The sequence below is a fragment of the Lentzea pudingi genome (assembly GCF_014646255.1).
GTDB lineage: Bacteria > Actinomycetota > Actinomycetes > Mycobacteriales > Pseudonocardiaceae > Lentzea > Lentzea pudingi.
The window spans coordinates 452,168-509,838 of sequence record NZ_BMNC01000006.1; the positions used below are offsets into that span (position 1 = coordinate 452,168).

Genomic DNA, 57,671 nt, shown 5'->3' on the forward strand with positions numbered 1-57,671 from the left:
GCGGCGTCCGCGGTCCCCGCGAGCACGCCGGACGAGTAGTACTTGAGCGAGCTGAAGTCGTTGTCCGCCAGCACGCCGTCCCAGCCCTCGCGCAGCACCTCGCCGACGACCGCGTCCGCCCACGCCTTCTGGTAGGCCGGGTCCCACACCGTCATCTGCCAGTGCTTCGGGTAGCCGTCCCACTCGATGCGCTTGCCGAGCGTGTTGGTCGCGAACCACGCCGGCTGCTTCTTCTCCGCCGCGACGTACCCGACCCCTGTGGGCAGGTACCGGGCGTCCCGATCACCCTCGACCGCGCCGTAGTAGCTGCGGGTGCTGGAGAAGTCCTTGTACACCAGCACTTTGACCTTGGGGTTCAGCTCGTGGAGCTTGCGCATGGCCGCCGTCTCCCACGCGTTGAGCACGACGACGTCGTAGTGCTTGGCGGCGGCCCTGATCTCCCACGACGAGGGCGAGTCGCCGATGCCGTACCACCACGCGCAGGGCGCGAGGGCCTTCGGCATCGGCCCCGTGATGATCGGGTCCGACTCGGCGGCGCTGACCGCACACGCACTCGAAAGAAGTACGCAGGCGACAGCGATGAATCGACTTATCAGCGATTTCTCCGACAACACAACTCACCCGCTGTCATCAGTAGAATCCTCAGGTCGAGCCACAACGACCAATTCGCGATGTAGTAGTTGTCGTATCGAGACCTGTCGGCGATGGAGGTGTCACCTCGCAGACCGTGCACCTGGGCAAGTCCAGTGAGTCCGGTCGGCACGCGATGGCGAGCCCAATATAGCTCGTGAATAGCGGAAAACTCGCGAACGAAACCGGGACGCTCCGGTCGTGGCCCGACGACGCACATGTCGCCGCGCAGCACGTTCCACAGCTGGGGCAGTTCGTCGAGCGAGGTGCGGCGCAGGAACCGGCCGACCGGGCCGACCCGGGAGTCGCCCACCACCGACCACTTGACCTGCGAGTCGTCCTCGCCGGACTGCCGCACGCTGCGGATCTTGTAGAGCGTGAACGTGCGGTCGTCCATGCCGACGCGGACCTGCCGGAAGAACAGCGGCCGGCCGCTCTCGACCAGCACGGCGAGGGCGCACAGCCCGATCACCGGCGAGAGCACGACCAGGGCGGACGCCGCCAGCAGCAGGTCGGCCGCGCGCTTGATCCACCAGGTCGGCCTGCTGGTCGGGGCGGTGCCGAGGCGCATCAGGGGGTAGCTGCGCAGCCGTTCGATGCCGGGGCCGTCGGGGTGCAGCTCGTACATGCGGGGCACGACGAGCGTGGAGCAGCCGAGCCGGTGCGCGGTGATCGCCGCGTCGACCAGCGGTGAGTCGCGGGTGTGCGAGAACGCGAGCACGACGGTGCCCGCCTTGAGCCGCACGATCGCGTCGGCCAGGTCGCCGTCGACGACGTCGAGCATCGGGGGCTCGCGGTCCGGGTCGGGGCCGGAGTCGGCGAACGCGACGGGCCGCAGGCCGAACTGGGGGTGCTCCAGCATGGTCCGCGCGAGGTTCACGCCGACCTCGCCCGCGCCGACGACGATCGTGCGGTCGCAGCGGTCGAACCTGCGGCGGCACCAGCGGCCGAACGCGAACACGCACCACCGCACCGGCTCGATGGCCAGCGCGAACTCGATCATCGCCCACTGCACGGCGGTGAGACCGGCCGCGTCGGACCCGCTGACCAGGCCGATGCCGGACAGCAGGGCGAAGGCCAGGGCCGTGCTCGCCGCGGACCGGGGCAGGTCCTGCAGCCACGACAGCCAGAGCCGCCGCCGGTAGAGCCGCCAGGCTCCCCTGATCGTGAGCACCGCGCCCAGGACCGCGCTGCCCCAGCCCCAGCCGAGACCGTGCCGCACGCACACCACGACGAGCGCCACGGCGTCGGCGAAGGCGAGCAGGACCGCGACCGCGTTCACCCGGCTGAGCAGGTCCCTGCCCACCGAGGACGGCTTGAGCGGGCGCTGCGACGGGCGTCTGTGATCAGCCTCGCGCGCGTGCGCAGGGGCAGCGGGAACGGCAACCGCCGAGAATGGCCTCATTGGAAGATCATCCGATCGAAGGAGTTGTGGTCGAAGAAGCGCACGAAAGAGTGAATGAACTCTGAGAAATCATCTCTTCGGGTATCAATATTCCCTCTTCAGTGTCCCGCGTGACCGCAGTTGGTGAGGATTCGACGTTGTTCCTGCCCTGAACTCACCCAGGGCCGCACTCCAAGCTTTAGCACGCCGTGTCAATAATTCACGCCATCAACCACGAGCCACCGAAGAGGGGGCGTCAGAGTGAGAGTCGACGAACACGGCATCCGGCATTCAGCCGGTGAGCCGGTCGCGATCGTGCAGAAGCCGATCCGCACGTGCGGCGATGTCCACGTCGTCCTGCCCGCCTACAACGAGGCCGTGGCGCTGCCGTCCCTGCTGGCGCGCATCGCCGGCACCGACCTCGCCGACCGGATCACGGTGTGGGTGGTCGACGACGGCTCGTCCGACGGCACCGGTGCCAGCGCGACGGGCGTGCGCGGTCTCGACGTCCGCCTGGTGACCCACCCGGTCAACCTCGGGCTCGGCCAGGCCGTCCAATCAGGACTGACGGCCGTGCTCGACGAGGCGGAGCCCGACGACGTGCTGATCGTCATGGACGCCGACGACACGCACGACCCCGGCGTCTTCCCCGCGATGCTGGCCGAGGTCAAGGCCGGCGCGGACGTCGTGATCTGCTCCCGTTTCGTCGCGGGCGGCGACGACTCGACCGCGCCGCAGTGGCGCCGGTTGCTGTCGCGCGGCGCCCGCGTCGTGTTCGGCAAGGTGCTGCACTTCGACGGGGTGCGCGACTTCACCAGCGGCTTCCGGGCCTACCGGGTGAGCCTGCTGCGCCGGGCCGCCGCGCACTGGGGCGAGCGCCTGGTCGAGGAACGCGGGTTCGCCTGCATGGTCGAGCTCCTGCTCAAGCTGCGGCACTGCGGGCCGATCGTCAGCGAGATCCCGCTGCACCTGCGCTACGACCGCAAGCCCGGCGCCAGCAAGCTCCGGCTCGGCCGCACGCTCAAGCAGTACCTGCTCCTGCTCACGCGTGACCGCCTCGCGCCCGTGCCGTTCCGGAAGCTCTGATGCCCCAGCGCGTCGTCGTCATCGGCGGGGGCATCTGCGGCCTCGCCACCGCGCACCGCCTCGCCCGTGAGGGCATGGCCGTGACGCTCATCGAGGCCAGCGACCAGCTCGGTGGCCTCGGCACGTTCTTCACCTCGCGGGGCCGCACGGTGGAACGCTTCTACCACTGCGTGATGCCGACCGACGACGCGCTGCTGGCGTTGCTCGACGAGGTGGGCCTGCGCGAGAGCGTCGGCTGGAGCCCCACCTCGATGGGCATGGTCGTCGAGCGCGAGCACCGCTCGTTCAACTCGGCGCTCGACCTGCTGCGGTTCCGGCCGCTGAGCTTCGCGAACCGGATCCGCTTCGGCGTGGTCTCGTTGCTGCTGCGCCGGTTGGGCAAGGGCAAGGACCTCGACGGCATGCGCACCGAGGACTGGCTGCGCGGCCTGTACGGCGACAGGATCTGGGAGATGCTGCTCGCCCCGATGTTCGGTGCGAAGTTCGGCGCCGCGTTCGGCGACGTGCCCGCGCTGTACGTGTGGCAGCGCCTGGGCCGCGAGAGCAACGAGGCCGTGCGCGGCTACCCCGCCGGTGGCTACAAGAGCGTGATCGACGCGCTGAGGGCGTCCACCGAGGCGCACGGCGGCGAGGTCCGCGTCTCGGCTCCGGCCGAGCGGCTGCAGGCCGACGAGGACCGGGTGGTCGTCACGCTGGCCGGCGGCGAGACGATCGAGGCGGACCACGCGGTCTCCACGCTCCCGCTGCCCGCGTTGCGGGCCATCGCGGACCCCGGGCTCGCCCCGTTGCTGCCCGACGTCCAGCTGCCGTACCAGGGTGTCGTCAACACGTTGTTCTTCCTGCGCAAGCCGTTGTCCGGGCACTACTGGGCACCGGTGCTGCGTTCGGGCACGGACTTCGACGGCGTGATCGAGATGACTCCGCTGACCGGCTCGGAGCGCTACGGCGACCGGCACCTGGTGTACGTCATGCACTACACCGACCGCGAGTCCGCGCTGTACCGCGAGGACTCCGACAGCATCGCCCGCCGCTGGACCGAACAGCTGCTGAGCATCCACAAGGGACTCACGCCGGACGACGTCGACGAGGTGCACGTGTTCAAGGCGCCGTTCGTCGAACCGGTGTACCCGCTGGGATACCTCACGAAGCGGCCCGCCGTCGAGGTCGCCGGCACGCGGCTGCTGCTCGCCACCACGGCCCACGTCTACCCGAACGTCACCAGCTGGAACTCGAGCGTCGAGCTCTCCGGCTCGGTGACGGCCTCCCTCCTGCGCGACGCCAGGAGGTCCACGACCCAGGAGAACACCGCATGCTCAGCAGAATCGGCGCGGTGATCGCTGCACTCACGATCACCGCTGTCAACCTCGTCTCCTCGCAGCACGTCCAGGCCGACCCCGCACCGCTGCTGCCGGACCTCCGCCAGGCACCGATCGGCTGCCCCGGCGGGTACGACGGCTCCCCGCTGCGGTGCCGCGCCTGGGACGTGTGCCTCGTCGAGGACGCCTCGGCCCCGCGCGGCAAGTGCATGAACCGCGGTGGTTCCGCCCAGGCCGTGCGCCTGCGGTTCACCACCTCGATCGACAACGTGGGCGACGGCCCGTTGCTGCTGCACGCGCACCGCGACAGCACCGCCACGCCGACGATGAACGTCCGTCAGGCCATTCAGTCCGGTGTGGACGGTTCGATCGCCGGGTCGTACAACGAGGCCCGTCGCGAGACCACGGCGAGCGCGTACTACGAGCCCGCGCCCACGCACACGCACTGGCACCTTCTCAACTTCGAGTACTTCCAGCTGCGCAAACCCGACGGCAGCGTGGTCGTGACGGACCGCAAGAACGGTTTCTGCATCGGCGACCGCTACGAGGTCTCCGACGACCTCCCGAACCGGCCGACGGATCCCGCGACCCCGGCGGGTCAGCTCGCGAAGCGCCTGGACGGCCACATGTGCGAGCACCACAACCCGTCCGCTCTGGACGTCCTGTTCGGCATCTCGGTCGGCTCCGGCGACGACTACAAGCACGAGGTCGACTTCCAGTGGCTCGACCTCACCCACGTGAAGTCCGGTGTGTACGACGTCGTGAACGTCGTGAACTCCGACCGGGCGTTGCTGGAGAAGAACTACGACAACAACGCGGCGTCGATCGCGATCTCCGTGCAGTGGCCCGACGACGCGGTGAACCCGCCGAGCACGATCGACGAGGCCCCGTCGGTGCGCATGATCCGCAGTTGTCCCGGCAAAGAGCGCTGCGCGAAGTCGGGCGGCTGAGCAGATTTCCGCAAGCCCCGAACGGGGGTGTTCGCCACGGCGAACACCCCCGTTTTCTTTTTGTACCGGGACAAACGGTCACGATTCGGGCGCATTACCACGACGGCCACTAATCACACAAACCTTACTCTGCGACACCAATAGTCGGCACGCATAGCACACCCGTCCACGCAAACGCAATTGCACGAGACGCCAGGTGCAAACAGTCAAGTCAATAGCCTGAGTGGTGCAATCTTCATCACAGCGCAGAGTGTTGCACGCAACCCCCTTGGCCCTTGACCTGGACATGTGGCTTATTGAGAGAATTCACGTTGCGATTCCACCCCGTCAGGATTGCAACCCGAACTGATTCCCCGTCCGATCAGGAGTGGCCCCGTCTTGAGCGCGTCCGCCCTCTCCATGCACGATTTCGCCATTGGACAACTACACAACCTCCTGCGCGCGGTCGGTTTAGCGGACGCCGCCAATACCGCGACAAAACTGCTGGGTGAGGCATTGGGGCCGGGTTCCCGGTTACCTCTCTCCGCCACTCCCCATTGGCCCTCTTTCGTCGCCGACGACCACACCCCGGTCGAATTCTCGGTGGCTTTGGCCCAAAACGAACGACCCGCGGTGCGGATGATCGTCGAGTCGCTCGCCGAGCAGCCCGGCAGCAGGGCGAACCTCGCCACCTCGCTCGCGGTGCTCGAACGGCTGGCGGGGCAGTACCGGCTGCGGCGGGACAAGTTCGACCTGGTGCGCGACCTGTTCCTGCCGGACGACCCGCAGGGCGCGTTCGCGTTCTGGTACGCGTTGATCGTCCAGCCCTCGGGGACGCCCGCGATCAAGGTCTACCTCAACCCCGAGGTGCGCGGTCCCGAGCACGGCACGGGCCTCGTCACCGAGGCGTTGTCCCGGCTCGGCCTGAGCAGCGCGCTCCCCGCCATCACCGAGCACGGCCTGCGGCGCGAGGGGCTGGACAAGTTCTCCTTCTTCGCCCTCGACCTCATGGACGAGAACCGTGCGCGCGTGAAGACGTACGTGTCGCACGACGACGCGATGGTCGCGGACGTGGTGCACGCCGCGGCGGCGGCGCCCGACGTCGACCCGGATCTCCTGGCGGACGTCTGCGCACTCGCCTGCGGCGGCACCGGCCCGTTCACCCGCCGCCCGATGATGTCGAGCTACACGTTCATGGCGGGCGACACGGACCGGCCGAGCGGCTACTCCCTCTACATGCCGCTGCGCGACTACGTCGAGGACGACCTGGAGGCCTGCGAGCGCGTGCTGGCGATCATGGCCAGGTGCGGGCTCGACACGTCACCGTTCGTGATGGCGCTCGCCAGCCTCGTGCGACGGCCCCTGAGCGACGGGGTGGGACTGATCGCCCACGTGTCGCTCCGGCTCGGCAACCCGAAGCCCGGGGTGTCGGTCTACCTGTCCTCGGAGGCGTACGACGTCACGCCGCCGCGCAGCAAGGCACTGCTCGTCTAGGCGCTGTCCTGCAAGTTCGTCAGGTGACAGACGAGGGCGAGAGTCCCGGAGACGGCGCCGCCGCAATGACCTCATACCGGGCGGCGGCGCCGTCTCCGGGCCCTGGGCCGCCGCTGTCGCCCGACGAGACTTGCAGGACAGGGCCTAGCCACATCGCGTTCAACCGCAGCACCAGGAAGGCCACCGCCGTGGAGCCCTACCGCATCAAGGTCGTCGAACCCATCCCCATCACCACCCGCGACTACCGGGAACGCCGCTACGCCGAGGCTGGCTACAACCAGTTCAACCTCACGGCGGAAGACGTCACGATCGACCTGCTGAGCGACTCCGGCACCGGCGCGCTGTCCGCGGAGCAGCAGGCCGCGGGCATGCGCGGCGACGAGACCTACGCCGGGGCCCGGTCCTGGTTCCGGTTCCGCGAGGTGGCCGAGGAGCTCACCGGGTACGAGCACATCTTCCCCGTGCACCAGGGCCGCGCGGCCGAACGCATCCTGTTCGGCGCGCTGCTGAAGCCGGGGCAGCTCTCGGTCGGCAACACCCACTTCGACACCACGCGCGCGAACGTCGAACTGGCGGGCGGCGTGGTGCGGGACCTGCCGTGCGCGGCCGCCGCCGACCTCGACAGCGACGCGGACTTCAAGGGCGACATCGACCTCGTCGCGCTCGAGGCCGTGCTGGACGGGCCGGAGGACGTCGGCCTGGTGCTCATGACGATCACCAACAACGGCGGCGGCGGGCAGCCGGTCTCGATGGCGAACCTCGAGGCCGTGAAGAAGTTGTGCCGCAAGCGCGGGGTGCCGTTCTTCCTCGACGCGGCGCGGTTCGCCGAGAACGCGTGGCTCGTGACGCAGCGGGAGGAGAAGTACCGCGGGCACAGTCCGCGCGAGGTCGCGAAGCTCGCGTTCGGCATGGCCGACGGGTGCGTGGTGAGCCTGAAGAAGGACGGCATCGTCCACATCGGAGGGATGCTCGCGCTGCGGGACACCGAGCTGGCCAAGCGGTGCGAGCTCCTGCTGATCGCCACCGAGGGCTTCCGCACCTACGGCGGACTTTCCGGGCGAGACCTCGACATGTGCGCGCAGGGCCTGATCGAGGTCACCGACCCGCTGTACCTGCGCGAGCGCGCCGAGTCGACCGCGTACCTGGCCGAGTGCGCGCGGCAGGCCGGTGTCGACAGCGTCCGCCCGGCCGGTGTGCACGCGGTGTACCTCAACGCGGGCAGGCTGCTGCCGCACATCCCGTCGAGCCGGTTCACCGGTCACGCCCTCGCGTCGGAGCTGTACCTCGCGGGCGGGATCCGTTGTGCCGAACTGGGTTCGCTCTACCTCGGCGAGATCGACGAGTCCGGTGAGCTGCTCACGCCGGCGCCGTTCGAGCTGGTGCGGCTCGCGATCCCGCGGCGCGTCTACACGCGCAGCCACCTGGAGTACGTGGCCGAGACGCTCGCGGGGATCGCCAAGAACCCCGAGCGGGTGCCCGGCTACCGGCTCACGGAGGCGCCGGCGATGCTGCGGCCGTTCCGCTGCCGCCTGGAGCAGGTCCAGCCCTGAGAACGCGGGAAGCCCTTGGCGGACAACGCCAAGGGCTTCCTTAGCCAGAGGGTCTCAGGCCATCACGTCGAGCCGGTTCATTGCGTGCTCGATGACGCTGACGAGCACCTTCTTGCACGACTCGCGGTCGCGCGCGTCGCACAGCAGCAGCGGCACGGACTCGGAGACGTCGAGTGCCACGCGCATCTCCTCCGCCGTGTAGGAGTGGCTGCCCTGGAAGCAGTTCACGGCCACGACGAACGGGATGCCCCGGCGCTCGAAGAAGTCGATCGCGCCGAAACCCGCGTCGAGCCTGCGGGTGTCGACCAGGACGACGGCGCCGATCGAGCCGATCGCCAGCTCGTCCCACAGGAACCAGAAGCGGTCCTGGCCCGGTGTGCCGAACAGGTAGAGGACCAGCTCGGGGTTGATCGTGATGCGGCCGAAGTCCAGGGCGACCGTGGTGGTGGTCTTGCCCTCGACGCCGTAGAGGTCGTCGATCTCCTCACCGGCCTCGGTGAGCAGTTCCTCGGTCCGCAACGGGGTGATCTCGCTGACCGCGCCGACCATCGTCGTCTTGCCGACGCCGAACCCACCGGCGACGACGATCTTGACGGACGAGGGGACGAGGAGCTCTTCCTTGCCCTGCCCGGAACCCGGGCGGTCAGATTGCACGGACACCATCGAGCACCTTCTGGAGTAGGTTCATGTCGACCGGGGCCACCGTGGTGGCCGGGCCGCTGGTGATGACGTCACCGCGCTGGATGAGGTCGCTCAGGAGCACCTTCACCACGACGAGCGGCGCGTGCAGGTAGGCGGCGACCTCCGCGACGGAAAGCGGTTTCCGGCAGAGCTTGATGATCTCCAGGTGCTCGACCGACAGCGCGGCCTGGTCCGTCGTCGTGCGCAGCGCACGGACCTGGGTCGTCAGCGTCAGGTCCTCACCGGCGGGCTTGGGCCTGGTGCGGCCGCTCACCATCGCGTAGGGGCGGACCATGGGGCCCGCCGCCTCGTCGTACCACCAGTCCGAGGAGTTGCTCATGACAGTCCGAGGGGGTTGGGCATCCTCGGTGACGCCAGTGTTCGCGGCGCGGACGACAGGTACGCGCCGACGCGCTTCACGAGCATGTTCATCTCGTACGCGATCATGCCCATGTCGGCGTCCTCGTCGCCCACCACCGCGAGACAGGCGCCCTGCCCCGCCGCGGTGACGAACAGGTGCGCGCGCTCCATCTCGACGATGGTCTGGCGGACCTGTCCACCGCCGAAGTGCCGTCCGGTGCCGCGAGCGAGGCTCTGGAACGCGGACGCCATCGCCGACAGGTGGTCGGAGTCGTCCTTGGACAGCTCGGGAGAGTGGGCGAGCAGCAGGCCGTCCGCGGAGAGCACCACCGCGTGCCGGGCACCGACCACTCTCGCGACGAGGTCCTCCAGCAGCCAGTTGAGCTCGGGGTGCCCGCCGGTCAGGTCGTCCACGGAAATAGCCCTTTCAGTATTCGTGATCACGGTTCCACGACGTCGTCGGCCTGGCGGGCGTCACGCGTGCCCCGCTGGAAGGCGGACATGCCGTCGCGGGTGCGTTCCGCCCGTTCCTCGGGGTTGAACTCCCCGAGTTCGGGCATCGGCCGGAGTTCGTCGTTGGCCAGCTGGGGTACGAGGTGCTGCTGCCGCCTCCGGCGCGGCAGCTCCGGCCGTCCGTTCTGACGCGTCGTCGCCTCACCTTCCGCCGGGTCGTCGGTCGGCCACGCGCCGCCCTGGCGGTCGTCCCGGGGCAGCTCGAGCTGCCCGCTGTTGCTGTCCAGATCCCTTTCCGGGTCCGGGCTCCGGCCGTTTCCCACTGCCCTCCCGGCCCAGAACTCGTCCAGCTGGAAGGTCTCGGTGGGCCTCTCGGGCGGCAGGGAGTCGTGCGTCAGCTCGCCCTGCATCGGGACGGCGGCCCCCAGGGCCTCCGGGGAGCGCGAGGCCTGCTGCAGCGTCTGCTGGCGGAACGTCGGCTTCGGCATCTGCACGGAGTCCGCGGGGTCGGCCGCGCCCGCCTCGCCGACGATCAGCTCGGACGGGACCAGGACCAGCGCGATGGTGCCGCCGGACGGGCAGTCGCGCAGCTCGACGTGGATGTGGCGGCGCGCGGCCAGCCGGGCGACGACGAACAGGCCCAGGCGGGACTCGCCGCGCAGCCGCATCGCCTCGAAGTCGGGCGGCGCCTCGAGCATCTTGTTGTGCTGCTCGCGGTCCTCCGGCTTGATGCCGAGGCCGTGGTCCTCGATCTCGATCACGAGACCCTGCGGCACCTCGCTGCTGTGGATCTCGACCTGCGAGCGCGGCGACGAGAACGACGTCGCGTTGTCGACGAGCTCGGCGATCAGGTGGATGGTGTCGGCGACGGCGGCGCCGACCAGCGCGACCTCGGGCACCGGGTGCACCTTCACGCGGGCGTACTGCTCGGTCTCCGCGACGGCGGCGCGCACGACGTCGAGCATGCGCACGGGCTTGCGCCACTGCCTGCCCGGCTGCTCACCGGTGAGGATGATCAGGTTCTCGGCGTTGCGGCGCGCGCGGGTGGCGAGGTGGTCGAGCTGGAAGAACGCGTCGAGGTGGTCGGGGTTCTCCTCCTCGCGCTCCAGCTTGTCGAGGATCTTGAGCTGGCGGTGCACCAGGCCCTGGTTGCGGCGCGCGATGTCGAGGAAGACCCGGTTCACGCCCTCACGGGTCTGCGACTCCTTCACGGCCGCGGCGACGGCGGTGTACTGCGCGGCGTTGAACGCGTCGGCCACCTGGCCGATCTCGTCGTTGCCGTAGTCGAGCGCGGGGACCTCGGCGGCGACGTCGACGTGCTTGCCGTCGCGCAGCCGCTCCACGATGCTCGGCAGCCGCTCGTGCGCGAGCTTGAGCGAGTCGCTCTTCAGGCTGATCAGGCGGACGATCAACGCCTTGTTGACGAGGCGGTTCGACACGCGCACCGCGACGAAGATGCCGGCGATGACCGCGATCAGGGCGATCAGGCTGCCGATGAGGACGGTGGTGAACTTCTCCTTGCCGTTCGCCATGGCGGTGTTCACGGCGCCGGTGGACTGCTCCTGCACCAGCGTGGTGAGCTCGGCCGACACGGCGCGGCTGGTGTTCTCCCAGTCGGTCAGCGAGACCTGCTGCCCGATGGGCCGTTCCGCGTTCTGCAGCAGGCGGTTCTCGAGGCCGACCAGCTGCTGGTACGGCGCGCTGCCGGTGAGCTGCTTGTAGTGGTCGCGCACGTTCTGCAGGGCGGTGGGCTCGATGACGTTCAGCGTGAAGTGGTACGCGCCGACGAGTTGCACGAACTCGCGGTGCTCCTCGGGCGTGAACCGGCCGGCCGCGATGGCGCCGGCGGCGATCGAGCTGGACCGCGAGGCCGCGTCGGAGGCCTGGAAGTACTGCACCGCGCCGATCGCGCCCTGGACGGTCTCGGCGTCGGGCACGACGCGGGCCTGCGTGCCGAAGAGCGATCCACCGGCGTCGAGCACGCTGTTGTAGTAGCGGTAGACCTCGTCCTTGGACGAGTTGCCCGCCTCCAGGCGCTCGCGCTGGTCGGGCAGCTGCTCCAGCAGCCCGTTGAGCTTGTTGATGCCGTCGACGATCTCCTGCGGCGCCTGGGAGGCGAGCTCCGCGAACGCCGCCTTCATCTTCTCGACGTCCTTGTCGGTGTCCTGCTGCTGCTTGACCAACGCCGACGCGTTGACGCCGGGGCGGCTCAGGCTCGTCATGCTGAGCTCGCGTTCCTTCTGCAGCGACGCGAAGGACTGGACGGCGGGGATCGACGCGTCCCGCACGCCGGAGGCGACCAGCTGGAGGTAGAGCCCTTCGAACACCGTGTAGGACGAGAACAGCGCCCACATGGCCAGAAGGACGACGCTGGGAACCACCACGACACCAGTGAGCCGAGAACGAATTGTCTTGTAATTCGTCTCAGGCACGTTCTTCAGCTTCACAACGCTCCACGACCACCCGAATTGGCGACGGAAAGATAACACCACATGATCAACATGACCAACAGCGATGATCTTGAGGGGGTGAGAGCAGAGTACTCAGTCGGATGCGCAACGCAACACCCCCGAACCTCGGTCCGGTGTCTCTCGTTGTCATGGATGAACATGCTCTCGCAGGCCAGGGCGGGTCAGGCTGACCGAGCGGGCGAAAGGATGCCTAGCTGGGCTTTTGGCAACGGAACTGTGGAAACGCAGTGGCTATTCAGCATGAACTCGGCACGGGCGCACGGCGTCTGCTAACCGGGCGCGGAGCGCGACCAATCGTCGCTATCCGTCACCGGCACTTATTCCGCTATTCGCATGACGATCAAGGCGGCCTGCCCTCGTCGTCAAGAACGCGTTAATTCCGCTGGTCATCGCCGCGACGAGCTCAGGCCCGGCCCATGAACACCGCGCGACGAACCCAAGACACGCGCACCGGCCTCCACACCGGCACCCGCTAACGCCGCGGCAGTGGCCTCCGCCACAGTCACGCGGACGATCTGAGGCCGCTCGGCCCGGACAACCAGGCCGAATCCATCAGCGCGCAAAGCATCTGCACGTTTTTTGTCTGTTTTCTGTCCGCACGGCTCCCGTTCCGTCGGAATTGCGCGTTCCTTCTGCCCGCGGTGAACGAGCACGTCAGTGATAGGACCGCTCGCCGCGTTCCGCCCGCGCCTGTTCGACGCGTGCTTCCAGATCCGCGAACCACTGCCGGCCTTCCGTGCCGCAGCTGTCCCGGATCTCGTGCTTGAGCTCGTAGGTGTTGGCGTTGAGCGTGCGGACCTGCTCCAGACCGTGGTCGACCTGGGCCCGCAACTCGCCCCGCGACCTCTCCAGGTGCGCCGCGGCGGCCCGCATCCCGGCCCGGGCCTGACCGCTCACCATCAGCCGGCTCGGTGCGGCCCGTGCCCGGCGGGCCAGGAACGACATGGTGTGCAGCGAGGCCTGTGTGGACTCGTAGTTGAGGTGTGCGGTGTCGGCGCACTGGTAGGACTCGCGGTGGAACAGGCGCAGGGCGTGGAACTTCACCTCGCCGTCTGCCGTGTTCCTCGCCCGCAGCTTCACGAGCCGTGCCCGCACCCGCTCGGCCTGGCGGCGCACCCTGGCGTTCTCGGCACGGACGCGCTCGAGCGCGCGGTCCGCCTCCGCCGCGGCGGTGCGGACCTCCTCGACCGTGACCCGGCGGGCGCGGCGGTCCCAGAGCCTCATCACGACCAGGACGAGCACCGCGGCGGTCGCCGCGCTGCCGAAGAGCGAGGTGCTGTCGTCGACGACGGGCTCGCCGGGCAGTGACGGCCTCTTCCCCAGGAACACGTAGGTGTTCACGGCGGTCAGCAGCACCAGGCCGTGCACCAACAGGCCGGACCAGCGTCTCAACGGCGGTGAGCGGCGCAGGCGGCCGTTGCGGTGCAACGCGAACCTGGTCAGCGACATCGCCAGCGGCACGGCCGCGAGCGAGCCCCAGAGCCACTCGTGTAGGTGGACCGCGTGTTCGGGCACGCCGTCGAGGACGATGCGCGCCGCGACCGCCGGTGCCGCCAGGACGATCGCCGCCGGCATGGCGAGGAACAGGGCGAAGAACGCGATCGCGCAGCCGCCACCACCACCGCGCCGGCTCACCGGCGCCATCCGTCCGACGACGTCACAGCACTCTCCTAGGTGTGGGGGGTTTCAGTGCAGCGGGCTCTCGCCGCGTGCCGCCCGTGCCTTGTCGATGCGCGCTTCCAGTTCGGCATACCACTGCTGCCCCTGCGGGCCGCAGGTGTCCCGGATCTCGTACTTGAGGTCGGCGGTGCCGATGTTCAGACCGCGGACCGCGTTCAACCCCTGGTCGACGTCCACCTTCAGCACGTCCCGCTGCCCTTCCAGGTGCGCGGCCAGTGCCCGCATCTCGGCCTGGACGCCTTCGCGCCTCAGCCACGACGAGGCCTTCCGCGTTCGGCGGGCCAGGTGCTCCACCCTGTGCAGGGACGTCTGCGCGGACTCGTACCTGCCGTACTCGAGGTCGGCGCACTGGTAGGACTCGCGGTGGTCTCCGCACAGGGCCGGGAACTCGAGCCCCGAGCCCCTGGGCGCGTGCGCGAGACCGCGCGGCCCGGCCTCCCGCATCATCCGCAGGCGCGTGCGCACGTGTTCCGTCTGCTGCGCCACCCGCTGGTTCGCGGCCCTGACCTCGGCTATGACGGTGTCGGCCTCCCGGACCGCCCGGCGCAGGTTGCCCCGCGTCGGCAGTCGCCAGGAATGCCTGTCCCACAACCTCATCACGACCAGCACGACGACCGCGGTCAGCGCCGACTTCCAGATCGCCGGCCAGACGTAGCCGGTGATGACCTCGGACGGGCGGCCGAGCGGCCCGTCGAGCGTGAGCGCCTGGTAGGCGACGAGGTTCACGGCGCAGAGCAGCACCACGGCCCGCAGCAGGATCCCGAGCCAGCGCCGCGGCCAGGTCGTGTGGCGGCGCAACCGTCCGTCGCGGTGCAGCACGCACCGGACCAGCAGCATGGCCAGCGGCACGGAAACGGCCGTGCCCCAGAGGTTGTCGGTCAGCCGGTGCGCCTGGTCCGGCCGGTCGCCGACCACGATGTGCGCCACGGCGGCGGCCGACAGCAGGTACCGGACCAGCAGCCACAGGACGACCGGGGTGATCAGCAGGACGCCGCACCCGAGTGCGCTCCTGTCGTTCTTCGCCACGATGCGGTACCCCTACCTCCGCCGGCCCTGGCCGCGCCGCCGCTCGACTCCCGCCGCGGACGCGACGTCCCTCGCACCCCCGCCGTTGAGGACCTTGTCGACGACCGCCGTGACGTCGTCGCCGAGTTCCTTGTGCTGCTGGACGAGCAGGGTGGTGAGACGCTCGGTGAGGTCGATGTACATCTGGCGTTCTTCCAGTGCCAGTCCCGGTTTCACCGCTTTGCGCTGCATTTCGAGCAGGCACTCGCGCATCGCCACGGCGTTCTTCTCCACGCCGCCGAGGTGCTTGCGCGCGTGGCGCAACGTGGCGGAGGACTCCTGGCGGCGCCGGTCGAGCAGCGCCAGGACGATCTCCTTGCGCTCCGAGGACTCCGACTCGACCCGCCGCATCTCGGTGGTGAGCGCGTACGACTCGGCGATGTACTGCCCGAGGGGCCCGAGCGGGCGCAACGTCTGGGCGACACGGGACACCGTCTCGCTGAACCGGACGCTGTCGCCCTGGACCGTCACCAAACCCATGGCCCGTTCATCCGCGAGGCGCGGCAGGACGTTACAGCCCGAACGACCCGTCCTCAGGCGGGGCCACACCACCCCCAGTGGCGTGGCCCCGCCTCGCTCTTGACTGATGTGGAGGGCGTGCCGCACCGGTTCACCACAGTTGAAGCGAGGTAAGTTAAACCCGGTCCACCCCGGACCGTCAACCGGTGTGAATGTCACACTTTTCGGATTCACGCCAGTCAAAACGCGAGGTGGGTGGGATGACCGAACGCGAAAGACCCGAGAGCCACACCCTGGCCGCGCGGCTCGACCACCTGTTCCGCTTCATCAGGGCGTCCGAGCAGCGCGAGTACAGCAACGAGGACGTCGCCGAGGCGATCACCCGCGACCAGGGCGTGACGATCTCCGCGTCCTACCTCTGGTACCTGCGCACCGGGCAGCGGGACAACCCGACCCTCAAGCACCTCACCGCGCTCGCCACGTTCTTCGGGGTGCCGGCCGCCTACTTCTTCGACGACACCGTGCGCGAGCAGGTCGAGAGCGAGATCGCGCTGGTCACCGCACTGAAGGACACCGGCGTCCGCGAGGTGGCGATGCGGGCGTCCGGGCTCTCGGACAAGAGCCTCGACACGATCACCGAGATCATCAACCGCGTGCGCGAGCTGGAGGGCCTGCCGCCGAAAGAGTCCTGAACTCGCGCGCGAGGGCGGTCAGCCCGGCGACGTCGAGCGCGGGCAGGCTCACCGGACCGGCCTCGACGGGTTCGTCCCTGGCCTTCGCCTCCAGTGCCGCCGCCAGCGCGGCCGCCTCGCCCCGCTGGTCCGCGATCCGGGTGTCCCAGTAGGCGCGCAGCGCGAGCCGTCCGTCCAGGATCTCGATGACGCACCGGTACAGGCGCAGGTCGATCGGCACCCGGACGTCCGGCGGCATGAGCGCGACGCCGGGCATGACGTCGTAGCACGCCCGCCACAGCGGCCGCAGCACGCGGTACGTGCGGTACTGCTCGATCTGCGGACCCCACCGGTACGCGGTCAGGCCCACGAGGAACAGCACCAGGACGATGCCGCCCGTCGACGTGGACACCGGCCCCTCCTGCCACGGCGGCGGCAGGTCCAGGCGCGCGGCCAGGGCGTAGGCGGCCTTGTGCGCCGCGTACACGAACCCGACGAGGCTGGCGATCGACCACAGGCGCAGGGCGAGCCTCATCGGGCCCTCCGCCGCACTGCCCGCGAACTGCCGGGTCAGCCGGAAGACGTCCACCAGCACGTACGCCATGTAGCCGAGGTACACGAGCAGGTACTCGGTGACGAACGGCGCGTTGGCGTACGCACCGACGAAGTCCTCCGCGTTGTCACCAGGGTCCGCCAGCAGGAACAGCACGATCATCGAGACGAGGGCGGCACACGCCGTCAGGGCCCGCACCACGGTCCCGCGCACCGACCTGCCCCCGGAGTGCGCCACGAACACGTGCAGCCAGAACAGGCTGACCACGATGACCCCGTGCTGGACCAGCCGGACCAGACTCGCGCCCTCCGCCAGCCACGGAATCCGCTGGTAGAGCGGCGGCAGCCCGACCGTGAACCCCAGCGCGAGGAAGAACAGCGCGAGGCAGAGGGCCGCGTTGCCGAAGGTCCTCGACGGCCGCCGCACCAGCACCACGACCCGGTAGGCGGTGCTGGCCCACAGCAACAGCACGACGAGGATGTGGAACGCCCTAAGCACTGAGCACCTCGCGCAGCCTGGCCAGCGCGGGGTCTTCCTCGACGTCCGGCGTGACGGTGCCCACGACCTCGAAGCCCGCCCGCATCAGCACGAGCGTGGCGAACAGCTCCGCCTCCTGCTCGTGCTCGTTGCCGTAGCTGTCGCGGCACAGCAGCTGCCGGACGACCTTCGGGTCGAGGTTCGGCGCGAGCAGGCGCGCGGTGAGGTCGTCGAGCTCGGCGACCCCCGCGTGCTCGAACACCATGTGCCCGATCTCGTGCAGGACGATGTGCGCGCGGTGCGCCTCGCCCACGGACTCGTCGTAGAAGATGTAGTCCGCCTTCTTCGCGGCCACCCACAGCCCGGACGGGTTGGAGGTGCGCGAGGTCAGCGCGAGCAGGTGGAGGGGCCTGCCGCGCTGCTCCGCCAGCCGTTCGCACAGCGCCGCGACGTCGAGCGGGGTGCCGATGCGCAGTCGCTGGATCTCTTCCTCGCAGCGCTTCCGCACTCGCGCCAGGTCCACGGTGCGATCCTAGTGCGTCGCTCCGAAGTGGAGTCAGGGCGTGAGGACCGCCCTGCCCCGCGCCCGTCCGCCGTCGAGGACGTCGAGGGGGGTGACGAGCTCGGCGTCGAGCTGGCGACGAGCTCGGCATCGAGCGGCCGACGAGCCCGGCATCGAGCCGGCGACGAGCTACCGCGAGACGGCGCGGCACGGCGCCAAGGCAGGCCGGCTCAGGGGGCGGTGACGGCGTTCGCGATGCGCAGCGTCATCAGCTGCTGTGCGGAGTCGCGCGCCGTCGGCGTGAACGAGTACGCGATCCGGCGCTGCTGGTCCCGCGTCGAGAACAGGCCCGCGTTGTACCCGTACTGCTCCCCCGTCTTGCCCCAGACCGTGATCCCGTTGACGGTGAAGGTCTGCAACCCGGTGCTGTACGCGGCGTCCCGGCCGTCCACCATGGACACGTCCGGCACCGTGAACATCTTCTCCAGCAGGTGCGGCGGCAGCAGCTCACCACCGAAGAGCCCCTCGGCGAACCGGGTGAGGTCACCGGTCGTGGAGATCATGTCGCCCTCGCCGTACGACTTCGAGGTGTTGAAGTCGCTGACGTCGACCAGTCCCCTGCCCGGCACGTCCAGGTACCCGTGCACGTGCGCCCCGCGGATCGCGGTCTCGTCGCGCCCCGGCACGTACGTCCTGGTGAGGTGGAGCGGCCGCGTGATCCGCTGCTCGACCTCCCTGCCGTAACCGCGACCGGTGACCTTCTCGACGACCATCGCGGCGAGCACGTAGTTGATGCCGCGGTACTCCTGGCGCGTGCCGGGGGTGAACTTCGGTTCCTCGTCGGGGATCATCCTCAGCCGCTCGTCCGGGGCGTACCGGTCGTAGCGGTGCTCGAGGACCTTCTCCGGCGTGCTCAGGTCCGGGAAGCCGACCTCGAACGGGATCCCGCTGGTGTGGTCGAGCAACTGGCCGACCTTGACGTCCTTGAGCTTCCCGGGAAGCGCCGGAAGGTGGTGGCGCACCGGCGTTTCGAGGTCCAGCCTCCCCTCGGCCACCAGTTGCAGGGCCACCGTGGCCACGAAGACCTTGGTGACGCTGCCGATCCGGAACCGGTCGTCCGGCGCGATCGCGCATCCGGTCCTCCGATTCGCTACACCGGCCGTGCCGTACCACTCGCCGGCCTCGCCCGACACGCGCAGCTGTGCCGACGTGGCGGCCGGGTTCCGCAGGTCGGAGATGGCCGCCTGCAACAGTTCCGGCTGCAACGGGGGCATGGGGGCCAGGGCGACGGCCGCCGCGATCAGGAGTGATTTCATGATCACCAACCTGCCGTGGTGATCATGCGGAGACCATGGCGCCGGCCCCCGCACTCGCGGTGGGGCCAGCACCAGCAGGACTCACGACCTGCCGGCCTTCAGAGCGTACGAGAGCCCTGCCACGTCGCGTGTCAGGGTCGACCGGAGCGGAGCGCCCGCCGTGCGCGCTCCACCTCACGCCGGTACTCGATCCCCGCCGCCAGTTCCAGCGCCACCTCGTGGTGCCGCCTCCCGGCCGCTCCCAGCACTCTCTTCGGTGGACGGGAGAACTGTGGAACTCGGTTCTGGACGTGGGCAGGACGTTTTCTGGACGCCTGCCCACGCCGTCGTGCCTCTAGCGAACCGCGCGCACGCCGTTCTCGAAGAACGCCAGCCGGACCTCGCGGTCCATCGCGCGCTCCGGGTGGTCCATCAGGCCGAACGCCAGTCCGTCTGCGCTCGTGATGCCCGCGACGTCCTCGAACGACCCGTCCGGGTTCGAGTCCTTCTCGTACCGCAGCGCGACGCGGTAGCCCTCGGTCTCGGTGCCGGGGTCGAACCGGCCTTCCCCGTGCGCGCACGGGAAAGCGAGGGTCTGACCGCCCAGGCCGGTGAGCCACGGGCTGTCGTTCTCGCTGTCGACGACGTGCCGCTGGTTCTCCTCGTTGTGGAACGTCCCGGCGCTGTTGACCTTCAGGCCCACCTTGCCGAAGCAGCCTCCGCGCACGGCGATCTGGAAGCCGTTGCAGATGCCGATCAGCGGACGCGTGCGCGCCGCCTCGAACTGGTCCGCCAGGTGGCTGCGCAGCAACGCCGCCGCCACCGCGCCACCGCCGAGGTGGTCGCCGAACGAGAACCCTCCGGGGATGCAGAGGATGTCGGCGTCGTCGAGCCGTTCGGCGCCCGAGAGCAGGTCGGCCGCGAACCTCATCCGCGGCTGCGCACCCACCTCGGCGAACGCTCGGACGGTCTCCTCCTGGCAGTTGGTGCCGGGCAGGTACAGGACGTTGACGGTCGGCTTCATGCGATCCTCGCCGTGAACGAGTTGAGCCAGCCGTCGCGCGCGGCCGGGGCGAACAGGTCGACGCCTTCGAGCACGATGCCGGTGCCCTCCAGCGTTCCTTCGAGCGTGCCGAGGACCACCGGGTCGAGCTCGGCGGGCAGGGCGGCCACGTCCTCGGGGGCGACCTCGACGACGGCGCCGACGCGGTGCTCGGCGAAGAGCGACTCGGTGGTCCCGGACTCGAGCTTCACGCCGATGCCGCTCGCGAGCACGCCCTGGGCGAGCGTGGCCGCGACACCACCGGCGCCGATGCGGGCACCGCTGCGCAGCAGGTGCCTGCTCGCGGCGAGCGCGGTCAGGTAGCTGTCCACATCGGACAGTTCGAGGTCGTCGAGCGCGCCGACCGGCAGGCCGAGCTTGCGCGCGGCGACCGTGCCGACCGGGGAGCTCGTGGCCAGGCCGACGCGCACGAGCACGTTGCCCGCCGTGGTCCACTGCTCGCGCAGCAGGCCGTCGGTGTGCGGCACCTTGCCCAGCGCGCTCAGGAACACCGCGGGCGGCACGCTGACGAGGCCCTCGTCGGTCTGCACGGAACCGGCCGACGAGTCCTTGCCCGAGATCAGCGGCACGCCGAAGTGGCGCACCAGCACCGCGAGCTCGTCGACCATGCCGACCAGCCACTCGCGCCAGTGCGGCGAGAGGTGCGGGGTGTAGAAGTTGTCGCACATGCAGATGTCCTTGACCGCGACACCCGCGAGCACCTGGCCCGCGATCGCCGAGACGAACATCTGACGGGTCGCGGCTACCGGGTCGGCGTCGAACATCCACGGGTTGAACGCGGTGTTGAGCACCGCCGCGGCGGGAGAGCCGGCGACCGGGGTGCCGGCCCAGTAGGCCGTGCGGACCGAGTGCTCGGTGCCGTAGTGCGGGCCGTACCAGGTGTTGCCCTGGACCGTGGAGTCGTACTGCGAGTCGGCGAAGTGCTGCGAGGCCACCTCCGCGTCGGCGACGACCTCCTCCAGCAGCCCGGCGAGCTGCGTGGGCGCGAGCTCCGGCCACTCGACCACGTCGGACGGACGCGGCGGCGGGCCGACCTCCTGGCGTTCGACCTCGATGTCGAGCAGGTCGTACGCCACGTCGAAGCCCGTCTCGCCCTGGTGCACCGGAGCGGCGTCCGGCGCGGCGGCGATGAGCGCCTCCTCGGTCAGGTCCGGCGCGTGGAACACGTGGTAACGACCCGTGTCCGCGAACCGGCCGATGACCGTCGAACGCACCATGTGGCGGTCGAGGATCTTCTTCGCCCGCACCTGGTGCTCCGGCGGCACGGCGAGCAGCATGCGTTCCTGCGACTCGGACAGCAGGATCCGCCACATCGGCAGCGCCGCGGTCTTCAACGGCACCAGCGCGGTGTTGATCCAGACACCGCACGCCTCGCCGATCTCGCCGACAGCGCTGTTCAGACCCGCGCCGCCGACGTCGGTGAGGGCGCTCATGCAGCCCTCTTCGCGCAGTTCGATCAGCGCCTTGCGGAACTTGACCTGCTCCAGCGGCGCGCCGATCTGCACCGCGGTCGTGTCCATCGTGGCGCCCGCGGAACTGGCGGACGCGCCGTGGATGCCCTCGTTGCCCGTCAGGCCACCGATCAGCACCACGAAGTCACCGGGTCGCGGCGTACCCCGCTGCGCCGCCTCCACCGGCAGCAGCCCGATGCTGCCACCGAGCGCGAACGGCTTGGCGCGGTAGCCGGGGTGGAACGTCATCCGCGACGACATCATCGGCACGCCGAAGGTGTTGCCGTACTCCTTGATCGCCCGGATCGTCTCGCCGGCGAGCCTGCGCGCGTCCGGCCGGCCCTTGATGGGCGCAGGCGCCTCGGGCTCGCCGATCGCGGTGTACTCGAAGCTGCCGATCGGGTCGGCACTCAGCCCGGTCCCGAGGATGTCCCGCAGCACACCGCCGAGCTTCGTCAGCTGTCCGAAGTAGCCGGAGATCGCCGACGGCCCGTTGTGCGTCTCGGCCTTGATGGCGATCGCGTGGCCGTCGTAGAAGTCCCAGACACCGGCGTTGTCGTGGAACATGCTCAGCACGTTGGGGTTGCCGACGTCCTTGGCCGCCTGGACCAGCCGGCCGAGCAGGCCGCCCAGCGACTTCCACGTGGTGTGCGCGCAGTGGTCGCTCCACCGGGCGTCCAGCGCCTCCAGCAGCACGTCGGTGACGAACTCGTCCCCCAACGTGATCTGCACGTGCTGCACGTGCTTCATCTGCGCGAGCGTCAGGTTCCGCCCACCGGCCGTGCCCAGCGCCGCGAGCTCGTCGTCACCGAGCCCGCGCAGGTCGAACTGCGCGGCCTTGTCGTAGTGCCCCTGCGGCACGAGGGTGTCGTAGCGCGGCTCCTCGTCGTGCAGCTCCTCGATCGTCGCGTTGAACCGCGTCGAGAGGATGAGGTCGCGCAGCCGCGGCGACGCCGACCGGTAGCCGGTCGCGACCTTGCCGGCGCGCGCCTTCACCCCGAGCAGCCCGCACACCGTGATGATGGAGTCGCTCTCGTTGTCGACCACACCCCGCTTGTAGGCGACCTGCACGGCGCCCGCGGGAAGCGGCTGGTCCAGGGAGACCTCGACGTCGAGCTGGTCACCGAGCACAGCGGCCACCCCGGCCAGCGCGGCGGCGTCGGGCGCGTCCACGAACTCGACGTAGTAGTCGCGCCACACCTCGAGGTCGTCGAGCCCCCACGATCGGCCGAGCTCACGGATGTCGGGCTCCGCTACCCCCGCGGAGCGAACCGAGAACTTGTGGATCAACAATCCTCCTGGAGCTGAACGGTCGGGAGCAATTGTCCCCGGCAGCGACCGCGCTCGTGGAAGCACCCAGGCATCCGGGCGGGCCCGCACTGCGACACATGCAGCACCCTAGGCGGTGGGTCGTCGCCGAGCCGAATCGGAAGAGGGCGACGCGCGTCACTCGTTCGGCGTCGACAACCAGGTGCGCAGGCGCTATCAGTTGATCCCGTACGGACCGCGGATCGGGGGGTTCACGTGCGACTGCACGACCTGTCGTGGACGGACGCCCTCCACGGCGCTCCTGGGCGACACCTCGGCGGCACCCCGGGACTCGCCGCGGCGCCGACCGCGGGCGAACCCGTCGTGGTCACCCCGGACAGCGACCTGGGCGGACACCTGCGCGAGTGGTCGACGTCCGCACGGCGGGCGAGCTGGACGCTCAACCACGAAGGCGGCCGGATGACCGACGAGGAACGCGCCCGCGGACACCTGACCCGTGCCTTGGCCGCCACGTTCCGATCGGAGCTGAGCCGATGACGATCCCGGCCGACGGCCTGAGCCACACCGCCCTCTACACCGCCTGGGTGAGACACGTCGAGGCCTCACGACCGCACGCGGTTCTTCGACGACCGGGTCGTGGACGCGCTGAACAGCGGCGTGCGGCAGGTCGTGACCCTCGCCGCCGGCATCGACGGCCGCACGACCCGCCTGCCGTGCCCACCCGGCACCCGCTGGTTCGAGCTGGACCTGCCGGGCATGACCGAGTTCAAGACCGCACTGGTCGCGCGCTCCGGCCTGACACCGGCCTGCGAGCGCGTCGGGGTGGCCGCCGACCTCACCGCGGACTGGACGGAACCGTTGCGCGCGGCCGGGTTCGACGAGGAGCAGCCGACCGCGTGGCTCGTCGAGGGCGTGCTGATGTACCTCACTCCGGCGCAGGGCGACGCGGTGCTGGCCGAGGTGACCGCGCTGTCGGCGTCCGGCAGTCACCTGCTCCTCGAACACCTGCAGGTCTCGATGCTCGGCGAGCAGGGCGCACAGGTGCGGGAAGGGCTGGCCAGGCACGGGGTGGTCTTCACGGCGGCGCGCGACGACCTCGAGGACTGGCTCGGCGCCGCAGGCTCGCGGGCGCGCGTCCACGCGGGCGTGGATCCCGCGATCGGCCACGGCCGGTCCGTCGCCCCGGTGCCCGCCGCCTGGCTCGCCGCCGCGACCAGGCTCGAGTCCACGAAGGACGTCCGCGCTTCCACCTGGGTCCGGTGACCAGCGGCGGCGAGGACGGACGTCCAACCGTCGGTGTGCCGACCCGTTGACAAGTCAGGTTTGCAATGCAAACCTAACTGCATCACAGTCACGTTTGGGGGAACAAGATGGCAAGTGATCCGGGCGAACTGCTCGACGAACTGGCCGGCCTGCGCAAACGCGCCCGCGACGACCGCCACGGGTACTGGTTCCCGTTGCTGCTCATGGGCGTCCTGACGCTGGTGTCGCTGCCGCTCTCACAGGCTGACCCGAACCCGACCGACCACCTGGTCGACGGCGGGCCCGGCTGGTGGATGAACCCGTTGGTGCACCTCAGGTTGAAGACTGAGATGGTGCATCCGCTCGGGCTCGCGCTGTACTGGCTCGTAGCGCTGCTCGTCGGTGTGCTCGCGACCGTGTGGTGGTACCGGTGGCGCGCACGGCGCGTCGGTGTGGAGACGCCGACCGGCACGTACGTCCAGGTCGCGCTGTTCGGACTGGTCGCCGTGCTGTTCGGAATCCCGTTGAGCACCAGCGTGATCCTGCACTACACGCTCTTCTACCCCACGATTCTCGTCGCCGCGGTCGTCATGGCGGTGCTGCTGGGGTTGGCGCTGCTCTGCTTCCGCGCACGGCGGTGGCGGCCGTTGTTCGTGCCCCTCGGCCTGTTGCTGGTGTCGGTGGCGTTGTCGTTGCTGCAACTGCCCGACGTCGACGTCGACCTCGGGATGGCCGGTGGGGCCCAGTTCATGGCGATCGCGCTGGGCCTGGTGACGCTGGCGTGGATCGAACGCAGCGTGTTGTGCTCGGTGATCGCAGTGGTGTTCACGACCTGCGTGCTGATCGTCAACAATCTCTCCATGGAGAACGACGCTCTGGGCGGCGCCGGTGGCGTCCTGCTGCTCGCGGCCACCCTTGTACTGGGCGGGCTCGGCGCCCTGGTGGCCGGCCGGGCCTCGTCGTGACGGAGCACCCGACAGCGGCGCTCGACGACGTCGTCCACCAGCGGCACCGGCTGGGCATCCTCACCATCGCGGCGGAGGTGAAGCGGGTGGAGTTCGCGTACCTGAAGTCCACCCTCGGCCTCACCGCCGGCAACCTCTCGCGCCACATCGCGGTGCTGGAGGAGGCCGGGCTGCTCGTGATCGAGAAGGGGTACGAGGGCAAGCGGCCGAAGACGTGGGTCAGCGTCACGGCCGCCGGACGCCAGGCGCTCGCCGCCGAGATGGCCGCGCTGCGGGCGTTGCTGGAACGCCACGGCAGGGCGTGACAGCCCGGCCGCGGCGTGTTCCGGCACAGCGGACCCAACCGGTCCACAGTGGACCGAACCGTCGGGCCGGCCAGGCGGACCTCGGCAAGAAAGCCGTAGAGGGTTCTCGTGGCATCTCGCCCGCGAGAACCCTCTCGGCCCTCGATCAGCTCAGCTCGAAGATCACCGACGCGGCGGGAACCTCCATCCGGTGCATCTTGTCGAGCTTCCAGCCGCCTTCTCCGAAGACACCGAGCCATTCGTCGATCGTGGGCATGTAGGTGGCCATCATGTCGTGGCCGACCTCGAACCCCAGCGAGAACACCGGCTTGTCGGCGTCCGCGATCCCGACCGTGCGAGTGGCGTCACCGAGCAGGAACTTGCGCACGTTCGGGAACAGCGCGCGCAGGTTGCGCAGGTTGCGGACGCAGTCCTCGCGGGGCCAGAAGTCGTGGCCCATCATGAAGCAGGTCAGCAGCTCGACCTTCTCGTACTCCGGCTTCGCGGTCAGGTTGCGGGCGTCGTCCAGGGCGAACGAGATGCGGTCCGACAGCCCGGCCTCGGCGACGGCGCCGGCCGCGAAGTCGAGCGCGCCCTGGGCGATGTCGATGCCCAGACCGGTGGTTCCCGGAAAACGCCCGAGGATCTGGATCAGGCGGGCCGCGCTGCCGCTGCCGAGATCGGCGACGTGGGTGAACTCGAAGTCGATCCCGTTCATGACCTGCCAGAAGGTCGGGTCCCAGAACCGGCCGTTGATCTCCCGGCAGGCGAAGCTGATCGCACCGGCGTCGCGCTGGTAGAAGTCCTCGCCGTGCCGGTTCTCGTTGCGCAGCACGGACGGCATCTCGGTGAAGAGGCCGGAGCAGCCCCGGGCCAGCCAGTGGAAGATCGACCGGTACCTCTCCACCTCTTCGAAGTTCGGGCCGACCCACACCAGGGTGTCGTCCCTGTGCACCGCCTTCACGCTCGCCAGGGCGGCGAACATGCCCACGGTGGAGGCGGGGTCGAGGTTCTTGCGGGTGGCGAACTCGATGGCGTCCAGTTTGCCGTGCTCGTTCAGCTCGTCGAGGGCACCCAGTTCCCAGGCGGCACTGATGGCCCACGACGCCAATGTCGAGTTGTAGATTTCGGCAGCGCTGAGCAGGCGCTGCGTTTCCAGGAGTTCCGCAGTCACAATGTGCCCCAGTCATCGTTCGTGGAAGTTCTCGGACGTTCGGGTCGGTTCAGGATTCGAGCGCACGCCCACCGTGGAGCGTTTCGGCGTAGGAGAAGTAGTGCCCCTGTCCCACGCTGATCGGCGCGAGCGCCCTCAGGTCAGCGAGATCGGCGGGCAGGTCGTCGAACAGGGTCAGCTCGGCGTCTCCGGACCACACCGGCGAGAACTCCACACCGTCCACAACGGACGCCACCAGCTCGGAGACGGGTTTCTCGTCCGGCAGCCACGGCGGGATGACCCGGTTGTGCGCCAGCGGAACGGTGTGCAGGCGCGGCGGCTCGGCGGCTTCGGCCCGCAGGGTCACGGCCGCTTCGGCGACGCGGCGGCCCAGCACGGACAGCGATCCGGCGAGGCGGCCCCCCGGCGAGATCCGCGGACCGGCCCTGCCGACGGACGCCGGACGGGTCTGGTGGATCTCGCCGAACTGCTTGGGCATGCCCTGCAGCCAGCCGCGGACGAGCGGTACCGAGCGGTCGACCCAGGCGTACGGGCACCTCGCGAGCTGTTCGCCCCGGAACTCGCAGGCGAGCAGGAGCAGGAACTCGCCGAACTGGGCGCGCTGCGGATCAGCGAGTTCGGCGCCGTCTGCCGAAGTCCACTGCCACTGCGCGAAAACAGCCGCGGCGGCGCCGGGATCGCTGCCGGGTGAGAGCCCCGGCGGCAGGAACGCGGCGGCGGCCTCGGGGTTCACCCGGTAGTCCACCATGAGGATGTCGCCGGAGAAGTGCCACGGCGGCGGGGTGAGCATCGAGGACCGGCCGGACGGCGACAACGGCAGGCTGTAGCCGGACAGCCCCTGGTCGATCATGACGTTCCCTTCCAGGCGGCTGCCAGCCGGGCGGCGGCGGCACGCAGCAGCGACGGTGAGTTGAAGCTGTAGGAGAGGCGCACCGCGGGCGTGCCGGTGCGGCCGAACCGGGAGCCGGCGGCGACGACGACCCCGCACTCCCGGGCGGCGGCGAGCAACACCGGCTCGGGCTGTGCCGCCTCCAGCCACAGGAAGAAGCCGCCCTGCGGCCGCCGCACCTCGACGGTTCCCCGCAGGTGCTCGGTGACGGCCCCGTGCAGGGCGTCACGACGGTCGCGGAGCCGGGAGCGCAGCCAGTCGAGGTGCCGGTCGAACCCGCCGTCGCGCAGCAGGGTCGCGACGGCCAGCGAGCAGGTGTGGTTGGCGCTGCCGCCGCTGACCAGCAGGCCGCGGGAGGCCAGCCGGTCGACGACCGTCCGGTCGGCCTGCAGCCAGCCCAGGCGCAGACCGGGACCGAGGACCTTGGAGATGGTCCGCAGCCGCACCACCCCGCGCTGCCCCGCGAGGGAGGCGAGCGACGGCGGCACACCGGTGCCGTCCAGGTCCAGTTCGGCATAGGCGTCGTCCTCGACGAGGAGCACCTGGTGCCGGGCGGCCACCTCCAGCACCGCGAGCCGGCGCCGCAGCGGCATGACGGTGCCGGTCGGGTTGTGGAAGGTCGGCGTGAGCACGACGAACGCCACCTGCCCCGCCGCCGTGCGCAGCGCCTCGTCCAGCGCCTCGGGCACGATGCCGTCCGCGTCGGTGGCGACCTCACGCAGGACCAGGCCGCAGTCGCGCAGCACGGCCCGGCCGAAGTCGTACCCGGTCCGCTCGACGAGCACCTGCTGTCCCGGAGCGGCCAGTGCCGTGCCGAGCAGGTGCAGGGCGTGCGAACTTCCCGCGGTGACGAGGATGTTCTCCGCGGCGCAGGGCGTTCCGTCGAGTGCGGTGGCGCGGTCGGCGACGGCCTCGCGGAACGGCAGCGCGCCCCGGTTCTCGCCGTAGCTCAGTGCCGCGGCACCGAACTCCGGCACCATCCGCGCGTAGGCCTCGCCGATCAGGTCGACCGGCAGCAGGCCCGGTTCGAGGTAGCCGGGACCGAGATCCGCGGTGCCGGGCGGGGACACCGCCTGGACCGTGCCCGCCCGCCAGTGCCGGTCGTGCGAGGACGGCCCGGCGGTGTCCTGCCGGGCGAGCAGGACGCTCATCCCTGCAACAACACGGTGCGCAGGGCCTCGGCCGCACCCCGCACCGCGGACTCGGAGCGCGACAGGGCGATGCGCAGCAGGTGATCACCCTCGTGCGGGCGGGCCCAGTGGAACTTCTGGCAGGGCAGCACGAACACGTTGAAGTCCTGCACCCTCGACCACACCTCGAGACCCTGCCGGTCCCCGACGTGGAGCCGTTCGACGCTGGCCCTGCTGTGGGTGTCGGGGAAGCTGACACCGGGCACGCCGGCGAGCACGGACCGCAGCACGGACCGGTTGCGGGCGATGAACTGGTGCAGCTCGGCGAGGCCACCGCCGGCGGCGTCCTCGGAGAAGCGCCGGATCATCCCCATGATCACCGGTGAGACGCCGAGCAGGATGTCCGAGTAGATCTCGCGCACCGGCAGACCGACGTTCTCCGACGACACCAGGAAACCGATCTTCAGCTCCTGGGTGGGCCACAGCTTGCCGGTGTCCTCGATGACCACCCAGCGGCAGCCGCTGTCGCGCAGGATCGCGTAGTGGTCGTAGTGCGCGTCGGTGTCGAAGCCCCGGAACGAGGTGTCGAGGGTGAGCACGACGTCGTGCTCGGCGCACTGCTCCGCCAGCCGGCGCAGCCGTTCGGCCGGCAGCACCCGGCCGGTGGGGTTGTTCGGCGTCGTCACGAACACGCAGCCGAGCTGGGAGAGCAGCTCGCCGGGCAGGTCGCCCGCGTGCAGCGCGTCCTCCTCCACCGGCACCAGGCGCAGGCCGACACCGCGCAGGATGTCCGGGATGTTGTCGAACGTCGGGTGGATCAGGCCGATGGTGTCCACCTCGGTCGCCAGGGACCGGGCGAAGATCTCCATTGCCACGGAAGAGGAGTAGCAGCTCAGCACCCGGCCGGACGGGAAGCTGGACTGGCCGAGCAGCTCGAAGTAGGCCTGCTTGGCCGAGGCTTCCACCTCCTCCACCGGGAGCTTGACCGCCTCGGCCCAGAGGCCGGGCAGGTCGTCGATGATCCGGACCTGGCTGGACGTGAGCGCCTGGCGGGCGTGGCCGTCCGACAGGTTCAGCGGGCTGTTGAGCGCCAGGTACTCGAACTGGGTCAGGTTGCCCAGCTCAGCGGAAGAACTCGTGGTGACAGTCATTGCGTGGATTCCGTTCACAAGCACCTTTGGGAATGGGCACGAGAATCAAGCTGCTTGGAGCCCAGCGCAGGAACGAAATACCATTCCCCCAGTGCTGAACTCACCGGTCGCCTAGTCGGCCACCGGGATAGGACGACGCAACGCTAACAGGCCCACGACCGTCACGAGCTGGCAAAAGACCGGGATCGACGACCGGAGGGCCGACTCACCTGGGACATTTCCCGTGCGGTCAAACTGCACCGGTCGAACTTGAACCAGCAGCGAAATTCCTTACCCGTCCGGAAGACGCCTCGGATACTGGCCGTCGCGGACTACCGGGACGAAGTGAGGACGATGTCGATCACACAGGAACACACTGGGACGGACACTCCGACGCCGGCCGCGGCACCGGTGGTGCGCTGGCCGGCACTGGTCGCGGTGGGCGGTGCGGTGACCGCGCTGCTGCTCGTGCTGGCTCCCCGGCACGGCTACTACCTCGACGAGCTGTACTTCCGGGTGGCCGGGCGGAACCTGGACTGGGGATACGAGGACCAGCCGCCACTCGTGGCGCTGCTGGCCGCCGTGCAGACGGCGCTCTTCGGCGACACGGTCACCGCCCTGCGCGTCGTACCCGCGGTGCTGGCCGGTGCCGGCGTGGTGGTCGCGGGTCTGATCGCGCGGGAACTGGGCGGCGCCGGAGCGGCGCAGGTGCTCGCGGCGGCCGCCGCGGGGGGTGCGATGAGCTCTCTCGCCGCGGGGCACACCCTGCACCCGACAGCCATCGACCACCTGGTGTGGCTGACCATCTGCTGGCTCGTGATCCGGCTGATCCGCACGCGGGACTCGCGGCTGTGGCTGGGGATCGGCTTGGTCGCCGGGATCGGCATGCAGTCGAAGAACCTGGTCGTGCTGCTGGTGCTGGGCCTGCTCGGCGGACTGCTGCTCACCGGTGGCCGCTCGCTGCTGCGGGACCGGTTCCTGCTGTTCGGCGTCGCGCTCGGGCTGGCGATCGCGGCGCCCGCGCTGCTGTGGCAGGCCAGTCACGGCTGGCCGCAGTTCACCGTGGCCGGGGAGCTGTCCGGCGGGCCGAGCGTGAACACCGCGATCAGCTTCGTCATCGGCCAGTTCCTGTTCGCCGGGCTGCTGCTGGCTCCGGTGTGGATCGGCGGTCTGGTGGCACTGCTGCGGCGCCCGGACTGGCGGCCGTACAAGGCGATCGGAGTGGCCTACCTGCTGATCGTCGTCCTGCTGCTGGCGCTGGGCGGATTCCCCCGCTACAACGAGGGCATGCTCGTGGCCCTGGTGGCGATCGGCGCGGTGCCGGCGGTCCGGTGGGCGCGCACCAGGGTGAAGCAGACCGTCCTGGTGGTCGCGGTGGTGGCCAACGCCGCCCTGGGCGCGATCGTGGTGCTGCCGGTGCTGCCCGTCCAGTCCTATCTGGACAACCCGGTGCTGGCGGGGCTGGGTGGCGAGGTGCAGACCGGACAGACCGGCGCCGAGGAGCTCACCGCGCAGGTGGCCGCCGTCTACGAGCGGCTGCCGGAGGCGGACAAGCCGAAGACGATCATCTACGGGCACGACTACAGCCAGGCGGGCGCGGTGGACCGGTACGGCGCCGGACTGCCCAAGGCCTACAGCGGCAACAACTCCTACGCCGGTTTCGGCGTTCCGGACGAGGACAAGACCCTCGTGATCGCGATCGGTGTCGACAAGGGCACCTTCGGCGAACTGTTCAACTCCTGCGAGGTCCGGGGCAGGCTGACCTTCGCACTGCCGAACATCAACCAGGACAAGGAGGTCCTGGTCTGCGGCGGGCCGAAGGACACCTGGGCCCGGACGTGGCCGAAGCTCCACTGGACCGGCACGTTCTGACGCCGTTCACGACGAAGGCCCTGCCACGCGGCAGGGCCTTCGTCGTTGCCGGGATCAGGCGGACACGGGCTCCTCTTCGAGAGCCTTGACCGCGGGAAAGCGGCGCAGGACGGGGCTGGCGGTGGAGGCCAGCGCCACCAGGAGCAGTCCGCCCGCGCAGACGAGAACGGCCTTGCGCCCGTCACCGAGACCGCCCAGCAGGAAGGCGCCGATCAGGGGCCCCAGTGCCGCGGCGGCACCGGAGGCGAGGGCCACGAGGCCGGAGAGGCGGCCCCGGAGCTCGTCGGGCGTGGTGGTGATCTGGTAGGTCAGCACCACGGTGTTGGCCACCGGCGCGAAGAAGGCGGCGGCACCGAGGAGCGCGCCCAGGGGCACGCCGGTGGGCACCACGGTCATCAACGCCACTGCGACGGTGAGGATCCAGCTGAAGCCGATCACCACCACCGAGGGCTTCACCGCGTCGTGCAACCATCCCGCCGCGATGGCGCCGAGGATCCCACCGGCACCGAAGCAGGCCATCATCAGGCCGATCTGGCCCGCCCCGACCCCGTCCTGCTCGGACATCGCCAGGATGATGATCAGCAACGCCGAGAACACCATGTTGGCGACGACCGCCCACGCCATGGTGGTGCGGATGACCCTGTTGCGCAGCACCCACCGCAGCCCCTCGGTGAACTGCCCCCGGAAACCGGCCGGGGGTTCGGCGACCGCGTCCCGGCCCGCGTCCGCGGTCCGGGGCAGCCGCAGGAACAGCATGGTGCCGAAGGAGATCGTCAGGATGACGGCGTCCGCCAGGAACGGGCTGATCGGGTGCAGCGCGAACAGGTAGCCCGCGACGATCGGGCCGAGCAGCATCGCGAGGAACGGCCTGGCGGCGTTGCGGGCCACGGCGGCGGACAGCTGCGACGCGGGCACGACGCTCGGCAGCGCCGCCTGCTCGGCCGGCTGGAACACCGATCCGAGCACGCCCTCCAGCACCGCCACGGCGAGCAGGTGGGCGAACGTGTAGGAGTCCAGGTACAGCGCCAGGGCCAGGCTGGAGACGGCCAGCGCGCGCAACGCCTGGCAGATCAGCATGATCTTCCTGCGGTCCCACCGGTCGGCGAGGACCCCGGCGGGAGCGGCGGCGGACATGGTGGCCACGGCCAGGACCGACGACGCCACGCCCATCTGCAGCGGGGAACCCGCCATCGAGAGGATGAGCAGCGGGAAGGCGATCAGGATGAGCTCGCTCGCGAACTCGGAGAACAGCTGCCCGCTCCACAGGATGTGGTAGTTCCTGTTCCTGGACAGCGGGACGTCCGGTGCGGCACCGTCCGACATGACTGGTTTCCCCTCTAGAGCTTGCGGGACAGGCGACCGGAGATCTGCACGTGCGTGATGCCGTCGCCGGCACCGGTGATGAAGCGGCCGGCGTAGGTCATCCGGCCGGAGGTGAGCTCCGTGGCGAGGAAGCGGCGGCCGGCGAAGCAGGTCAGCCCGGCGTAGGGCCGGCCTCCCAGTGCCAGCGCGAGGTCGCCGGTGGACGTGGTGGTCACGTCGAGCACCAGGTCACCGTTGGCGTAGCGACCGGCCGCTCCCGCCGGCGGCGGCACCGGGTCACCGGCGCCGGGCAGGGAGGAGAAGGGGTGGTCACCCACCGCCATCCCCTGGTCCGCCAACCGTTCCAGCAACGCCTGCCACAGCCGCGGTCCGGTGCCGGCGTTCGTGGTGAGCACGACCGCGTCCCCGGTGCCGGGGTCGAACCGCACGTGGGCGGAGGTGCCGTCGCCGGTGCCGTCGTGCCCCCACCAGGACCGGTGACGGGCCCAGCCGAGTCCCCAGCCGTCGGCCATGCCGAACGGTCCGATCGGCATCCCGGTCAGCTGGTCCTCGCACATCGGCCCGGACCCTCCCGTCAGCGACGCCAGATCAGCCGCGCTCAACGCGAGTCCGCCTGCGGGGTCCTCGATCGCCGGGCCGGGCGATCCGTCGAGCGCCACGGTGCTCGCTCCACTTCGGACGGTGTGCCCGGTGGCGACCGCGGCCGCCGGGGTGATGCCCAGGGGCTCCAGCACGATGGCGTTCACCGCGTCCCTCCAGGTCATCCCGGTGATCACCTCCGCGAGGTGGCCGGCCAGCACGTAACCCGCGTTGGAGTAGGAGAACTGGCCGCCCGGCGGGAACGGCGCCTCGTGCGAGCGCGCCGCCCAGCGGGCCCGGCTGAGGGTCTCGTCCTGTTCGCGCAGGGTGGCGGGCAGTCCGGCGGTGTGGCTGAGCAGCTGCCGCGCCGTCCGGTCGCGGTGAACCGGGCCCAGGTGCTCCTCCAGTGAGGCGTCCAGGTCCAGCTCACCGTCCTCGACCAGGGCCATCACCAGCATCGCGGTGACCGGCTTGGTGATCGAGCCCAGCGGGAACGCCGAGTCCTCGGTCACCGGGTCGCCGCCGAGGCGGAGCACCCCGGCGGCGGACACCGTCGTCTCGCCGCCGCGCCGGACCACCAGCTGGGCGCCCGGGACCTGGTGCCGCTCCAGGAGTTCGCCGAGCATCAGGCATCACCGACGATCTCGCGCAGCACCCGGAGCGCGTCGTCGGCGACGGCCTGCACGGTCTCGCGGCGATGGGTGTTCGCCGCGTAGTGCCAATGCAGCCTCAACCGTCCACCGTGGATCGCACTGACCACCTCGAGCAGGTGCGGCAACCGTTCCTCCGGCGCGTGGTCGAGACCGATCGGTTCGGCGACACCGGCGATCAGCGACCCGGTGCCCGTTCCGGAGCGGCCGTCGACCTGGCCGTGGTGGTTGAACACCACCTCGGCCCGCTCCCCGCGCGGCCCGTCCGGCGTCAGGTACCGCAGAGCGCCGTAGCCCAGGCCGTTGCCGGGAACCCGGCGCAGCTGTCCGCGCACGTGCCGGACGAGTGCCGCGTGGTCCGCCGTCCCGGGCACGGTCAGCGCCACCGGGAACTTGCCGGTGAACCAGCCGACGGTCGCCGACAGGTCGACCTCGTCGAACACGTCCTCCCGGCCGTGCCGTTCCAGGTCGACCAGCACCTCGCGGGCACCGGTCCAGCGGGAGAGCGAGGAAGCGACGGCGGACAACAGGATCGCGTCCACGCTGCTGCGCAACCGGCCGGTCACCTTCCTCGTCAGCCGCTCGGTCTCGGCTTCGGTCAGCTCGGTGGAGATGACCGCGGCGGCGCCCGCCGACGGTGGCACCTCCTCGTCCACCGGCAGTGGTACCGGCGCCGGCAGCGCGCCCCAGTACTCGCGTTCACCGTCGAGGCCGCCCGCGAGAGCGTGCTCACGCAGGCGGGTGGCCCAGGTGCGGTACGGGCTGCTGGGCGCCGGAAGCTCCGCTCCCTCGTAGCTCAAGGAGAGTTCCTCCAGGAGCACCTGCCACGACACCGCGTCGATCACGAGGTGGTGGGCGGTGAGGAACAACAACGGTCGCTCGCGACGGAAGTAGAGCGCGGTGAGCAGCGGCCCCTCCGCCAGGTCGAAGCTCTGCTCCGCGCGCACCGCGTGCTCGTGCATGACCGCGCGCAGCTCCTCCTCGGGCACCTCGCCGAGGTCGTGCACCTCGAGCCGGCTGCGCACGGCGTCCGGGCGGTACCTCTGCGCCCAGCCCTCGCCGGTCCGTTCGAAGCGCAGAGCCAGGGCGTCGTGCCGGACGGTCACCGTGTCCAGCGCGGACCACAGCCGCTCCGGGTCCACTGTGGAGTGCAGCTCGAGCAGTGTGGACTGGGTGAAGTGCTCCGGCCGCAACGGGTGCGTGGCGAAGAACTCGTGCTGGATGGGCGTGAGCGGCACGTCGACCGGTCCGGTGTCCGCCGGCGCGGCCTCCTCGCCGGGCGCCCGCACGACCGTGGCCAGCTCGGCGATCGTCTGGTGCAGGAACAGATCCTTGGTGGTGACCCGCAGTCCTGCCCGCCTGGCCCTGGAGGCCAGCTGGATGCTGAGGATGGAGTCACCGCCGAGGGCGAAGAAGTTGTCCCGCACCCCGACGTGGTCCGGGTCGACCTGCAGCACACCGGCCCAGAGCTCGGCGAGCAACGCCTCCAGCGCGGTGCTCGGCGCGACCCGGCCGGTGGTGCCGGCGGCGGCGCCGAGGTCCGGAGCGGGAAGCGCCCGCCTGTTCACCTTGCCGTTCGGCAACAGGGGCACGTCCGTCATCGGCACGAACACCGACGGGACGAGGTGCGCGGGCAGTCGCTCGGACAGGGAAGCGCGCAACCGTTGTCCGTCGACCGCCGGCTGGACGTGGGCCACCAAGCGGTCCTCGTGCACGACGACCACAGCGCGGTGCACGTCGGGATGCTGCTGCAGCACGGCCTCGATCTCGCCCGGCTCGACGCGGAAACCCCGGAACTTCACCTGGTCGTCGGTGCGGCTCAGGTGGTCGAGCTGCCCGTCCGCGGTCCACCGCACCCGGTCGCCGGTGCGGTACATCCGCTCACCCGGTTCACCGAACGGCGAGGCCACGAACCGATCCGCGGTGAGCGCCGGCCTGCCGTGGTAACCGCGAGCCAGCTGGACCCCGGCGATGTACAGCTCACCGGGCACTCCGGGCGCGACCGGGCGCAAGTGGGTGTCCAGGACGTACAACCGGCTGCCGGGCAACGGCGGTCCGATGAGGACCCGGTCCGCCCCGTGCTCGGTGGCCGCGTGTGCGACCCCGATGGCGGCCTCGGTGGGGCCGTACTCGTTGTGCAGCGGCACACCGAGCACGTCGATCACCCGGTCCCGCAGGTCCGCGGGCAAGGGCTCGCCGCCGGCGAACACGTGCCGCAGGGTGGTGTGGCCGTGGGACTCCTCGACGAAGGCGCGCAGCATGGTGGGGACGAACTGGACGGTGGTGATCCGCTCCTGCCGGACCACCTCCGCCAGGTACTCCGGATCCTTGTCCCCTCCGGGTGCGGCGAGCACCAGCACGCCGCCGGCGACGAGGGGCTGGAAGAACTCCCACACCGAGGCGTCGAAGCTGGCGGAGGTCTTCTGCAACACCCGGTCGCTCCGGCCGAACCCGTAGTGCCGCTGCGCCCAGGCCAGCCGGTGCGCGATGGCCCGGTGGGTCACCATCACGCCCTTGGGACGGCCGGTGGAGCCGGAGGTGTAGATGACGTAGGCGAGGTTGTCCGGCCTCACCTCCGGCAGCTCCACCCGCGCCGGTGCGTGCTCCTCGTCGAGAGCCACGACGGTGCGGCCGGCGAACCTGCCCCTCTGGTCGGAGGTGGTCAGCACCAGCGCCGCGCCCGAGTCGGCGACCATGTGAGCGAGTCGCTCCTCCGGGTAGTCCGGGTCGAGAGGCAGGTAGGCGGCCCCGGCGTACAGGGCGGCCAGCAGGCCGACGACCAGGCCGGGCCCCCGCTGGGCGCACACGCCGACGACGGCGTCCGGTCCCGCACCGAGCGCCACCAGGCCGGTGGCGAGAGCGGTGGCGCGGCGGTGCAGTTCACGGTGGCTCAGCTCGCCGCCGTCCCACCGCAACGCCGGGGTGTCCGAAGTGGACTGAGCGGCCAGCAGACCGGTGAGCGTGCCGTCGGCGACGACCGGTGCGGCCGCCGTCCACTCGCGCAGCACCAGGTGCTCCGTCCGCTCCGGTAGCACCGGACGGGTGCGCAGTGGCCGCTCCGGGCCGGCCACCGCCTGCTGGAACACGACGGTGAGCTCGGCCAGCAGCCCCTCCGCGGTGGCCGGGTCGAACAGGGCCGTGCTGTAGCCGAGACCGCCGAGGAGCCCGCCGTCGCGTTCGATGAAGTCGAACATCAGGTCGTGCCCGACCTCGTCGGCCACGAAGGTCAGTTCCTCCGCCCGCAGCCCGGGAAGGGTGACAGGGCCGCCCGGCGCGTTCTGCAGCACCACCATGGCCTCCACCACCGGGGTGCGGCTGAGGTCGCGCTCGGCGCCGGTGGCGTCCACCAGCAGCTCGAACGGCAGCTCGGCGGAGAAGGCCTCCAGCACGGTGGCCCGCACCCGGCCCAGGTGTTCGGCGAACGATCCCCGTTCGTCCACTGTGGACCGCAACGGCACGGTGTTCACGAAGAAGCCGACCACGTCCTCGACCTCGGACCGGTCCCGGCCGGAGGTGGCGGTGCCGACGGTCACCACGTCCTGGGCAGCCCTCCTGGCGAGCAGGAGCTGCACTCCGGCGACCAGCACCATGAACAGCGTGGCGTCGTGGGCTCGGGCCAGGTCCTTGAGCCCCGCCAGCAGATCGCCCGGCAGGTCGAGCCTCGCCATCGCCCCCGCCGAGGAACGCACGGCCGGTCGTGGCCGGTCGGTGGGCAGGTCCAGGGGCTCCTGACCGGCCAGCCGCGCCCGCCAGACCTCCAGCCGGCGGTCCAGTTCGGCACCGGCGAGCTCGCGCTGCTGCCAGGCCGCGTAGTCGGCGTACTGCAGGCCGCGTGGTTCGTCGTCGGGCACCTCGCCGCGGACGGCGGCGGCGTAGAACTCGGCGAGCTGGGAGGTGAGCAGGCCCATGGACCAGCCGTCGGTGGCGATGTGGTGCATCACCAGGGAAACGACGTGGTCAGCGGCGCCCAGCCCGGCCACCAGGACCCTCAGCAGCGGACCGGTGCGCAGGTCGAAGGGCTCGGACGCGGCCAGCCGCATCACCTCGTCGAGTCGCCGCCGCTGCTGCACCGCGTCCAGTTCGGACAGGTCCAGCAGCGTGAACGGCAGATCCGCCGACGGCAGGGGAACCTGGAAGGCCACGCCGTCGTCGACGCCGAAGACGGTGCGCAGGGATTCGTTGCGGCGCACGAGTCCGGCCAGCGCCCGGCGCAACGCGGCGACGTCGAGGTCGCCGGTCAGCCGCAGGGCCAGCACGGTGTTGTACTCCGCGCTGTCCGGTGCGAAGTCGTGCAGGAACCACAGCCGTCGCTGCGTGTGCGACAACGGCAGCGGGCGTGAGCGGTCGGCCCGGGTGATCGGCACATGGGCGCCGACCGCGTCCACTGTGGACACAGCAGCGGCGAACGCGCCCGCCGTCGGTGCGTCGAACAGCAGTCTCGGCGAGAGCGCGACGCCGAGCCGGGTGCGGATCCGGGAGATCACCCGGATGCCCAGGACCGAGTCGCCGCCCAGGTCGAAGAAGTCGTCGAGCATGCCCACCCTGTGCACGCCCAGCACCTCCCGCCAGATGCCGGCGATCACGTGCTCGGTGGCGGTACCCGGTTCCACGTAGGGCTTTCCGGTGTCCACCGGGGTCTCGGGGTGGGGCAGGGACCGGCGGTCGACCGTGCCGCTGGGGGTGTGCGGAAGTTCGTCGAGGACCACGAACGCGGTGGGCACCGAGGGCCCCGGCAGGCTGTCCGCGAGGAAGGCGCGCAGCTCGGCGGGTTCCGGCACCCCGGCGGCCGCGGGCACCAGGTAACCGACGAGCCGAGCGGTCCCCGCCGCGTCCGGCCTGACCGCCGCGGCGGCCCGTTCGACGCCGGGGTGGCGGCGCAGCGCGGTCTCGACCTCGCCCAGTTCCACCCGGAAGCCCCTGACCTTGACCTGGTCGTCGGCACGGCCGAGGTACTCCAGGTTGCCGTCGGCACGCCTGCGCACCAGGTCGCCCGTGCGGTACATGCGGCCGCCGGGCACGAACGGGTCGTCGAGGAAGCGCTCCGCGGTGAGCTCCGGCCGGTTCAGGTAGCCGCGGGAGACCCCGCCGCCGCCGATGTAGCACTCACCGGTGATCCCGGCCGGCACCGGCCGGCGCCGGGCGTCCAGGACGTAGATCCGGGTGTTCGCCATCGGCTGTCCCACCGGGACGAACGCGGACTCGCCGAGCGGGTCCGTGCCGAGCTGGAACGTGGTGGAGTCCACGGTGGTCTCGGTGGAGCCGTAGCAGTTGACGATCGCGGTGTCCGGGTGCAGCCCGGCGGAGACCTCGACGGCGCTGTCGACGTGCCAGCCCTCCGAGCCGACCATGAGGACCCGCAGCGACTCGGGCCGGGTGCCGCGCCAGCCGAACTCGGCCACGATCGCCCTCGCGAGCGAGGGCACGGTGATCATGAGCTGGGCCTGGCAGTCCAGGATCAGCCCGGCCAGTGCCGCCGGGTCATCCACCTGGTCGTCCGCGCAGATCACCATGCGGCCGCCGTGCAGGCACGCCAGCACGAAGTCCGAGATGAACAGGTCGACGGACAGGCTGGACACCGACAACACCGTCGGTGCCAGCTCGCGGATGCCGTACCGGTGGTCCCAGGACTCGATCATGTGGTGCAGGTGCCGGTGTTCGACCATGACACCCTTGGGGCGGCCGGTGGTACCCGAGGTGTAGATGACGTACGCGAGGTCGTCGGCCGCGATGTCCTGCCGCGGCACGGTGTCCTGGTAGGCGTCGAGGTCCGCCTCGGAGAGGTCGATCTCCCCCTCGTGGCCGCGCGCCCGCTCGGTGACCACCGCGGCGAGCCCGGCATCTTCGATCATCACGCGCAGGCGTTCCGCGGGGTAGGACGGGTCGAGGGGCACGAACGCCGCCCCCGCCTTGAGCACCGCGAGCAGCGCCACCACCGCGTGCACGCTCCGTCCGACGGACACGCCCACCAGGTCGCCGCGCCGGACTCCCCGGGAGAGCAGGAGGTTCGCCACCCGCCCCGACCGGCGGTCCAGCTCCGCGTAGCTGAGCTCCTCGGCCTGGTCGCTGACCGCGGGGAGGTCCGGGTGCAGTGCGGCGCGTGCGCTGAACCGGGTGTGGACCAGTTCGGGCGCCGGGAACTCGGCGTCGGTGTCGTTCCAGCGGACCAGGACGTGGGCGGTCTCCTCCTCGGTGAGCAGCGGCAGGTCGTCGACCGCGCTGCCGGGGTTCTCGGCGATGCCCCGCAGCACCGTGCCCAGGTGCCCGGCGATGCGTTCCGCGGTGGCCCGGTCGAACAGGGCCGGGTCGTAGCCGATGGACAGGTGCAGTTCGCGGTCGGCGTAGGCGGTCACGGTGAGCGCGTAGTTGGTGTGCTCCTCTCCGAGGTACGTGCCGGTGCTCAGGCCGAACCGGGCTGCGGCCTCGCTGTCGTACGGGTAGTTCTCGAACACCACCAGGCTGTCGAACAGGTCGGTGCCACCGGGCACGTCGCTGCAGCGCTGGATGCGGTTGAGCGCGACGTGCTCGTACTGCCGGGACTCGACCTGGTCGCGCTGCAGGTCCCGCAGCCAGTCGACGACCTCGGCGCGGTCGTCCAGCCGGACGCGCACGGGCACGGTGTTGATGAACGGGCCGATGATCGACTCCACTCCCGGCAGGTCACCGGGGCGTCCGGCGACGGTGGCCCCGAAGCAGACCTCCCGCTCCCCCGCGTACCTGGCCAGCAGCAACGCCCACGCACCCTGGACGAGGGTGTTCACCGTGACCCGGGCCTGCCGGGCGGTGTCGTAGACGAGCTGGGAGTCCCCGGCGGACAGGCTGAGCCGCGTGTCCTGCGTGGTGCGGGAGCCGTGGACCCTGACCGGCGACCGGTCGTACGGCAGCGGGGTGGGCACGGCGAACCCGGACATCACGCGGCGCCAGTACTTCTCCGCCTCCTCCTGGTCCTGGCCCGAAAGCCAGGCGATGTGGTCGCGGTACGGCCTCCGCCTGACCCTGGCGTCCGGCGTGCTGTGGCCGGTGCTGATGGCGTACTCGGTGAACACGTCGGAGAGCACGGCGGCGAAGCTCCAGCCGTCCACCATCATGTGGTGCACCGACCAGTAGAGCTGCACGGTGTCGTCGGTGAGCCGAACTATGTCAACCTGCAGGAGCGGCGCGGTGCCGAGGTCGACCTCGCCCGCGCGGCGTTCGTTCCAGCGGCGGTCCAGTTCCTCGTCCCTGTCCGCCGGGCCGAGGGCGCGCAGATCGGTGAGCCCGATCGGCAGGACGGCCGAGGCGTGCACCAGCTGCACGGGCTCCGCCACGTCCTGCCAGTGCACCGAGGTGCGCAACACCGGTGTCCGGTCGACGACCCGTTGCCAGGCTGCCGCCAGCGCGTCCACATCGGACACTCCCGCGAGCCGGAGCCCGAAGTGGCCGGTGTACATGTCGCGTCCGGTGCCGGCGAGCGAGTGGAAGAGCATGCCCGCCTGCGCAGGGCTCAGCGGGTAGACGTCCTCGATCCCCGAGGTCGCGAGGAGGTCCACCGCGGACTGGTCCAGATTCGCCAACGGAAAGTCCGACGGCGTGCGCCCGCGGGACTCCGGCAACGCGCAGTGCGCGATGATCTCCTTCAGCGCCTCGGCGAACCGGTCGGCGAGCTTCCGGATCGTCGCCTCGTCGTGGAGGTGGCTCGAGTAGGTGAAGTGCAGGTCCAGCCTGCCTTCGGAGACGACGCTGTTGATCTCGACGAGCTGCGGCCGAACCTGGCCGGGGGCGCGTTCGGCGCCCTCGACGGGCAGCCGCGTGCCGAAGAGCCGTGAGTTCCCGGTGCCGGCGTGCATCTGGCCCAGGTAGTTGAAGCTCACCTCCGGTGCCTGTTCCGCGGTGATGGCGTCGCCGAGGTAGCGCAGCGCGCCGTACCCGATGCCGCCGCCGGGAACCGCCCGCAGCTGTTCCTTCACGGACTTCAGCACCGCGCCCCAGTCACCGTCCGGAATGGACAGTGAGACGGGGTACAGGGTCGTGAACCAGCCGACGGTGGCGGACAGGTCGGCGCCGGGGAAGATCTCCTCCCTGCCGTGGCCCTCCAGGGCGATCTCGGCCACCCGGCCACCGGTCCACTCGACGAGCGCGGTGCCGAGCGCGCTGAGCAGCACGTCGTTGACCTGCGTGCGGTACGCCCCGGGGACATCGCGCAGCAGAGCACCGGTCTCCGCCTCGTCCAGGCGGACGAGGACGGTGGCCGCACCGGACACGGTGTTGTCACCCTCGCGGTCCACCGGGAGCCGGACGGTCCGCCCGGCCGCCCGCCAGTGCTCGAGTTCCCCGTCCAGGGCACCGGTGTGCACCAGTTCGGCGAGGGCCGCGGCGTACTCGGCGAACGAGGTCGTGCGGGGGCCGAGGTCGATCGGCGTGCCGGCGAGGGCCTGCTGGTAGGCGACGTCCAGGTCGCCGAGCAGCACCCGCCACGACACGCCGTCGACGACCAGGTGGTGAACGGCCAGGTACAGCAGCGGCGGCCGGTTCGCGCCGAGCAGGAACTCCCGGCTGCGCACCAGCGGACCGCTCTCCAGCGGGAACCCTTGTTGTGCCCGCTCGACCTCCGCCGCGACCCGCCGGTCCGGATCAGCCACGGCGGACAGGTCGACCACGTGGTGCGCGGCCTGGGCGAGCAGGGCGGGGTCGGCGTCCGCGGGGATCTCCAGGCGCCAGTTCTCGTCGTGCACCGCGCGGGCGCGCAGCATGTCGTGCCGGGCGAACACGGCGGACAGCGCGGTCAGCCAGGCTCGCTGGTCCAGCTCCTCGGGCAGTTCGACGAGCACGGACTGGTTGAACCGGTCCACGCTCTCGGCGAGCTCGGCGAAGAACCAGTGCTGGATGGGCAGCTGGGTGATCTCGCCGACGACCTCCCGCACCGGTGCCTGGACGGTGGTGACCGGCACGGCGACGGCGGCCAGTTCGGCGATGCTCTGGTGCAGGAAGGTCTGCTTGGCGGTGATCGTCCAGCCCGCGTCCCTAGCGCGGGCCACGACCTGCAGGCCGAGGATGGAGTCGCCGCCGAGTTCGAAGAAGTTGTCGTGGACACCGGCTTCGCGCAGACCGAGCAGCTCGGCCCAGATCGCGGCCAGGACCTGTTCGGCGGGTGTGGTGGCGGCGGTCGGCTCGACGTCCCGCACGGCCACCGGTTCGGGCAGCGCCGCGCGGTCGACCTTGCCGTTCTGGTTGAGCGGCAAGGCTTCGAGGACCAGGAACAGCGCGGGCACCATGTGCTCGGGAACGTGCCGCCGGACGTGGTCCCTCAACTCCGCCGCGCCGAGGTCACCGACCACGTAGGCCACCAGGCGCGGCGAACCCTGGGCGTCCGGGCGGACCACCACCGCGGCTCCGCGGACCCCGGGGTGGCCGTGGAGGACGTTCTCGACCTCGCCGGGCTCGATCCGGTAGCCGCGGATCTTCACCTGGTCGTCGGTGCGGCCGAGGAACTCGAGCTCGCCACCGGCCGACCAGCGGGCCCGGTCACCGCTGCGGTACATCCGGGTCCCGGGGGCGCCGTACGGGTCGGCGACGAACCGTTGCGCGGTGAGCGCGTGCCTGCCGAGGTAACCGCGGGCCAGTGCGGGGCCGGACAGGTACACCTCGCCGGCGACCCCGGCGGGCACCGGGCGCAGGGCGGCGTCCAGCACCCGCACGGAGGTACCGGGCAACGGGCGCCCGATGGGGACCACCGGGCCGTCCGACAGCGGTTCGCTCATCGCGGCGCACACGGTGGCCTCGGTCGGGCCGTACGCGTTGATCATGCGACGGCCGGCCGCCCACACCGGCACGAGCGCGGGCGGACAGGCCTCACCGGCCACGACCAGCGTGGTCACGGTCGGCAACGCGGCCGGGTCCAGCACGCGCAACGCCGTCGGCGGCAACGTCACGTGGGTGATCCGGTGCCGGGCGACCAGACCGGTCAGCGCCTCACCCGGCACCAGGTCCTGGGCGTCCGCGACCACCAGCGCGGCACCGGTGAACAGGGCCATGCCCAGCTCGGAGAACGCGGCGTCGAAGCTCAGCGACGCGAACTGCAGCACCTTCGAGTCCCGCCGCACCGCGAACCGCGCGGCCTGGCCGCGGACCAGGCCGTGCACACCGGCGTGCGTGACGACCACGCCCTTGGGGCGCCCGGTGGAACCGGAGGTGTAGATCAGGTAGGCCGGGTGGTCCGGTCGCAGTTCCTCGTTGCGCACCGGGGCACCCGACAGCTTGCCGAGGGTGCCGATGATCTCGGGGGCACCGAAGGAGATCAGCCGCACCCCCTGCAGGACCTTGCCCATGCCGCCGCCGGCGATGGCGAGCACCGGCCGGGCGTCGCGCACCATGTACTCGAGGCGGTCCTGCGGGTATGCCGGGTCCAGGGGCAGGTAGGCGGCACCGCTGCGCAGCACGGCGAGCACCGCGACGACCTGGTTCACCGAGCGGGGCAGTGCGACCGCGACGACCTGTTCGGGTCCGGCGCCGTGCATCATCAGCAGCCGGGCGACGCGGTTGACCCTGGCGTCCAGTTCCGCGTAGGTCAGGGTGGTGCCGCCGCACTCCAGGGCAGTCGCGAGCGGTGTCTCGGCCACACGGGCGGCGAACAGGTCACCGGCGGTGACCGGGTCCGCCGCGGCACCGGCGACGGGCCACTGCTCGGTCATCCGGACCAGCTCGTCGGCGTCCAGGACGGGCAGGTCGGCGATCCGGGTGTCCGGGGCGGCCGCGATCGCGGACAGCAGGTTCCCCAGGTGCCGGGCCATCCGGCGGGCGGTGGCGAGGTCGAACAGGCCGGAGTTGAAGGTGAGGAACCCGGCCAGGCCCTGTCCGTCCGGGAAGAAGTCGAGGGCCAGGTCCGAACTGGCCGACAGCAGCGGCGGGGTGAGCTCCTCGACGCGCAGCCCCGGCAGTTCCCACTCCCCCGCCGGAGCGTTCTGCAGGTTCACGACGACATCGGTCAGCGGCGACCGGCTCGGATCGCGCTCCACGGCCAGCACGTCGAGGAGCCGCTGGAACGGCAGCTCGTCGTGGGCGAAGGCGTCCAGCACGGTGGAACGGACCTCGCGCAGCAGGTCGGTGAACGAGCGCTGCTCGGTGATGCGGGAGCGCAGGACCACGGTGTTGACGAAGAAGCCGACGAGCCGCTCGGTCTCCACCCGGTTGCGGCCGGACCTGGCGGTGCCGACCGCCACGTCCCCGGCACCGCTGTACCGCGCCACCAGCACCTGGACCGCGGCCACCAGGACCATGAAGAGGCTGGCCCGGTGCCCGGCGGCCAGCTCGCCGAGGCGCTGCACCGTCGCGGCGTCCACGGTGAACCGGTGGGCGTCTCCCGCGGACGTGCGGACCGGCGGCCGCGGCCGGTCGGCCGGCAGGTCCACCGGCCGCAGCCCGGCCAGTTGCCCCGCCCAGTACTCCTCGTCGGCGGCGAACGAGCGGGTGCGTTGCCAGGCAGCGACATCCGCGTACTGCACCGCCGGTGCCGGCACCTCCTGCCCGGCGTACGCGGCGGTCAGCTCGTCCGCGATCACGCCCATGGACCAGCCGTCGGTGAGGATGTGGTGCATGGCCAGCACCAGCACGTGGTCCACTGTGGACAACGCGATCAGCCGGACGCGGAAGGGAGCTGCCGCACGCAGGTCGAACGGGGTTCGCGCCTCTGCCTCGAGGAGCTCGCCCAGGGCGTCCTCCTGGTTCTGGCCCGGCCGGGGACGGCAGGCCACGACCGGCAGTTCGGCCTCGGTGGCGGGGCCGACGAGCTGGACCCCCTGGCCGTCCACCGCGCCGAACCGGGTGCGCAGCGGCTCGTGCCGGGCCACCAGGCCGGTGAGCGCGTGGCGCAGCGCCACCTCGTCGAGGTCGCCGTGCAACCGCAGCACCCGCAGGGAGGTGAACTCCACGCTGTCCGGATCGACCTCGTGGAGGTACCAGAGCCGTTGCTGCGCGGGCGAAAGCGGGAGCGGCCGGTCACGCGGGACCAGCGGGACGTCGTCGGAGGCGCGCGGCTGCGGCGCCTGACCGGCCAGCCGGCGCCGCAGCTCTTCCTGGACGTGGGCGGGCAGCGCGGCGATTCGCTTCGCGCGGGATGTCGAGGTGTCCACAACTCTCTCCATGTCAGTGGACCCCGAGCTCGGCTTCCAGACCGGCGAGGACCTTGTCCTGCACCAGTTCCGAAAGCGCGTCGATGGTCGGGGCGTCGAAGAACTCGCGAGGTGACATCTCGATGTCGAAGGCCAGCCGGACCCTGGAGGTCAGCTTCAGCACGGAGATCGAGTCACCGCCGAGCTCGAAGAAGCTGTCCTGGACGCCGACCTTCTCCAGGCCGAGGACCTCGGCGTAGATGGCGGTCAGCGACTCCTGGGTCGGGTCGGTGGGCGGCAGGTACCCGGCGGCGACCGCGTCGGCGCGGCCCGGCTCGGGCAGGGCCCTGCGGTCGATCTTGCCGGTCGGCCCCAGCGGCAGGGTCTCGAGCACCACGACCTGTGCCGGGACCATGAAGTCCGGCAGCTCCGCCGCCAGCACCTCCCGGAGGTTCGCCGTGATCGTCCGGCCGGCCGCGGACACGTAGCCGACGAGCCGCCTGCGGTCCCCGTCGCCGGTCGCGACGACCGCGGCCTCGGCGACCTCGGGGTGCCGCAGCAGCGCGTTCTCCACCTCGGCCAGCTCCACCCGGTAACCGCGGATCTTGACCTGGTCGTCCACGCGCCCGGCGAAGTCCAGCCAGCCGGGTTCGCTCCAGCGCACGAGGTCGCCGGTGCGGTACAGCCGGGATCCCGGGGGCCCGAAGGGGTTGGCCACGAACCTCTCCGCGGTCAGCTCGGGCCGGTCCACGTAGCCGCGGCCGAGCCCGGCGCCACCGATGTACAGCTCGCCGGTCATCCCCGGCGGCACCGGCGACAGGTCGGCGTCCAGCACGTACAGCTCGGCGTTCGGCACCGGTGGCCCCAGCGGGACGGCGCGGTAGGGGGCGTCCGGCCTGGCCTGGAACAGGGTGACCGCCAGCGCGGTCTCGCTGGGGCCGTAGATGTTGACCAGGCGCATCCGCCGCGACCACGCGTCGGCCAGGTCCCTGGGCAGGACGTCGCCGCCGACGCCCACCGCCGCGAGGTCCGGGAACGTGGCCGGGTCGAGCAGCGGCAGCACCGCGGGCGGCAGCGTCAGCGCGGTGATCCTTCTGTCGCGCAGCTGCGCCGGCAGGTCGTCCACCTGACCCTGACCGTCCACTGTGGCCATGACGAGGGTCGCGCCGGAGGCGAGCGTCATGAAGACGTCCCAGACCCCGCCGTCGAAGCTCATCGTGTAGAACTGCAGCTTCCGGCTGCCCGGCTTCAGGTCGTAGTGCTCGATGCCGGACAGGATGACGTTCACCAGGGACCGGTGTTCGATCATCACGCCCTTGGGCCGGCCGGTGGAGCCGGACGTGTAGACCACGTAGGCCAGGTCGCGGGAGCTGCTGCCGGGCACGCGCGGCGCGGTCCTGCCCCTCCTGGCGACCTCGGCGGCGATCCGTTCCACGGCGATCACCTCACCGGCACCGCCCGCGAACGAGTCCAGCAGCCGTTCCTGGGTCAGCAAGACCGGTGGCCTGGTCTCCGCCAGCATGTGGGCGAGCCGCGCGGCCGGGAACCTCGGGTCCAGCGGCACGTACCCGGCGCCGGCCTTGAGCACCGCGAGGATCGCGACGACGAGCTCGAGGTTCCGGTCCAGCGCGATGCCCACGAGGGTGTCGCGCCGGACACCGCGGGAGACGAGGTAGCGGGCCAGCCGGTTGGCGCGGAGGTCCAGTTCCCCGTAGGTGAGCGTCTGGTCGCCGTCCTCGACCGCGACGGCCGACGGGTCCCGGCGGACCCGCTCGGCGATCAGCTCGTCCATCCGGCGGTCCACCGAGTACGCGGACTCCGTGGCCGTCCACTCGTGCACGGTCCGCCGGTACTCGTCGGGACTGATCATCCGCAGGTCGCGCACGGAGGTGACGTGCGGCCCGGAGATCTCGGTCAGCAGCCTGCCGAACCGGGCGGCCAGCTCCCGCGCCGTGTCCGCGGTGAACAGCGCCGGGTCGTACCGCAACGACAGGCGCAGCCCGTCGCCGGGGTAGACGACCAGGGCGAGCGGGTAGCCGGAGATCTCGGTGGACGTCACCTCGAGGAGCTCGAGCCCGTTGGCGGCGGCCGCGTCGTGGTCGATCGGGTAGTTCTCGAACACGACGATGCTCTCGAACAGCGCCGTACCGGCCGGGACGGCGGTGCACTCCTGGGTCTGCGCCGACGAGATCCAGTCGTACTCCCTGGCCGCGACCTGGGAGCGCTGCAGCTCGGACAACCAGTCGGAGAGGGCGAGGTCACCCCGCACCCGCACGCGGACCGGCAGGGTGTTGATCATCGGGCCGACGATCCTGTCGGCGTCCAGCAGGTCGGTGGGACGGCCCGAGACGGTGGCGCCGAAGACGACGTCGCGCTCCCCGCTGTACCGCGAGAGCAGCAACGCCCACGCACCCTGGACCAGGGTGTTGAGGGTGAGCCGGTGCTCCCGGGCCCACGCGGCCGCACCGCCTGCGTCCACGTCCACCTCGACGGTGGCGGTGGAGGCGGTGCGATGCCCGCCGGACGGCGCGATGTCGTAGGGCAGCGCGGTGGGCGCGGTCAGCCCGGCCAGCTCCGCCGTCCAGAACTCCCGCGCGGCCTGCTCGTCGCGGCCACGCAGCCAGCGCACGTAGTCGGCGAACGGGCGGCGCGGCGCGGGCCTCGTGCTCCGTCCCGCGGCGAGGGCGGCGTACCGGACGAACACCTCGCCCAGCACCTGGTACGCGCTGGTGCCGTCCATCAACAGGTGGTGCACCGTCCACAACAGACGGACACGGCCCTCGGCGAGCCGGATCAGGGTGACCCTGGTGGCCGGGGCGGCGGTGAGGTCCAGGCCCGCGGCCCGGTCGGCGGCACGCAGGGCGGTGAGCTCCCGTTCCCGCTCGTCCTCGGGAAGGCCCCGCCAGTCGAGGTGGGTGATCGGGACCTCGACCTGCCGGTGCACCAGCTGCACGGGTCCTTCGAGGCCCTCCCAGACGATCCGGCTGCGCAGCACGGTGGCGTTGTGCGCGGCGTCCTGCCAGGCGGCGGCGAACAGCTCCGGCCGGGTGACCCCGTCCAGCACCGCCTCGAACTGCCCCAGGTACACACCGGAACCGGTGTCCATCAGGGAGTCGAAGAGGATGCCGTTCTGCGCCGGCGTCAGCTGGTAGATGTCGGCGACGTCGCGGCCGTCGCCCACCAGCCGGTCCACAGTGGACTGCCTCAGCGGCGCCAGCGGGAAGTCCGACGGCGTGCGGCCACCGGCGAGCGGGGTCCGGCAGTGCTCGACGATCTCCCGCAGCCCGGCCAGGAACGACTCGGCGAAGGCGGTCACCTCGGCGGCGGTGTGGCTTCCCTCCGAGTAGCCCAGGCTGAACGACAGCTCGTCGTCCGCGACAGCGCCGACCACCTCGATCTCGTGCAACCGCCGGTCCCCGCCCGCCTGGACCACGTCGACCGGGGACAGCCGCCGGACCAGGGCGTGGCCGCCCGCACCCGCGTCCCACTGACCGAGGTAGTTGAACGCCAGGCGTGGCCGCACGTCCGGCACCCGCGGAGCTGTTCCCAGGTAGCGGAGGGCACCGTGCCCGACGCCACGCCGCGGAACGGCCCGCAGCTGCTCCTTCACCGACTTGACGCGGTCGGCGAGCGCGGGCGCGGAGGCGTCGAGCTCCACCGGGTAGTAGCTGGTGAACCAGCCGACGGTGCGACTCAGGCTCACGCCGTCGAACAGATCCTCCTCGCGGCCGTGCCCCTCCAGGGCGATCAGCGCGCGGTCCTCGCCCGTCCAGGCGGTGAAGGCGGTGCTCAGCGCCGTGAGCAGCACGTCGTTGATCTCGGTGCGGTAGACGGCCGGCACGTCGTAGAGCAACGCGTCGGTGGCGCCGGCGTCCAGCGTGACCGTGACGGTCCGGTTCGACGCCACCGTCGACTCCACAGTGGACGAACCACCGGAGATCGCGGACCAGTGACCGATCTCGTCGTCGAAGACGCCGTCCACGGCGGCCTCGCGCAGCCGCCGGGACCACTCGGCGAACCCCGTGGTCCGCACGCCCAGCGAGATCGGCTGGCCCGCTTTCGCCTGCTGGTAGCCGCGTTCCAGGTCCTCGACGAGGATCCGCCACGACAGGCCGTCGACGACCAGGTGGTGGGCGACCAGCAGCAGCCGATCGCCCGAGCCGAGCAGCGCGGCCTGGAACAGCGGCCCGGCGGCCAGGTCCGTGGCGGCGCTGAGCCGTGCCGCGGCCTCCCCCGCCTCCTCCGCGAGGACCGGCAGCTCGCCGGGTGCGTCCCCGGCGGCGGACAGCGACTGCACGCGACGGCCCGCCTGGCCGGTGACGCGCAGCCGCAACGCCTCGTGGTGGTCGACGAGTGCGTGGACCGCGGCTGCCAGCGCGCGGGCGTCCACGTCCGGCACCAGGTCGGCGACGACGTACTGGCTGAAGTCCGCGGGCACGGTGAACCGGTCGAACAGCAGCTCCTGCACCGGGCTCAGCGGCGCGGGGCCGTCGTGGACCGGGACGTCCACAGTGGACGTTTCCGCCTGGACGTGACGGCCGAGCTCGGCGATGGTCTGCCAGCGGAACAGGTCCCTGGACCGCAGCACGAGCCCCGCCCGGCGAGCACTGGCCGCCACCTGCAGCGCGACGATCGAGTCACCGCCGAGGGTGAAGAAGTTGTCGTGCACGCCGACGCGCTCGACGCCGGTGACCTCGGACCAGATCTCGGCGAGTGCCGTCTCCACCGGGCCGCTGGGGGCGACGTGACCGGCTTCGCCGCGCTGGTCCACGAGGTCGGGCAGGGCCTTGACGTCCACCTTGTCCCGCGCGGTGAGCGGGAAGGCGTCGAGCACCGCGATCGCCGAGGGCACCATGTAGTCCGGCAGCACCCGGCCGAGGGCGGCGGTCAGGCTCGCCGGCTCGGGACGGGCACCCCCGGCGGCGGTCACGTAGCCGAGGAGGCGTTTGCGGCCGGCGTCGTCCTCGCGCACGATCACGACGGCCGTGTTCACCTCGGGCTGGTCGAGCAGGACGGCCTCGATCTCGCCGAGCTCGACGCGGTAGCCGCGGATCTTCACCTGGTCGTCGATCCGGCCGAGGATCTCCAGGTCCCCGTTGGCGAGCCGCCGCACCAGGTCGCCCGTGCGGTACAACCGTCCACCCGGGACGGTGCCGAGGTGGTCCGCGACGAACCGTTCCGCGGTGAGGTCGGGCCGGTTCAGGTAACCGCGGGCCAGGCCGGCGCCGCCCAGGTACAGCTCACCGGGCGCCCCGGCGGGCAGCGGCCGGCCCCACTCGTCGAGCACGTACCCGGTGATGTTCCGCACCGGTGCGCCGATGGACGGCCGGCCGGTGTGCTCCGGCCTCAGCTCCGCGCCGGTGGCCAGCACGGTGGACTCGGTCGGCCCGTAGTGGTTGATCACCCGGACGCGGCTGCCCTCGCGCGGCCGGGTGCGCACCATGTCCGCGCCGGTGATGATCACGCGCGGCGGACTCGGCTGGTCGTCCAGCTCGCGCAGCACGCCCTCGAGACGGCCCGCCACCACGACCGACAGGGTCACCCGCTGACAGGACATCCAGGCCGCCAGGTCGCGCGGGTCGTCGAGCACGTCCGCGGGGGCGACCGCGACCCCGGCGCCCGCCATCAGGTTGCACCAGACCTCCAGCGCGACCGCGTCGAACGCCGTGGTGCCGATCTGCGAGCCCCGGTCCGCGCTGGTGACCTCGTAGGCCTCGCGGTACCAGGTGATCAGGTTGACCAGGTTCCGGTGCTCGACCATGACGCCCTTGGGACGGCCGGTCGACCCGGAGGTGTAGACGACGTACGCGAGGCTCCCCGCGTGCGCCGCCGTGACCGGTGCGGTGGCGGGCAGTCCGGCGAGGACGTCGCCGAGCTCGTCGAGGCACACCAGCGCGGCGGTGACCTCCGGCAGGCGGCCGGCCAGGGACCGCTGGGTGACCACGACCGGGGCGCGGGTGTCCGCGACGACGAAACCCAGCCGGTCAGCCGGGTTGCTCGGGTCGATGGCGGCGTAAGGCGAGCCGGCCTTCATCGCGGCGAGCGCGCCGAACACGAAGTCCGGGCCGCGTTCCACGCAGACCACCACCGGCACGTCCGCACCCACCCCGAGGGTGAGCAGGTGGTGCGCCAGCCGGTTGGTGTGCTCGTCCAGCTCCCGGTAGGTCCAGCTCCGCTCGCCGGAGGTCAGCGCGACCACGTCCGGGGTCCGCGCCGCCACCTGCCGGAAGAGGTCGTGCGCGGTCAGCGCGGCGGGCGTCCCGGAGGCGGTGTCGTTCCACCGCCGCAACAGCAGGTCCCACTCCCGGTCGCCGTGCAGGGGCAACTCGCGGAGGGCCAGTTCCGGACCGTCCACCATGGACTCCAGCAGCACGGTCAGGTGGCCCGCGAGCCGTTCGACGGTCTGTTCGTCGAAGAGGTCGGTGTTGTACTGGACCTCCGCGTCCAGCTCCCCGTCGCGTTCGGTGAAGTCGAAGGCGATGTCGAACATCACGGCGAGCAGCGGCACCGGCAGCCGTTCCACGGTGAGGCCGGCGAGAGCGGGGAGCCGGAAGCGGGTGTTCTGCAGGACCACCATCGCCTGGACCAGCGGGGAGGTGGTGGCGTCGCGCTCGCCGGCGAGACGGTCGACGAGCTGGTCGAAGGGCACCTGCTGGTGGGTGAAGGCGGACAGCACCGTCTCGCGCACGCCGTCCAGGTCCGCGGCGACGGACAGCAGCGGATCAATCGGCGCCCGCAGCGCCACGGTGTTGACGAAGTTGCCGATGAGCTCCTCGGTGGCGGCGTGCTCCCGGCCTGACACCGCCGCCCCGAGCGCGAAGTCCCGCTGGCCCGAGTAGCGCGACAGCAGCAACCGGACTGCGGCGACCAGGACCACGAACAGCGTCGCGTCCCTGTCGGCGGCCAGATCGCCCAGACGCGCGGTGAGGCCGGCGGGCAACGTCCAGCGGTGCGCCGCACCCGCTGTCGTGCGGACCGCCGGGCGCGGCCGGTCGGTGGGCAGCCGCAGCTCGGGCAGGCCGTCGAGCTGGTCCGCCCAGTAGGCGTGCTCACCGGCGAGCGCTTCCGGTGTGCGGGTGCGGCGGTCCCAGGCGGCGTAGTCGGCGAAGCGGACCTCCGGCGCCGTGGGACGCACCGGCGCACCACCGGCCGCCGCGTCGTAGAACGCGGAGAGCTCCTCGGTCAGCAGCCCGAGGGACCAGCCGTCCACGGCGATGTGGTGGGCGTTGACGAGCAGCACGTGCTCGCCGGCGTCCTGCGTGATCAGCAGGAACCGGATCAGCGGGCCGGTGCGCAGGTCGAACGGGGTGCGCAGGCCGGTGTCCAACACCTCGTCCAGGCAATCGGTGGCGGCACCGGTGAGGTCCACCGTCGTCACGTCCACAGTGGACACAGGAAGGACCACCTGGACCGGTTCGCCCCCGCTGTCGTCGAAGACCGTGCGCAACGGCTCGTGCCGGGTCACCAGCGCGGTGGCGGCGGCCCGCAGCGCCGCGAGGTCGAGGTCGCCCTCCAGCCGGAAGGCGAGGGGAACGCTGAACTCCAGCGAGTCCGGGTTCAGCTGCTGCTGCAACCAGAACCGGCGCTGCGCGGTGGACAGCGGGAGCCGGTCACCCGCGCCGGCGGTGATCAGGTCCGTCTCGGTCGCGGTGACCCCGCCGAGCAGCAGGGCGAGCTCGGCGACGGTGCGGTGGTCGAAGATCGTGCGCGCCTGCAGCCTGGTGCCGAACCGGTCGTGGATCTCCCGCGCCAGTCGCATCGCGCTGAGCGAGTGCCCGCCCAGGCGGAAGAAGTCGTCGTCGGCGCCGATGACCGGTTCCCCGACCACCTCGCTGAAGATCGCGGCCAGCTCCTGTTCGACCGCACCCGAGGGGGCCCGGTACCCCGCGGTGAGACGGTCCTGCCTGCCGGGGTCCGGCAGGGCGTTGCGGTCGAGCTTCCCGCTCATCGTCAGCGGCAACGCGTCGAGCAGGACGTAGGCGACGGGCACCATGTGCTCCGGAAGCCGTTGCGCGAGAACGGCTCGCACGGTCGTGCGGCTGACTTCGGGTCCTGCCACGAGATACGCGATCAGCTGCTGGTCGCGGGCGATGACGGCGGCGTCCGCCACTCCGCCGATCTCCCGCAGGGCCAGCTCGACCTCCTGCACCTCCACCCGGAAACCGCGGATCTTCACCTGGTGGTCGACCCGGCCCAGGTAGTCGATCCTGCCGTCGGGCAGCACCCGCGCGAGGTCACCCGTGCGGTAGATCCGTTCTCCCCCGGCACCGAACGGCGACGCGACGAACCGTTCCGCGGTGAGGTCGGGGCGGCGGTGGTAGCCACGAGCCAGCTGAGCGCCGCCGAGGTACAGCTCGCCGACCTCGCCGGCCGGCACCTCGCGCAGCCGTTCGTCGAGGACGTGGGTCGTGATGTCGGTGACCGCGACGCCGATCGGCACGGTGGGTTCCCCGGCGACGGTGTCCGCGTAGGTCACGTGGATCGTGCCCTCGGTGGGGCCGTACAGGTCGTGCAGCCCGATGTCGAAGATCTCGAAGAACTGGTCGCGGACGCTGGTGGGCAGCGCCTCACCGCTCGTGAACACCGCCCGCAGGGTGCCGCAGCCCGCCACGTCGGGGTGGGCGAGGAACGCGGTCAGCATGGACGCCACGAAGTGCGCGACGGTGATGCCGCGGTCCTGCACGAGCCGCACCAGGTAGTCGGTGTCGCGGTGGCCACCCGGCTTGGCCAGCACCAGGGTGGCGCCGCCGAACAACGGCCAGAAGATCTCCCACACGGAGACGTCGAAGCTCATCGGGGTCTTCTGCAGGACGCGGTCCCCCGGGCGGATCGGGTACTGGTCCTGGGTCCAGATCATGTTGCGCAGCACCGCGTCCCGGGAGACCTGCACACCCTTGGGCGTTCCGGTCGAGCCCGAGGTGTAGATCGTGTAGGCCAGGTTCTCGTGGTGCGTCCCCACCGTCGTGAACGGCGTGCCTTCCTGCGCCCCCAGCTCGATCACGCGGGCGCCGGTGTCCGGCAACCGGTGCAGCAGGTGCGGCTGGGCCAGGACGATCGGGGCGGCGGTGTCGGCGACCAGGAAGGAGATCCGGTGCGCGGGGTAGTCCGGGTCCAGTGGCACGTAGGCGGCACCGGCCTTGAACACGCCGAGCAGCGCCACGATCATCTCCGGGCTGCGGTCGGCGAAGACACCGACGACGACCTCCGGCCCGGCGCCGTGCGCGGCCAGCTGGGCCGCCAGGTGGGACGCGCGGGCGTCGAGCTGCGCGTAGGTCAGCGATCCCGTCTCGGACTCCACCGCGATCGCGTCCGGCGACCGCCGCACCTGCCGCGCGAATGCGTCGTACAGACCACGCGCATGTTGCTGAACCACCGCAGAACCCCCTTGTGTGGCGCAGAAGAAGTGCGCCGAGAACAGCGAATCGCGTTCCGACGCAATACTTCAGTGCGGGGGGCCGTCAGGGCCACATCCTTTACAGGCAGGTGAAACAGCACGGCCAGAGGCGTGCCGGCCGAGCGAGAACGGCGCCCCACCGGTGTGGTGAGGCGCCGTTCGGCTCAGTAACCGCCCAGTCTGCGCTGGGCCGGCCACCACTGCTGCCAGGGTTGCGGGCGGCCGCGGCAGAGGAGGATCTCGCGGCCCTGCTCCTTGCTGGCGCTCAGGCCGATGCCGTTGTCGTACACGGCGGCCGTCGTGCACCGCCAGCCCGCGAAGGTGCCCCGGCTCAGGCCGACCGCGATGACGACGTCGGCGGAGTCCGGCGGCGGGCCCCAGTGGTACAGCTCGTTGTGCCCGCTGTACACCGCGGGAAGGCCGAACTGCCGGCCGTGCAGGTGCAGGGCGCCTGCCTCGCCGAAGTTCTCGGTGAGGACGACCGCCCTGTCCCGTTCGGCAGCGGGAAGTCCTTTGTAGACCTCCGAGACCTGTCGTGCCATCGCGGGCCAGCCGACGGTCTCCACCGAGAGGCTCGCCACCGGGTACCGCGCGAACAACTTCTCGGGCAGCACGGGCATCGTCAGCAGGAACTGCGGCACGGCCAGCAGTCCGATCGCCCCGAACAGCACGAACGGCCGCCATCGGGCGCGGCTGATCCAGCGGTCCGCCACCACGGCACCCGCGGCGGTCACCGCGAGCAGGAAGCCGGCCGTGTAGTCCGCACGACCACCCTGCACCAGCAACACGAGCGCGAGGGCCAGGAGGAAGGCGGGAGCCAGACCGCGAACCGGACGCCAGTGCTTCCAGCGGAACAGGCCGACGACACCGCTGATCCACACCGGGAGGACGGCCGGGCCGAGCAGGACGATCATGTTGGTGAGGAACAGCGAACGGTTCTCCGCACCCTCCTCCCTGCCCAGCGCCGCGGCCATCTCCAGCTGCGGCCAGCCGTGGGTGACCTGGTACAGCAGGCTGGGCAGGCCGATCACCAGCCCCAGGGCCATGCCGAGGTACAGCCGCCGGTCCCGGAAAGCGGACCGGGGACCGAGCAGCGCGATCGAGACCAGCCACACCAGGGGCAGCAGCAGGATCATGTACTTGACGTACAGACCGAGACCGCAGGTGATCCCGGCGTGGATCCACCACCTGCCGTCGCCGCGCAGCAGCGCCCGCAGGGTGAACAGGACGGCGGCGCACCAGACGACCATGTCGACGCTGGTGGTGAGCAGGAAGTGCCCGACACCCCAGCCCAACGGCGAACTCGCCACCGCGACCACGGTCAGCAGCTGGGCGCGGCGGCCGCCGCCCAGTTCCGCGGTGATCACGGCCAGCAGCACCAGCACGGCCGCGCCGCAGAGCAGGGCCGGGACGCGCACGCCCCAGGCGGAGTCGCCGAACACCGCGGCGCCGAACCTGGCCAGCAACGGCAGTGCCGCGGGCTGGTCGGTGTAACCCCAGCCCGGCCGGTCGCCCAGCATCCGGAAGTACAGCTCGTCGGCGGTCAGTCCGTAGTTGCCGAGGAAGACAGCCTGGACCACCGAGACGATGGAGACCACGAATCCCACGGGACGCCAGGCGATCCCGGTTCTGACCGGCAGCCGCGCCGGAGCGGTGACGACGTCCTCTCGCACGGTCATGCGCGGTCACCTTCACCGTCGAAGACGACCAGCTCCAGGTCCACCCCGGACCGCACCTCGACGAGCTCCTGGTACGCGGGAGACCGGTACCAGCGGCGGGCGTGGTCGGCGCTGGGGAACTCCAGCACCGAGACGTGGCCGGGCCTCCAGTCGCCTTCGAGGACGTCGATCTCCGCGCCGCGCAGGAAGAACCGGCCACCGAACGGTTCCACGGTGGACATGACCCGGCGGCGGTACTCGTCGAGCCCGGCCTGGTCGTGCACGGCCACGATGTTGCCGAGTACCAGCGTGGGCATCAGTGCTCACCCGTCTCGCGCTGGTAGGCCACCCGGACACCGGTGCCGGACTCGGTGGCCGCGCGCACGACGAGGAATCCGGCGACCACGTCCTGCGCGGCCATGCCGAGCGACTTGAACACGGTGATCTGCTCCGCCGACGTCC

35 protein-coding genes and 1 pseudogene (2 of these 36 running past the window's edge) are annotated in these 57,671 nt (G+C 71.0%); 11 read left to right on the forward strand and 25 right to left on the reverse strand.

Translation table 11 applies throughout. The annotated features are described in order from the left end of the window. Positions 1-503 carry the start of a putative glycoside hydrolase family 15 protein gene (locus IEY88_RS24095; RefSeq protein ID WP_189157067.1) on the reverse strand. It extends 625 nt beyond the left edge of the window, so the window shows 503 of its 1,128 coding nt (coding positions 1-503); its start codon is at positions 501-503; its stop codon lies beyond the left edge, outside the window. Positions 504-592: 89 nt separating this feature from the next. After that, the gene (locus IEY88_RS24100) at positions 593-1,936 is read right to left on the reverse strand and encodes a sugar transferase (RefSeq protein WP_229693686.1); all 1,344 of its coding nucleotides are present in this window, start codon (positions 1,934-1,936) and stop codon (positions 593-595) included. 339 nt (positions 1,937-2,275) lie between these two features. Here IEY88_RS24100 and IEY88_RS24105 point away from each other — a divergent pair, with 339 nt between their 5' ends. The 5 genes from IEY88_RS24105 (at position 2,276) to IEY88_RS24125 (ending at position 8,389) form a co-directional block, all read left to right on the forward strand. Further along, on the forward strand, positions 2,276-3,100 hold the full coding sequence (locus tag IEY88_RS24105; RefSeq protein ID WP_189157069.1) for a glycosyltransferase: 825 nt from the start codon (positions 2,276-2,278) through the stop codon (positions 3,098-3,100). Next, the gene (locus IEY88_RS24110) at positions 3,100-4,434 is read left to right on the forward strand and encodes an NAD(P)/FAD-dependent oxidoreductase (RefSeq protein ID WP_189157070.1); all 1,335 of its coding nucleotides are present in this window, start codon (positions 3,100-3,102) and stop codon (positions 4,432-4,434) included. Before IEY88_RS24105 ends, IEY88_RS24110 begins: the two co-directional genes overlap by 1 nt. Continuing rightward, positions 4,431-5,366 carry a lysyl oxidase family protein gene (locus IEY88_RS24115; protein WP_229693687.1) on the forward strand — a complete coding sequence of 312 codons (936 nt, stop codon included), beginning with the start codon at positions 4,431-4,433 and terminating at the stop codon, positions 5,364-5,366. The genes IEY88_RS24110 and IEY88_RS24115 overlap by 4 nt, the downstream gene beginning before the upstream one ends. Before the next feature lie 399 nt (positions 5,367-5,765). After that, positions 5,766-6,839, forward strand: a complete 1,074-nt coding sequence (locus IEY88_RS24120) for a tryptophan dimethylallyltransferase family protein (RefSeq protein WP_189157230.1) — start codon at positions 5,766-5,768, stop codon at positions 6,837-6,839. Between the two features lie 188 nt (positions 6,840-7,027). Then, a complete protein-coding gene (locus IEY88_RS24125) occupies positions 7,028-8,389 on the forward strand; it encodes a tryptophanase (protein WP_229693689.1) in 1,362 nt (453 codons plus the stop codon). 54 nt (positions 8,390-8,443) lie between these two features. On the opposite strand, the gene IEY88_RS24130 is transcribed toward IEY88_RS24125, so the two are convergent. The 7 genes from IEY88_RS24130 to IEY88_RS24160 all read right to left on the reverse strand — a co-directional run bounded on the left by IEY88_RS24130 (position 8,444) and on the right by IEY88_RS24160 (position 15,579). Continuing rightward, complete coding sequence (locus tag IEY88_RS24130) at positions 8,444-9,052, reverse strand: GTP-binding protein (RefSeq protein ID WP_189157072.1); 609 nt, start codon at positions 9,050-9,052, stop codon at positions 8,444-8,446. Next, entirely contained in the window at positions 9,033-9,410 is a 378-nt protein-coding gene (locus IEY88_RS24135; RefSeq protein WP_189157073.1) for a DUF742 domain-containing protein, read from the reverse strand. The genes IEY88_RS24130 and IEY88_RS24135 overlap by 20 nt, the downstream gene beginning before the upstream one ends. Further along, positions 9,407-9,874: a roadblock/LC7 domain-containing protein gene (locus IEY88_RS24140; protein WP_373294170.1), complete on the reverse strand. Its 468-nt coding sequence runs from the start codon at positions 9,872-9,874 to the stop codon at positions 9,407-9,409. The genes IEY88_RS24135 and IEY88_RS24140 overlap by 4 nt, the downstream gene beginning before the upstream one ends. After that, positions 9,871-12,267 (reverse strand): sensor histidine kinase, encoded by a 2,397-nt coding sequence (locus IEY88_RS24145; RefSeq protein ID WP_229693690.1) that lies wholly within the window; start codon positions 12,265-12,267, stop codon positions 9,871-9,873. Before IEY88_RS24145 ends, IEY88_RS24140 begins: the two co-directional genes overlap by 4 nt. A 741-nt stretch (positions 12,268-13,008) precedes the next feature. Further along, complete coding sequence (locus IEY88_RS24150) at positions 13,009-13,998, reverse strand: hypothetical protein (RefSeq protein ID WP_189157075.1); 990 nt, start codon at positions 13,996-13,998, stop codon at positions 13,009-13,011. Positions 13,999-14,040: 42 nt separating this feature from the next. After that, positions 14,041-15,060, reverse strand: coding sequence for a hypothetical protein (locus IEY88_RS24155; RefSeq protein ID WP_189157076.1), 1,020 nt, complete (start codon positions 15,058-15,060; stop codon positions 14,041-14,043). A gap of 12 nt (positions 15,061-15,072) precedes the next feature. Beyond that, positions 15,073-15,579 carry a hypothetical protein gene (locus IEY88_RS24160; RefSeq protein WP_189157077.1) on the reverse strand — a complete coding sequence of 169 codons (507 nt, stop codon included), beginning with the start codon at positions 15,577-15,579 and terminating at the stop codon, positions 15,073-15,075. 239 nt (positions 15,580-15,818) lie between these two features. Here IEY88_RS24160 and IEY88_RS24165 point away from each other — a divergent pair, with 239 nt between their 5' ends. Further along, complete coding sequence (locus IEY88_RS24165) at positions 15,819-16,250, forward strand: helix-turn-helix domain-containing protein (RefSeq protein WP_189157078.1); 432 nt, start codon at positions 15,819-15,821, stop codon at positions 16,248-16,250. Here IEY88_RS24165 and IEY88_RS24170 read toward each other — a convergent pair. The 5 genes from IEY88_RS24170 to IEY88_RS24190 all read right to left on the reverse strand — a co-directional run bounded on the left by IEY88_RS24170 (position 16,204) and on the right by IEY88_RS24190 (position 22,860). Further along, complete coding sequence (locus IEY88_RS24170; RefSeq protein ID WP_189157079.1) at positions 16,204-17,280, reverse strand: MAB_1171c family putative transporter; 1,077 nt, start codon at positions 17,278-17,280, stop codon at positions 16,204-16,206. The two genes, IEY88_RS24165 and IEY88_RS24170, sit on opposite strands and share 47 nt — an antisense overlap. Beyond that, entirely contained in the window at positions 17,273-17,782 is a 510-nt protein-coding gene (locus tag IEY88_RS24175) for an ImmA/IrrE family metallo-endopeptidase (protein ID WP_189157080.1), read from the reverse strand. Before IEY88_RS24175 ends, IEY88_RS24170 begins: the two co-directional genes overlap by 8 nt. Positions 17,783-17,991: 209 nt before the next feature. Beyond that, positions 17,992-19,077: a serine hydrolase domain-containing protein gene (locus tag IEY88_RS24180; protein ID WP_229693691.1), complete on the reverse strand. Its 1,086-nt coding sequence runs from the start codon at positions 19,075-19,077 to the stop codon at positions 17,992-17,994. Positions 19,078-19,411: 334 nt separating this feature from the next. Next, complete coding sequence (locus tag IEY88_RS24185; protein ID WP_189157081.1) at positions 19,412-20,080, reverse strand: phosphoribosylformylglycinamidine synthase subunit PurQ; 669 nt, start codon at positions 20,078-20,080, stop codon at positions 19,412-19,414. Beyond that, a complete protein-coding gene (locus IEY88_RS24190; RefSeq protein ID WP_189157082.1) occupies positions 20,077-22,860 on the reverse strand; it encodes an AIR synthase-related protein in 2,784 nt (927 codons plus the stop codon). Before IEY88_RS24190 ends, IEY88_RS24185 begins: the two co-directional genes overlap by 4 nt. A 234-nt stretch (positions 22,861-23,094) precedes the next feature. Between IEY88_RS24190 and IEY88_RS24195 the strand changes: the two genes are divergently transcribed. The 4 genes and pseudogenes from IEY88_RS24195 to IEY88_RS24210 all read left to right on the forward strand — a co-directional run bounded on the left by IEY88_RS24195 (position 23,095) and on the right by IEY88_RS24210 (position 25,351). Next, entirely contained in the window at positions 23,095-23,376 is a 282-nt protein-coding gene (locus tag IEY88_RS24195; protein ID WP_189157083.1) for a hypothetical protein, read from the forward strand. An 84-nt stretch (positions 23,377-23,460) separates the two neighbouring features. Beyond that, positions 23,461-24,102: pseudogene (locus tag IEY88_RS24200) on the forward strand (SAM-dependent methyltransferase); the annotation flags it as partial. Between the two features lie 107 nt (positions 24,103-24,209). Next, positions 24,210-25,046, forward strand: coding sequence for a hypothetical protein (locus IEY88_RS24205; protein ID WP_189157084.1), 837 nt, complete (start codon positions 24,210-24,212; stop codon positions 25,044-25,046). Further along, the gene (locus IEY88_RS24210) at positions 25,043-25,351 is read left to right on the forward strand and encodes a winged helix-turn-helix domain-containing protein (protein ID WP_189157085.1); all 309 of its coding nucleotides are present in this window, start codon (positions 25,043-25,045) and stop codon (positions 25,349-25,351) included. The genes IEY88_RS24205 and IEY88_RS24210 overlap by 4 nt, the downstream gene beginning before the upstream one ends. Before the next feature lie 145 nt (positions 25,352-25,496). Here IEY88_RS24210 and IEY88_RS24215 read toward each other — a convergent pair whose 3' ends face one another. The 4 genes from IEY88_RS24215 to mppP are packed head-to-tail and all read right to left on the reverse strand — an operon-like array spanning position 25,497 to position 29,674. Further along, positions 25,497-26,504, reverse strand: a complete 1,008-nt coding sequence (locus tag IEY88_RS24215) for an SAM-dependent methyltransferase (RefSeq protein ID WP_189157086.1) — start codon at positions 26,502-26,504, stop codon at positions 25,497-25,499. A gap of 49 nt (positions 26,505-26,553) precedes the next feature. Further along, positions 26,554-27,354, reverse strand: a complete 801-nt coding sequence (gene mppR, locus IEY88_RS24220) for an enduracididine biosynthesis enzyme MppR (protein WP_189157087.1) — start codon at positions 27,352-27,354, stop codon at positions 26,554-26,556. After that, positions 27,351-28,544, reverse strand: coding sequence for an aminotransferase class I/II-fold pyridoxal phosphate-dependent enzyme (locus IEY88_RS24225; protein WP_189157088.1), 1,194 nt, complete (start codon positions 28,542-28,544; stop codon positions 27,351-27,353). Before IEY88_RS24225 ends, mppR begins: the two co-directional genes overlap by 4 nt. After that, on the reverse strand, positions 28,541-29,674 hold the full coding sequence (gene mppP / locus IEY88_RS24230; protein ID WP_189157089.1) for an enduracididine biosynthesis enzyme MppP: 1,134 nt from the start codon (positions 29,672-29,674) through the stop codon (positions 28,541-28,543). Before mppP ends, IEY88_RS24225 begins: the two co-directional genes overlap by 4 nt. 333 nt (positions 29,675-30,007) lie before the next feature. On the opposite strand from mppP, the gene IEY88_RS24235 reads away from it, so the two are divergent. Continuing rightward, positions 30,008-31,525 carry an ArnT family glycosyltransferase gene (locus IEY88_RS24235; RefSeq protein ID WP_189157090.1) on the forward strand — a complete coding sequence of 506 codons (1,518 nt, stop codon included), beginning with the start codon at positions 30,008-30,010 and terminating at the stop codon, positions 31,523-31,525. Between the two features lie 54 nt (positions 31,526-31,579). Here the strand turns inward: IEY88_RS24235 and IEY88_RS24240 are convergent, their stop codons facing one another. From IEY88_RS24240 to IEY88_RS24270, 7 genes are all read right to left on the reverse strand, one after another. Further along, complete coding sequence (locus IEY88_RS24240; protein WP_189157091.1) at positions 31,580-32,848, reverse strand: MFS transporter; 1,269 nt, start codon at positions 32,846-32,848, stop codon at positions 31,580-31,582. A gap of 14 nt (positions 32,849-32,862) precedes the next feature. After that, entirely contained in the window at positions 32,863-34,053 is a 1,191-nt protein-coding gene (locus IEY88_RS24245; protein WP_189157092.1) for a serine hydrolase domain-containing protein, read from the reverse strand. After that, entirely contained in the window at positions 34,053-46,178 is a 12,126-nt protein-coding gene (locus tag IEY88_RS24250; RefSeq protein WP_189157093.1) for a non-ribosomal peptide synthetase, read from the reverse strand. The genes IEY88_RS24245 and IEY88_RS24250 overlap by 1 nt, the downstream gene beginning before the upstream one ends. 13 nt (positions 46,179-46,191) lie before the next feature. Further along, on the reverse strand, positions 46,192-55,530 hold the full coding sequence (locus tag IEY88_RS24255; protein ID WP_189157094.1) for a non-ribosomal peptide synthetase: 9,339 nt from the start codon (positions 55,528-55,530) through the stop codon (positions 46,192-46,194). A 185-nt stretch (positions 55,531-55,715) separates the two neighbouring features. Then, positions 55,716-57,230 carry a glycosyltransferase family 39 protein gene (locus tag IEY88_RS24260; RefSeq protein WP_189157095.1) on the reverse strand — a complete coding sequence of 505 codons (1,515 nt, stop codon included), beginning with the start codon at positions 57,228-57,230 and terminating at the stop codon, positions 55,716-55,718. After that, entirely contained in the window at positions 57,227-57,526 is a 300-nt protein-coding gene (locus IEY88_RS24265; protein WP_189157096.1) for a DUF1330 domain-containing protein, read from the reverse strand. Before IEY88_RS24265 ends, IEY88_RS24260 begins: the two co-directional genes overlap by 4 nt. Beyond that, positions 57,526-57,671 carry the 3' portion of an ornithine cyclodeaminase family protein gene (locus IEY88_RS24270; RefSeq protein ID WP_229693693.1) on the reverse strand. The gene runs 850 nt beyond the window's last position, so 146 of the gene's 996 nt are visible here — the last part of the coding sequence; its start codon lies off the right edge, out of view — the gene reads right to left on this strand; it ends in the stop codon at positions 57,526-57,528. The genes IEY88_RS24265 and IEY88_RS24270 overlap by 1 nt, the downstream gene beginning before the upstream one ends.

Coding starts and splice junctions, on each gene's coding strand:
- IEY88_RS24165 (WP_189157078.1), top strand. CDS start 15,819: ATGACCGAACGCGAAAGACCCGAGAGCCACACCCTGGCCGCGCGGCTC.
- IEY88_RS24110 (WP_189157070.1), top strand. CDS start 3,100: ATGCCCCAGCGCGTCGTCGTCATCGGCGGGGGCATCTGCGGCCTCGCC.
- IEY88_RS24260 (WP_189157095.1), bottom strand. CDS start 57,230: ATGACCGTGCGAGAGGACGTCGTCACCGCTCCGGCGCGGCTGCCGGTC.
- mppR (WP_189157087.1), bottom strand. CDS start 27,354: ATGATCGACCAGGGGCTGTCCGGCTACAGCCTGCCGTTGTCGCCGTCC.
- IEY88_RS24180 (WP_229693691.1), bottom strand. CDS start 19,077: ATGAAATCACTCCTGATCGCGGCGGCCGTCGCCCTGGCCCCCATGCCC.
- IEY88_RS24150 (WP_189157075.1), bottom strand. CDS start 13,998: ATGGCGCCGGTGAGCCGGCGCGGTGGTGGTGGCGGCTGCGCGATCGCG.
- IEY88_RS24185 (WP_189157081.1), bottom strand. CDS start 20,080: ATGAAGCCGACCGTCAACGTCCTGTACCTGCCCGGCACCAACTGCCAG.
- IEY88_RS24225 (WP_189157088.1), bottom strand. CDS start 28,544: ATGAGCGTCCTGCTCGCCCGGCAGGACACCGCCGGGCCGTCCTCGCAC.
- IEY88_RS24130 (WP_189157072.1), bottom strand. CDS start 9,052: ATGGTGTCCGTGCAATCTGACCGCCCGGGTTCCGGGCAGGGCAAGGAA.
- mppP (WP_189157089.1), bottom strand. CDS start 29,674: ATGACTGTCACCACGAGTTCTTCCGCTGAGCTGGGCAACCTGACCCAG.
- IEY88_RS24245 (WP_189157092.1), bottom strand. CDS start 34,053: ATGCTCGGCGAACTCCTGGAGCGGCACCAGGTCCCGGGCGCCCAGCTG.
- IEY88_RS24135 (WP_189157073.1), bottom strand. CDS start 9,410: ATGAGCAACTCCTCGGACTGGTGGTACGACGAGGCGGCGGGCCCCATG.
- IEY88_RS24235 (WP_189157090.1), top strand. CDS start 30,008: ATGTCGATCACACAGGAACACACTGGGACGGACACTCCGACGCCGGCC.
- IEY88_RS24120 (WP_189157230.1), top strand. CDS start 5,766: ATGCACGATTTCGCCATTGGACAACTACACAACCTCCTGCGCGCGGTC.
- IEY88_RS24240 (WP_189157091.1), bottom strand. CDS start 32,848: ATGTCGGACGGTGCCGCACCGGACGTCCCGCTGTCCAGGAACAGGAAC.
- IEY88_RS24205 (WP_189157084.1), top strand. CDS start 24,210: ATGGCAAGTGATCCGGGCGAACTGCTCGACGAACTGGCCGGCCTGCGC.
- IEY88_RS24265 (WP_189157096.1), bottom strand. CDS start 57,526: ATGCCCACGCTGGTACTCGGCAACATCGTGGCCGTGCACGACCAGGCC.
- IEY88_RS24160 (WP_189157077.1), bottom strand. CDS start 15,579: ATGGGTTTGGTGACGGTCCAGGGCGACAGCGTCCGGTTCAGCGAGACG.